Origin of the sequence: Microcystis sp. 49638_E5 (assembly GCF_021300285.1) — a bacterium.
Lineage (GTDB): Bacteria > Cyanobacteriota > Cyanobacteriia > Cyanobacteriales > Microcystaceae > Microcystis > Microcystis aeruginosa_C.
On sequence record NZ_JAJTDH010000042.1, the window covers coordinates 1 to 41,753 of the forward strand.

At 42.9% G+C, this 41,753-nt stretch carries 32 protein-coding genes and 1 riboswitch; of the genes, 14 read left to right on the plus strand and 18 right to left on the minus strand.

The annotated features are described in order from the left end of the window. Together LW728_RS13495 and speA are read right to left on the minus strand one after the other, a co-directional pair. The coding region (locus LW728_RS13495) for a PPC domain-containing protein (RefSeq protein WP_287766967.1) at positions 1 to 589 on the minus strand (589 nt) is incomplete at its 3' end. A gap of 609 nt (positions 590 to 1,198) precedes the next feature. After that, positions 1,199 to 3,238 carry a biosynthetic arginine decarboxylase gene (gene speA / locus LW728_RS13500; protein WP_287766968.1) on the minus strand — a complete coding sequence of 680 codons (2,040 nt, stop codon included), beginning with the start codon at positions 3,236 to 3,238 and terminating at the stop codon, positions 1,199 to 1,201. Positions 3,239 to 3,543: 305 nt separating this feature from the next. On the opposite strand from speA, the gene LW728_RS13505 reads away from it, so the two are divergent. Then, positions 3,544 to 4,077 (plus strand): DUF4330 domain-containing protein, encoded by a 534-nt coding sequence (locus tag LW728_RS13505; RefSeq protein WP_149986834.1) that lies wholly within the window; start codon positions 3,544 to 3,546, stop codon positions 4,075 to 4,077. A 151-nt stretch (positions 4,078 to 4,228) separates the two neighbouring features. Further along, complete coding sequence (gene recR, locus LW728_RS13510) at positions 4,229 to 4,819, plus strand: recombination mediator RecR (protein WP_071839459.1); 591 nt, start codon at positions 4,229 to 4,231, stop codon at positions 4,817 to 4,819. Between the two features lie 243 nt (positions 4,820 to 5,062). On the opposite strand, the gene ctpB is transcribed toward recR, so the two are convergent. The 3 genes from ctpB to LW728_RS13525 all read right to left on the minus strand — a co-directional run bounded on the left by ctpB (position 5,063) and on the right by LW728_RS13525 (position 7,759). Continuing rightward, positions 5,063 to 6,388 (minus strand): carboxyl-terminal processing protease CtpB, encoded by a 1,326-nt coding sequence (gene ctpB, locus LW728_RS13515; protein ID WP_353736996.1) that lies wholly within the window; start codon positions 6,386 to 6,388, stop codon positions 5,063 to 5,065. Positions 6,389 to 6,530: 142 nt separating this feature from the next. Beyond that, the gene (locus tag LW728_RS13520; RefSeq protein WP_004268900.1) at positions 6,531 to 6,950 is read right to left on the minus strand and encodes an NUDIX hydrolase; all 420 of its coding nucleotides are present in this window, start codon (positions 6,948 to 6,950) and stop codon (positions 6,531 to 6,533) included. A gap of 110 nt (positions 6,951 to 7,060) precedes the next feature. Next, on the minus strand, positions 7,061 to 7,759 hold the full coding sequence (locus LW728_RS13525; RefSeq protein ID WP_004268899.1) for a hypothetical protein: 699 nt from the start codon (positions 7,757 to 7,759) through the stop codon (positions 7,061 to 7,063). Between the two features lie 89 nt (positions 7,760 to 7,848). Here LW728_RS13525 and folD point away from each other — a divergent pair, with 89 nt between their 5' ends. Both folD and LW728_RS13535 read left to right on the plus strand, forming a co-directional pair. Then, complete coding sequence (folD, locus tag LW728_RS13530; RefSeq protein ID WP_287231891.1) at positions 7,849 to 8,706, plus strand: bifunctional methylenetetrahydrofolate dehydrogenase/methenyltetrahydrofolate cyclohydrolase FolD; 858 nt, start codon at positions 7,849 to 7,851, stop codon at positions 8,704 to 8,706. A 267-nt stretch (positions 8,707 to 8,973) separates the two neighbouring features. Then, positions 8,974 to 9,984: a hypothetical protein gene (locus tag LW728_RS13535; RefSeq protein WP_287766970.1), complete on the plus strand. Its 1,011-nt coding sequence runs from the start codon at positions 8,974 to 8,976 to the stop codon at positions 9,982 to 9,984. 357 nt (positions 9,985 to 10,341) lie between these two features. Here the strand turns inward: LW728_RS13535 and ppsA are convergent, their stop codons facing one another. The 5 genes from ppsA to LW728_RS13560 form a co-directional block, all read right to left on the minus strand. Then, entirely contained in the window at positions 10,342 to 12,783 is a 2,442-nt protein-coding gene (gene ppsA / locus LW728_RS13540) for a phosphoenolpyruvate synthase (RefSeq protein WP_004268894.1), read from the minus strand. A gap of 367 nt (positions 12,784 to 13,150) precedes the next feature. After that, the gene (locus LW728_RS13545) at positions 13,151 to 13,405 is read right to left on the minus strand and encodes a UPF0175 family protein (RefSeq protein WP_287766971.1); all 255 of its coding nucleotides are present in this window, start codon (positions 13,403 to 13,405) and stop codon (positions 13,151 to 13,153) included. Between the two features lie 73 nt (positions 13,406 to 13,478). Continuing rightward, the gene (locus LW728_RS13550) at positions 13,479 to 14,927 is read right to left on the minus strand and encodes a M16 family metallopeptidase (RefSeq protein WP_287670855.1); all 1,449 of its coding nucleotides are present in this window, start codon (positions 14,925 to 14,927) and stop codon (positions 13,479 to 13,481) included. 499 nt (positions 14,928 to 15,426) lie between these two features. After that, complete coding sequence (locus tag LW728_RS13555; protein WP_004268890.1) at positions 15,427 to 16,989, minus strand: iron uptake porin; 1,563 nt, start codon at positions 16,987 to 16,989, stop codon at positions 15,427 to 15,429. A 270-nt stretch (positions 16,990 to 17,259) separates the two neighbouring features. Further along, positions 17,260 to 17,823, minus strand: coding sequence for a thylakoid membrane photosystem I accumulation factor (locus LW728_RS13560; RefSeq protein ID WP_287766973.1), 564 nt, complete (start codon positions 17,821 to 17,823; stop codon positions 17,260 to 17,262). Between the two features lie 312 nt (positions 17,824 to 18,135). Between LW728_RS13560 and LW728_RS13565 the strand changes: the two genes are divergently transcribed. Together LW728_RS13565 and LW728_RS13570 are read left to right on the plus strand one after the other, a co-directional pair. Then, complete coding sequence (locus LW728_RS13565; RefSeq protein WP_287766974.1) at positions 18,136 to 18,618, plus strand: J domain-containing protein; 483 nt, start codon at positions 18,136 to 18,138, stop codon at positions 18,616 to 18,618. A gap of 5 nt (positions 18,619 to 18,623) precedes the next feature. Continuing rightward, entirely contained in the window at positions 18,624 to 18,896 is a 273-nt protein-coding gene (locus LW728_RS13570; protein WP_287766975.1) for a DUF3143 domain-containing protein, read from the plus strand. A gap of 354 nt (positions 18,897 to 19,250) precedes the next feature. Here the strand turns inward: LW728_RS13570 and arsS are convergent, their stop codons facing one another. The 3 genes from arsS to LW728_RS13585 form a co-directional block, all read right to left on the minus strand. Continuing rightward, on the minus strand, positions 19,251 to 20,228 hold the full coding sequence (gene arsS, locus LW728_RS13575; protein ID WP_004268883.1) for an arsenosugar biosynthesis radical SAM (seleno)protein ArsS: 978 nt from the start codon (positions 20,226 to 20,228) through the stop codon (positions 19,251 to 19,253). A gap of 129 nt (positions 20,229 to 20,357) precedes the next feature. Beyond that, the gene (locus LW728_RS13580) at positions 20,358 to 21,770 is read right to left on the minus strand and encodes an LCP family protein (protein ID WP_287671060.1); all 1,413 of its coding nucleotides are present in this window, start codon (positions 21,768 to 21,770) and stop codon (positions 20,358 to 20,360) included. A 349-nt stretch (positions 21,771 to 22,119) separates the two neighbouring features. After that, on the minus strand, positions 22,120 to 22,740 hold the full coding sequence (locus LW728_RS13585) for a GNAT family N-acetyltransferase (protein ID WP_004268880.1): 621 nt from the start codon (positions 22,738 to 22,740) through the stop codon (positions 22,120 to 22,122). Positions 22,741 to 23,046: 306 nt separating this feature from the next. On the opposite strand from LW728_RS13585, the gene LW728_RS13590 reads away from it, so the two are divergent. Next, on the plus strand, positions 23,047 to 24,288 hold the full coding sequence (locus LW728_RS13590) for an AmpG family muropeptide MFS transporter (protein WP_287766976.1): 1,242 nt from the start codon (positions 23,047 to 23,049) through the stop codon (positions 24,286 to 24,288). Positions 24,289 to 24,316: 28 nt separating this feature from the next. Here LW728_RS13590 and LW728_RS13595 read toward each other — a convergent pair whose 3' ends face one another. Then, on the minus strand, positions 24,317 to 25,741 hold the full coding sequence (locus LW728_RS13595) for a PP2C family protein-serine/threonine phosphatase (protein ID WP_287766977.1): 1,425 nt from the start codon (positions 25,739 to 25,741) through the stop codon (positions 24,317 to 24,319). Positions 25,742 to 25,947: 206 nt separating this feature from the next. Here LW728_RS13595 and LW728_RS13600 point away from each other — a divergent pair, with 206 nt between their 5' ends. Further along, positions 25,948 to 26,598 (plus strand): nitroreductase family protein, encoded by a 651-nt coding sequence (locus LW728_RS13600; protein ID WP_004268876.1) that lies wholly within the window; start codon positions 25,948 to 25,950, stop codon positions 26,596 to 26,598. A gap of 298 nt (positions 26,599 to 26,896) precedes the next feature. On the opposite strand, the gene LW728_RS13605 is transcribed toward LW728_RS13600, so the two are convergent. Beyond that, on the minus strand, positions 26,897 to 29,812 hold the full coding sequence (locus LW728_RS13605; protein ID WP_287766979.1) for a plasmid replication protein, CyRepA1 family: 2,916 nt from the start codon (positions 29,810 to 29,812) through the stop codon (positions 26,897 to 26,899). Between the two features lie 454 nt (positions 29,813 to 30,266). On the opposite strand from LW728_RS13605, the gene LW728_RS13610 reads away from it, so the two are divergent. The 5 genes from LW728_RS13610 to LW728_RS13630 all read left to right on the plus strand — a co-directional run bounded on the left by LW728_RS13610 (position 30,267) and on the right by LW728_RS13630 (position 35,161). Further along, on the plus strand, positions 30,267 to 32,579 hold the full coding sequence (locus LW728_RS13610) for a ribonucleoside-diphosphate reductase subunit alpha (protein ID WP_287766981.1): 2,313 nt from the start codon (positions 30,267 to 30,269) through the stop codon (positions 32,577 to 32,579). A gap of 80 nt (positions 32,580 to 32,659) precedes the next feature. Continuing rightward, the gene (locus tag LW728_RS13615) at positions 32,660 to 33,112 is read left to right on the plus strand and encodes a DUF29 domain-containing protein (RefSeq protein WP_043997969.1); all 453 of its coding nucleotides are present in this window, start codon (positions 32,660 to 32,662) and stop codon (positions 33,110 to 33,112) included. A gap of 11 nt (positions 33,113 to 33,123) precedes the next feature. After that, entirely contained in the window at positions 33,124 to 33,576 is a 453-nt protein-coding gene (locus LW728_RS13620; protein WP_004268869.1) for a DUF29 domain-containing protein, read from the plus strand. A gap of 11 nt (positions 33,577 to 33,587) precedes the next feature. Beyond that, positions 33,588 to 34,040 (plus strand): DUF29 domain-containing protein, encoded by a 453-nt coding sequence (locus LW728_RS13625; RefSeq protein ID WP_004268868.1) that lies wholly within the window; start codon positions 33,588 to 33,590, stop codon positions 34,038 to 34,040. 53 nt (positions 34,041 to 34,093) lie between these two features. Then, on the plus strand, positions 34,094 to 35,161 hold the full coding sequence (locus LW728_RS13630; RefSeq protein ID WP_004268867.1) for a ribonucleotide-diphosphate reductase subunit beta: 1,068 nt from the start codon (positions 34,094 to 34,096) through the stop codon (positions 35,159 to 35,161). 410 nt (positions 35,162 to 35,571) lie between these two features. Here LW728_RS13630 and LW728_RS13635 read toward each other — a convergent pair whose 3' ends face one another. Continuing rightward, entirely contained in the window at positions 35,572 to 36,492 is a 921-nt protein-coding gene (locus LW728_RS13635; RefSeq protein WP_004268863.1) for an NAD(+) kinase, read from the minus strand. A 379-nt stretch (positions 36,493 to 36,871) separates the two neighbouring features. Here LW728_RS13635 and LW728_RS13640 point away from each other — a divergent pair, with 379 nt between their 5' ends. Next, the gene (locus LW728_RS13640) at positions 36,872 to 37,411 is read left to right on the plus strand and encodes a phycobiliprotein lyase (protein WP_004268862.1); all 540 of its coding nucleotides are present in this window, start codon (positions 36,872 to 36,874) and stop codon (positions 37,409 to 37,411) included. A gap of 86 nt (positions 37,412 to 37,497) precedes the next feature. Here the strand turns inward: LW728_RS13640 and thiC are convergent, their stop codons facing one another. Then, entirely contained in the window at positions 37,498 to 38,880 is a 1,383-nt protein-coding gene (thiC, locus tag LW728_RS13645) for a phosphomethylpyrimidine synthase (protein WP_004268861.1), read from the minus strand. 8 nt (positions 38,881 to 38,888) lie between these two features. Beyond that, positions 38,889 to 38,985, minus strand: a riboswitch (TPP riboswitch). 497 nt (positions 38,986 to 39,482) lie between these two features. Then, positions 39,483 to 40,904, minus strand: a complete 1,422-nt coding sequence (glnA, locus tag LW728_RS13650) for a type I glutamate--ammonia ligase (RefSeq protein ID WP_002748126.1) — start codon at positions 40,902 to 40,904, stop codon at positions 39,483 to 39,485. Positions 40,905 to 41,753 lie beyond the last annotated feature (849 nt).

Genomic DNA, 41,753 nt, shown 5'->3' on the forward strand with positions numbered 1-41,753 from the left:
TATTAGCACTTTGATAGGGATAGACACGAATGTAGTAGGTGCCTGCACTCAACTGACTGGTAATGCTCTCAGAAGCCGTACCACCGTTAGTAGAGGAGGCAATGACAGAACCGCTACTATTTAACAGTAGCACGTCCGCGTCGGCGGTCATTCCAGTTAGACCAAGATTAAAGTTACCAGAATTAGCGAGGGAAAAACAATAGTAATTGTTGGTATCGGTGCTTCCTACCCAATCGGTGTAACTGGTGGTGCTGGAACCGACTGTAATCGCTCTGGCAGTGGCGAGGGTATTGCCGGCTAGGTCAACAGAACTGGGAAGACCCACAAAACTACTTTGACCCGTTAAAAAATCACCGTCTTGAGGCCAAGAGGAAAGGGATTCGGATGATTGCCAGCGATTTTTCAGTTCTAGCTGGTATTCTTCCAGAGAATTGCTTAAAAAGTCAGAATCCAGTCCCTGGAGACTTTTGCGGACAAAAGGGGTAATCAAGTCGGAGCGTCCCAAACCTGATCCCACGCCAAGGGTTGGTAACTGGAAGATATCATCTAAAACATTGCTGTCTGATAGGTTGAAACTTTGGTCAAGCATCTTTTTTCTCCTTGAGTCAAGACTTTTAAGTAGGGAGGCAAAATTATTTGTAGGATGGGTTGGCGGTAGCGTAACATGAGCAGGAGTTGGGTTTCATGCTTCAACCGTTCGGCAAAAGCTCACGGCCGAAGTCCAACCTACGTTCATCTTATACTTAATTCCACCCACCCACTTACTCTATTCCATCATTAGTTGTAACCGAAATTCCGCACATTTTTATATATTTTTATATATTTTTATATATTTTTACATCACCTTGATGAAAATCAATAATTGTAGCTATAATCCTTCCTGCCAATGGGTTGTAAGCAATGTATTAGTAATAATTATCAAATTATCAATTGAATGATAAGAAATGCGGAATGTGGGTTGTAACCTATTTCCTGTAGCAAAAGTAGCAGGTAGCAAGTTATTGACACAAATCGCAAAGTATTTGTAACTAAATTTTTACGAAATAGATGTTGATGTCGCTTCCCTCCTGCGGGACGGCAAGAAAGGAGTGAGAAAATACATATAAATGTACTACCAGAGGTAGCATTAGCCCAAAATTCTGCGATCAATGCTTTAAAAAGGGAAAATGAGCTAAATTTCCCCCACAAGTAACCTCTATTAATCCCCACCCACTAGATAGGTATAACGCCGCAAACTGCGTTCATAATCCTGTAGGAGTAATTGGGATTCTTCCACAGTCATGCGATTTTCCTGCAAAGCTTGTTCACAACGAAGACGAATTCTTTCTAACAGGTCTTCCGCAGAATACTGCACATAACCTAATACTTCCGTGATCGTATCTCCTTTGACTAGATACTCGATATCGTATCCCTTGGGACTCATCTGAATATGTACCACGTTAGTATCGCCAAAAAGATTATGTAAATTGCCCATAATCTCTTGATAAGCACCCACCAGAAACATTCCTAGATAATAGGGTTCTGGAGAATGTTTCCCGTTTTTGTACTCCAACGGATGCAATTCTAAAACGGATTTTACGTCCCCGCGCAAATCGATAAACTGGGCAATTTTCCCGTCACTATCACAGGTTAAATCTGCGAGAATGCCTCTTTGGGTAGGCTCTCGATCAAGACGATGGATCGGCATAATTGGAAATAGTTGATCGATCGCCCAACTATCGGGAACTGACTGAAAAACCGAGAGATTGGCATAATAAATTGAGGCCATAATTTGCTCTAAGTCTTCCAAGTCATCGGGAACATAATCCTGTTGTCGGGCCACTTGCAGAATTTTGTGACAACAAGCCCAGTACAATTGTTCGGCTCTAGCTCGTTCCTTGAGACTGAGATAACCGAAATTAAACAGACTAATCGCCTCCTCTTTGAACTGTCCCGCATCGTGATAAGCTTCCTGATAATTGCGCTCATCGATACCCGTGTAGGTTTCCCAGAGATTACGGAGGATGAGGTGTTCTTTCCCATTGCAGGGATCGGGGGGATTTTGGGGAACCTCGCTACTACCCAGGATATCAAAGACTAACACCGATTGATGAGAAGCGATCGCCCGTCCACTTTCACTGATGAGAATCGGGGGTGAAATCTGGGCATCTTCACAAGCTTCCTTGACCTCGGCCACGATATCGTTAGCATAATTCTGCATATTGTAGTTTTTTGAGGCGTAGAAGTTAGTTTTTGAGCCATCGTAATCGACCCCTAAACCACCCCCCACATCGAGATAGGTCATATTTGCCCCTAATTTCGCTAATTCCACATAAATCTGACTAGCTTCGCGAATAGCATCCTTAATGACGCTAATAGCGGAGATTTGCGACCCGATATGATAGTGCAGCAGTTGCAGACAATCTAACATCCCCGCTTGTTCTAATTCCGTCACCACCGTTAGGATTTCCGGGACGGTTAAACCGAATTTTGCCCGGTCTCCCGTGGAACATCCCCAACGTCCCACCCCTTTTGTCCCCAGTTTCGCACGCACTCCCAAATGTGGGGCAATTCCTAACTGACGACTGACGCGCAGGGTTAAATATAATTCTTCCAATTGTTCGATGACAATCAAAGGCCGATGACCGAGACGAGTGGTCAAAAGAGCGGTTTCGATGTATTCTTTGTCCTTATAGCCGTTACAAATTAGCAAGGGTTGTGTTTTGTCATTTTTGCCGTTTAAGGCAGGTTCTAGGGTAGCTAAAGCAATCATTAGCTCAGGTTTTGAACCAGCCTCAAGCCCAAATTGATAGGGTTTACCAAAACGCACTAAAGACTCGACGATGTGACGGTGTTGATTGCACTTGATCGGATAGACACCGCGATAGACATTGGGATAATTATAACGGGCGATCGCTCGGCTAAAACAGGCATTCAGGCGCTCGATCCGATCCTCAAGGATGTCACTAAACCGAATCAACAGGGGTAAACCGATATTCCGCCGCTTAATCGCTGAAACTAACTCGTATAAGTCCAAAGAACCGCCCCTTTCTCCCTGGGGCGAGACGGTAATATTTCCTGCGGCATTGATCGAGAAATAGGGTTCTCCCCAGCCTTGGATGCGATAGAGATTTTCGCTATCTTCGATCGACCAATGTTTAACGGGGGCAACTTTTTCGAGGTTGTTACCGTCAGAAGGGGTCAGATCGACTGGAGATAATTGCCTTTCTTGTTTTTTAAGTTGAGTTTTACCCGCCATTGTCTATCGATCGCTCCTTGTGAGACTCCGATCTTCTATCTTAAGTCAGACTTCCTGTCTGCGACCAAGATTCTGATCATGATAGAATTTACTAGCTCTTAGGAGGCAGGATTCAGGATTCAGGAGACAGGAGGCGGTCGGCAGGAGATAGGAGATTATTTGTATTTTCTCCCCATCCCCCATCACCCTAGGGTTGATTCATAGTAGGGTTGATTCATGAATCAACCCTACCCATCACCCCCCGCAACGCGCACGCAGTGACCACCCTGTTCCCTTCTCCCCAAAAATTTTATAGTGAACCGCTTATGAATTTATTAGACTCAAAAGGACGTTTATTCGGTAAATTTAGCTTGCTTGATATCGGAGCGGCCCTAGTAATTTTATTGACAATTATCGGTATTTTTGTTGTCCCGGGGACGAGTGGTAAAAGTACGATCGCTCAAGTTACCAAAGAACCCATAGAAGTGGATGTTATTGTCCGGGGTTTAAGTGTTCTCAATCCCAATGCTTTGATTAATCAATTCAATACCGAGAAGAAAACTAATATTGTTATTCGTAATCAACCGGCTGGTCAAGTGGATATAAAAAATGTTAAACCTTTAGCGAGAAATGTCTTAGTTCCGCAGCCAGATGGTAGTGTGAAAGTCCTACCCGATCCCCGCACGGAAAACTATTCTCAAGATATGATCATGACTCTCAGTGGTCAAGCGGAAGTTACCGATACCGGTGCGGTTGTTGGCGGTCAAAAGGTGAAAATTGGCACTTTAATCGAGTTGGAAGGAGATAATTATAATTTCAACACCAGTGTTATCGATGTCCGTTTACCAAAAAGGTCTTAATCAGTGAGCAGTGGGGAATTATGAATTATGAATTATGAATTATGAACTAGGGAGCAGGGAGAATAAATAAAACCAATCCCCTGTCTCCTGAATCCTGCCTCCTGACTCCTGAATCCTGACGACTAAAAAACTGATAAGAGGATTAACTGCTATTTATACACCGCCTTTAGCTCGTTTGATCGAGCAGTTACAAAAATTACCCGGAGTCGGACCCAAAAGCGCCCAACGTTTGGCCCTGTATATTCTCAAACGACCGGAACAAGATGCGCTCGAATTGGCCCAGGCGATCGTAGCAGCGAAAAAACAAGTAGGATTATGTCAGGTTTGTTTCCATCTTTCGGCCGAACCGATTTGTGAAATTTGCCGCAATCCCAACCGAGAAACGGGGACTATCTGTGTGGTAGCTGACTCCAGAGATGTGATTGCTTTGGAGAAAACTAGGGAATATTCGGGCAAATATCACGTTTTAGGGGGTGTTATCTCACCTATGGATGGCATTGGACCGGATCAATTAAATATACAGTCTTTAGTCACCAGAGTCAGCCAGAAAAAAATTCAGGAAGTTATCTTAGCTATCAGTCCCAGTGTCGAGGGGGAAACCACGACTTTGTATATCGGGGGTTTACTAAAACCCTTCACTAAAGTTACCCGCATCGCTTTTGGGTTGCCCATGGGCGGCGATCTGGAATACGCTGATGAAGTAACCTTAGCGAGAGCTTTAGAAGGTCGTCGGGAATTATAGAGCAGGGTGTGAGGTTTTGATCAGGTTACTTTTTGGCGAATAATCGAGCATTTGTAATCTAAGATACAGTTTTATACTGCGTCTTATGCTTAGGTGCATAATTTGTAGCTGCAGAAATCTTTGGGCGGGAATCACGAGCAACTGCACGGGAGCGAGAGAGAGCGCTGTTAAATGCTTTAAAGGCCGTTCTAGAATCGCCATTTCGCCGAGACAGTCGCCGTTTCCCCAGATTTTCTAGGACGATTATTCGGCCCGACTACTCAAAGGGTTATTGAGATTGCTAGTGCCGGGACGTTTAACATTATGGGATTGTAGGAGTGAGATCGCCTGTTGGTACTGGGGATCATCCTTAGTTCCCAGCAAAGAAGGATCATCGCGGAAGCGCAGCTGTTGTTCCTGGGTTAACTCGATCTGCACATCGGGTTTAATGCCTTTTTTGTAGATATTTTCGCCGTTGGGGGGATAATAACGGGCAATTGTCACCGCTAAACCAGAACCATCGGAAAGGGTGTGTACCGATTGGACGGTACTCTTGCCATAAGTCGATGTACCTACTAAAGTCGCCCGGCCATTTTCTTTTAGTGCTCCGGCGAGGATTTCGCTGGCGCTGGCGGAACCTTTATTAACCAAGACTACTAGGGGTAAATCGGTAATAGCGGTGTTATTGGCGATAAATTGGCGATCTCCGCCCCGTCGATCGATGGTGCTAACGATTTTGCCCTGTTTCATCCACATACGAGCGATATCGACACTAGCAAATAGTAACCCGCCGGGGTTGCCCCGCAGATCGAGAACATAGCCGGATACCTGTTGTTGACTTAATTCCTCGATCGCCTGTTTCATTTGTTCGGCTGCGTGGGAACTAAATTCATCCAGTTTGATATAACCAACTTTCACCCCACCTTCCTGTTTAAGGGTATAGCTAACCGAGGGAATTTCGATATCTACCCGGGTCAAAGTCACTTCAAATACCCCTTGATCGGGACGGGCAAGCTGTAAACTAACGCTAGTACCCACTTCTCCCTGTAGTGCTTCCATTGCCTGTTCTAAGGTCATTAAAGCGGTGGGTTTGCCGTTAATTCTGATCAGGCGATCGCCGCTTTTCACTCCCGCTTCCTTGGCGGGGGATTTTTTCACCGTATCGACAACGACCAGATCGCTAGTGCGTTTATCGAGAGCTAAACGTACCCCAATTCCCGATAATTCTCCAGAAGTTTGACTGGTGAGGACAGAAAATTCCCTAGGAGTTAAAAAACGGGTATAAGTATCACCCAATTCCTTTAAAGCTTCCCGGATTGCCGTGTAAGCTTGTTGGGGATTAGTATAATTTCTGCTTAACAATTCTTGACGTTTTTTTTGCCAATCAATTTGATGAAAACTACGATCTACAAATTCATTATTAACAATTTGCCAAACCTGGTCGATGACCGCTTTCGGGTTATCTTCTAAGGGTTTTTCCCCTTTGGCTGCGGGGGTAAAGACCATCAGGGAACTAACTGCTAGGGTAGCGATCGCACCTCCAGATAGGAGTTTCTGCACGGAAACGAACGAGGGACGCGACTGGTTCATAAAGACAAAGCCAAAATAAGATTGACGTTTAGATAAAGCCATTCAAAAAGCGGGAGCATTTTGCCTTCGAGGGAGGTGAGGAGCGGTGTTAACTACGACTTTCGTATAGATAGGGGAGTTCCTTGTCTGGCTCTAATATCCACTATAATTCTACTTCTAGAAAATCGAGTAATATCTGGCGATGAATTTTTCCTAAAGAACGAGTCTGATTAATCTTCTCGGAATAGTATTCCCCTTGACGGATGGCAGCCTGGGGTAATAATGCTAAATCTTGCCCTTCCGTTTGCACTAATTTTTTTAATTCCAGGGTCAGGGGTACATGATAAAGATAACGGGAGAGATTATCATCGTTATAAGAGCGAAAATAGCGTAAACTAGGGGCTTCGTAGTTAATTTCTTCTTTTAACTCTCGTTTTAACCCTATTTCTGGACTTTCACCCGCTTCTAAGTGACCACCAAATAAACCCCACACCCCCGGATAGAGAATCGTCGGGATGTCGTCGCGCAACTGCATTAAAAAGCGACCGTCCTGTTCTAAAATCGCCAAAGCAACAAATATCATCAGTTATCAGTTATCAGTTGTCAGTTATCAGTTGTCAGGAGATTATTTGTATTTTCTCCCCACTTCATAATTCATAATTCATAATTCATAATTCCCACACCTAACCCTAGCTATTTCTCGCTTTGTTTATGGGGTAAAAAGAAAGCATCGAGGGGATCTGGGATGGGTTTAACCACTGCGGGGGGTTTGGGGGGAATCGCTTCCGCGACGGGTTGCGCGGGGGGATTGGGTTTAACGGGGGTAACGACGGGAGTTGCTGGGGGTTTTGTTTCAGCTGCGCTGGGAATTGTCACCTGTCGGGGATTTTCGAGGGGTTTAGTGGAGACTGGGGGAGAATTATTTTCTGGGGGTTTAACTTCTGAGGTGGGGGAAGGTTTAATTTCTGGGGACGGGGAAGGAGTGGGAACCGAATTAACTGCTACTGCATCCATCTGTTCTAATTCCACCACATACAATTCGTTAACGCTTTGGGAACCCTGGGGAATAACTTCAAAGTCAATTTTGCCCTTAATGACGATTTCTTCGCCTTGACGGGGTAATTTATTGCTATTGGTGCGAATCCAAATCTTGCCCGAACCATCCTGCAAAAGATAGGCTCCTCCCGCTAAAAAAGGGGCATAATTGCTCACAGTTCCCCTAAGATAAACTAAAGCACCTTTTGGTTTTTCCTGTAATTGCTCGATCGCTGTTAGGGGAGGATCACCGATGTAGGGAACGGCAATACCGAGGTCAGCAAGGGTACTACAACCGAATAACCCTAGCAATAATAATAAACTGCCGATGCGCCCTACACGAGTCTGAATAGACATTCTTGCTTTAACCTTAACGAGTGCGATTAGCCAATCTTTTTGACCATAGAATAGATCCGAAAGATTTTTGTTCTCGGTATTATCATAGAATGTCCGTAACTACTTGCCAAATTCTCGACGGGAAAGCCTTAGCTCAAAAAATCCAGCTTGGTCTAGGAGAGCGCATCCAGACGCTAAAATCTCCAATGGGAAGACCTCCGGGGTTAGCGGTGTTGATGGTGGGGGATAATCCCGCTAGTGCCGTTTATGTCCGCAATAAGGAGAAAGCTTGTACTAAAATCGGTATGGCCTCTTTTGGTCGTCATTTTCCAACCGATACAAATGAACTAGAAGTTTTAGCGGAAATTGTCCGTCTCAATCAAGATGAGCGGGTGGACGGGATTTTAATTCAATTACCTTTACCTAAGCATTTAGACGCGGTTTCCCTTCTCTACCAAATTGACCCGAAAAAAGATGCTGATGGTTTACATCCTCTCAATTTAGGCGGTTTAGTGCGGGGTGAGGACTGTATCCGCAGTTGTACTCCTGCGGGGGTCATGGCACTGCTGAAAGAATATAATATTCCCATAGCCGGTAAGCACGCGGTGGTACTGGGTCGCAGCATTCTAGTGGGGAAACCTTTAGCTTTAATGTTATTGGAGGAAAACGCTACGGTAACTATTGCTCACTCGCGCACGGAAAATCTGGCAGAAATAACCAGAAGTGCCGATATTTTAGTACCTGCGGTCGGTAAAGCGAATTTAATCACCCCGGATATGGTAAAACCTGGTGCGGTAGTGGTGGATGTGGGGATTAATCGCGTCGCTGACCGTTTGGTGGGGGATGTGGACTATGCTGGAGTTTTAGAAGTAGCTAGTTATCTTACTCCTGTACCGGGTGGTGTCGGTCCGATGACAGTGGCAATGTTATTAAAAAATACCTTGTTAAGTTACGAACGCAAGTTATAAATCCTCAGCTACCAGCTATCAGCTATTCAGTGATTCGGCTCTCTTGGGTTCGGTGGGTAAAATCTATTCTAAAATACAGTCTTGCTGGCGAGTGCGTGGAACGAACCACAAAGACACAAAGGACACAAAGATTGATCGCTTCTATATAAGTTAAACTAATCACACAAAGAATAAGAGGGCCGTAATTCTACCGATACAATCCTTGATTTTTTTTTAACTATGTTGGTAGAATTTTACAAAACTGAATAAACTAGGAGCTTTTCGGTCATGATCTTTATTATCCCGATTATTCTTGGTGCGGCGGCCTTAGTTACTGCTGGTGTGGGAGTTAGTGCTGGTGCTGATGGTGTATCCAAGCTACAAAAGGCGCAAAAAATTGGCAAAAGTGCCGAACAAAGATATAAAAAAGCCAACAAATCCCTAGAAAAAAAGTTTCAAGCTACCCAAAAATTTGCGGAAGAATACGGTCAACTGCAAATTAATGTCAAAATCAACACCATCGGCAGATTTATTAAGTTTATTAGCAGAATTGATCAAAGAATAGGTCAAAGACTTGGTCAAAATTCTTCCCAATCCCATCAACGCTTCTTAGAAGGGTTTGAGGGATTTTCTGCCGAACAATTCAAGGAATATAAAGCAGAAGTGTTAGACGCGCAAAGTTTGGCTGTGGGGGGTTTAAAAGTAGTGGGAGTCGCTTCGGCAGCCAGTCAGGGAACCCTAGGATTAATTGGTCTTTTCGGTACTGCTAGTACAGGAACAGCAATTAGTGGACTTAGTGGGGTAGCGGCTTGGAATGCTACCTTAGCATGGTTAGGAGGTGGTTCTTTAGCTGCCGGTGGTGGTGGTATGGCCCTGGGAACAGTGGTTTTAGGAGGTATTACCGTCGGACCTGCTTTAATGATTGGTGGTTTTGTCTTAGGAGGAGAAGGGAAAAAGGCCCTAACTAAAGCTATCGAATACGCCAAGGAAGTGGATAATAAAATAGCTCAGTTAGATAAAAGTAAGGGTTTTTTAGGACAAGTTCAGCGCAGAATTAAGGAGTTACAATACCTCGTTCATAGTCTGAATAGTAGAGCTATTCAGAGTTTAAATGAACTGGAGTCACGAGCTAATTTTAATCCTCATCTAGAGGAAGATGCAGCCAAGTTTCGGGAGGTACTGCTTTTAATTAAAGCCTCATCGGAAATCATGAAACTATCCATCTTAGACGACAAGGGAAAATTAACTCAAGCAACGGAAAATCTCCAAGAAAAGTACCGCCATCTCTTAAAAAACTAATAATTATTCTTGAAAATCTATGAATGTTATCAACTGGTGGATCGATATTTATCCTCTGGTGATAATCAAAAACTTTCCTTAATTTTAGAAGAAATTACCATCTTATTTTGCTCTATTTATTGGAGAATTTCAGTCAATTATCGACGGTAAAAGCCGCGTTAAAGGATGCTAATCACTGTTGGGAATTTTAATTAATTACCCCTCAATATCTAATACTAAATCTGGTTAGTAAAAACTGATTATTTATTCTCCCTTTTGCCTGAGTGCCTGTCCTGATATGTAGCCTATACTCGACGGATTTAGTATTACTTATATCAAGACAAAAAAAGGTGGGACTTGCCCACCTTTGTCACTAAACTATTGTCCTTGCTCCACTGCTGCCACCATCAATAAAGTCTTGAGGACAGAATCAGGATTAAGACTGATGGAATCGATGCCTAATTCCACTAAAAATTGAGCGAATTCGGGGTAATCACTGGGGGCTTGACCACAGATACCGATTTTGCGATTATGGGCTTTAGCGGTTTCAATGGCCATTTTCACCATGCGTTTAACTCCCTCATTCCGTTCATCAAAAAGATGGGCAACTAGGGCAGAATCCCGATCTAATCCTAAGGTTAATTGGGTCAAATCATTAGAACCGATCGAAAATCCGTCAAACACCTGAGCAAATTGGTCAGCAAGAATTACATTACTTGGTAACTCACACATCACATAAACTTGCAAACCATCAACCCCGCGTTCGAGACCATTTTTCGCCATTTCTTCAAGGACTCTCATCCCTTCTTCGGGGGTACGACAGAAAGGAATCATCGGAATCACATTAGTTAATCCCATTTCTTCCCGGACCATTTTCAGCGCCCGACATTCCAAAGCGAAAGCCTCGCGATAATTAGGATCAGTATAACGGGAAGCGCCGCGCCAACCGATCATCGGGTTTTCTTCCTTGGGTTCAAAGGGTTTGCCACCCAATAAATTAGCGTATTCATTGGATTTAAAATCGGACATCCGCACAATTACATCTTTGGGGTAAAATGCGGCTGCAATCATGGCAATTCCCCGGGCCAATTTATCGACGAAAAATTGGGGTTTATCCTCGTAGTGTTTGGTTAATTCGGCGATTTGGTCTTTTACGTCTCCTTCTTCCAATTCGTGGAATTTCAGCAAGGCACTGGGGTGGGCCTGAATATGGTTAGCGATAATAAACTCTAGACGCGCTAAACCGACCCCTTGGGCAGGAATATCGGCAAAAGCGAAGGCTTTTTCGGGATTACCGATATTCATGAGGATTTTTGTCCGAGTTTGGGGCAAATTGTCCAGGGGAGTTTCAAGAATTTCAAAGGGTAGCAATCCGAGGTAAACTTTCCCTTCATCCCCTTCCGCACAGCAAACGGTGACTTCCTGACCGGTTTTAATCGTTTCCGTGGCATTATTGCAACCCACGATCGCCGGAATGCCCATTTCTCGTGCGATAATAGCGGCATGGCAAGTACGACCACCCTGATTAGTAACGATCGCGCTTGCTTGTTTCATAATCGGTTCCCAGTCGGGATCCGTGCGATTGGTGACGAGAACTTCTCCCGGTTTAAAGTTGTTGATTTTATCTACACTGAGGATGACTCTGGCTTTTCCTTGACCGATTGCCGCACCTACACTCCGTCCCACCGCTAAAACTTGACTTCTTTCTTTAATTTCGTAGGATTTAAGGATATTAGCGGCTTTTTGTGATTGTACGGTTTCTGGACGGGCCTGAACGATAAAGAGTTCTCCCGTGATCCCATCTTTTGCCCATTCGATGTCCATGGGGGTGTAGGTTCCGCGCACTTGCGAGTAATGTTCCTCGATTTGGGTCGTCCAACGGGCTAAAGTGAGGATTTCTTGGTCGCTAATGCAGAATTGATCCTGTTCTAGCTTGTTAACTCGGATATTCTTGGTTAGACGCGATCCTCCATCATCGTAGATCATCTTGATGGCTTTACTGCCGAGGCGTTTGTCGAGGATGGGTTTGTAGCCGTTTTTAAGAGTGGGTTTAAAAACCAGATATTCGTCGGGGTTAACGGCTCCTTGCACGACATTTTCCCCTAAACCGTAGGCTGCCGTGATTAAAGTGGCATTTTTGAACCCTGTTTCCGTATCGATGGAAAACATCACCCCGGAGGTGGCTAGATCTGAACGCACCATTTTTTGGACACCGACGGAAAGGGCGACGGAAAAGTGATCGAAACCGTTATGATGACGGTAGGAAATAGCGCGATCGGTGAATAAAGAGGCAAAACATTTATGGCAAGCTTCTAAAACTCCCCTCACCCCTTGCACGTTGAGGTAGGTTTCCTGTTGTCCAGCAAAACTCGCTTCTGGTAAGTCTTCGGCAGTGGCGCTCGATCGAACGGCCACATCGATGGAATGATAGAGATCATCGCCATAACGTTCACAGAGTCGGCGATAGGCAATAGCGATCGCATGACTTAAATCATCGGGGAACGGTGTATTGAGGATTAATGTGCGTGCTTGTTTACCTTTTTCTTGCAGGTTCTGCACATCGTTTTCGTCTAAATCTTGGAAAATTTGTCTTAATTGTGCGTCTAGTCCGGCTTTTTCGACAAAGTGACGGTAAGCGTAAGCGGTGGTGGCGAATCCTGTGGGGACATTAATCCCTTTCGGGGTTAATTGTTGGATCATTTCGCCTAATGAGGAGTTTTTCCCACCGACTAATCCCACATCTTTGCTGTCTACTTCTTCAAACCACAGAATTAATGCTTGTTCTCTAGAGGTTCTCGCAACATCTTGTAGTAGCATCATAAGTATTTTTACCTCTGTAATCTATACTTTCAGTTTAGCTACATACCATCTTCAAAAATCCTTGAGTTTGATATTTATTTACAAAACTATATAATAGCAAACTCCGCCATGATCGCCCTATCTCTAAAGGGTTTAATTGTCTAGCTACTTAACACAAAAATTAATAAACTAATCAGGAGTCTCAACAGTAACTTTCCTCAATGATAGCCTTAGTTATCTCAAAATAGTTACAGCAGTTATCTCAATGGTGAGATAGGAAGTTTTCGTTTTGGGGAGTCGGTCGTCAGCAGTCAGGAGTCAATACCAAATTAGGTTATACTTTTTTTTACGAGAAGGGCTGTAATTTAGCAATACGTCACCTTCAGTTTTAGGCATTTTCAAGGTCTGATAATAGTTCTTCTTCTGTCAAGTCAATCATCCCTACGCCAAAATCGGTCAATCTCAATAAAAAATTAACCCTATCCACTCCTAATAAATTGGCAGCCATACCCGATAAAATACGTTTCATCTCAAAGAGTTTTACTACCATAGCCCAGGTTGCTTCTCTATCGAATTCCTCTCGTGTTTTTTGAAGAAAGTCGAGTAAATTTTCAGGATAATTTATTGTGACTTGTAAAGTCATCTATCGTGCTATATTTATCTAATTTTTTTAGGTTGGATTTCACCTAGTTTAGCTCCATCCAACCTAGATTTATTTATAGTTGTGTAATGGTGACATCAACAGTTTTAACCGTAGTTCCCAAACTGGATAAAGGAGGTTGAATTTCCTGTTCATTACCCACTACTAGAGTCACAATTTGATTCGGTTGCAGATATTGTTGGGCCACTCGTTGAATATCGGCAATTGTCACCCCTTTTACCGCTTGTTGATAACGGAAGATAAAATCTTGGGGATAACCATAGTATTCATAGGTCATCAATCGCGATAAATTTTGAGCAGGTTTCTCAAACTTAAAAACAAAAGAATTGAGAATAGCATTTTTAGCATCTTCCAATTCTTTGGCAGTAACGGGTTGATTGCGAAGGCGTTCGATTTCGCCTAAAATTGCCTTAATAAAAGGTACGGTGGCATCGGTGCGAGTTTGACCTCCCGCAATAAATAAACCGGGATAATCATAACGACTATTCCAGATACCATAGACAGAATAAGCTAATCCTTGACGGGAACGTACTTCATTAAATAAACGACCACCAAAACCGCTTAAAATCTCATTTAATACCGTTAAAGCGGGATAGTCGGGACTATCCAAACGACCACCAAGATGACCTAATAAAACGCTACTCTGGGTTAATTGGGGTTGATTGACAATAAAGACACCTTGAAGATTTTTTTGGGTTGCCGAAGGGGTGACAATTTTAGGGGCAGTTGCGGGATTTTTCCAATCGCTAAAAGTCTTATTGATTAATGCTTTCATCGACTGAGAATCAAAATCACCGACAATTCCTAAAATTATTTGGTCGGGACGGACATAGGTACGATAAAAATCGATTAAATCCTGACGATCAATATTAGCTAAAGTGCTATATTCTACAGTACGAGCGTAGGGGCTACTATCACCATAGACTAGCTTTTTAAACTCCCGACTAGCAATATCACTGGGATCATCATTACGTCGAGCAATCGCTCCTTTTTCCTGAACTTTAGCTAATTCCACCCTCTGACTTTCAAAAGCTGGGGAACGCAAAACCTCGGCAAAGAGATTAAAAACTGCTTCTAAATCTTCACTAAGAGCGCTAAAACTAGCAGTTCCAGAGTTAAGATCGATCGAGGTTTCTACGAGGGCTGCTCTTTGTTCTAATAATTGATTTAAGACATTAGAAGGATGTTTTTCCGTGCCACCGCTACGCAGCACGGTTCCAGTAATATCGGCTAATCCGACTTTTTCCCCCGGTTCTAATCTTCCTCCCGTCCGAATCATCGCCGTACCACTCACTAAAGGTAAGCTCCGATCCTCCACTAAATAAACCACCATACCATTATCTAGTTGATAACGTTCGTATTGGGGAACTGTAACTTCAGGAAGGGGAGGAAAAGTTAAATCGGTAAAATGTCGCGGGGTTTGGGCAATTGCCGGGGAACGAAAAGCTAGGACACCCATCAGGGTGATAATGATTAAACCTAGCCATTGTAAGCGTTTTTTCATGATTTGAGTGAAAATTATCGAGAGGAATAGATAAGAGGGAGCAAAAGGCAAACTTAGCCGCTTTTTGCTTTTTACGGTAGTCCTCAAGAAGTAATGATGATAGAATAGTCGCTAAAAATCAAGTGTCTCTCCGCCATGCCTAATTGTCCAAAATCCCCTACGGATCGGGGGGATCTAGTATTTTATCCATCACTATAATTCCTCTTTGGATTTATCATTACTTGTTTAGCACTACCAATTTCCATCAGATTCTTGAGTATTTTCGTTCCCCCTACAAACCCATTCTAAACTAGGGGTCGGCATTGCTGCTCTGGCAGCACCTCATCAAAATGAGGCATGGGCAAGGGAACCCTTTGTTGGCAAAACTTGTCGATACCTCAGTAACGTGAAAAGTGCTATAGTTAAGGGTTTGGAATGTCGGAACAGCAGCCGGTCGTCGAGAGATGATGTCAAATCCCGTCATACTTTATCTTTATTTCTGACCGGCTGCCTAGACAAATCAGAAAGTAAAAGTCGTGCGGATAGTACCGATAACTAAGGTGGAATTGTTGTTATTTGAGTTAGGAGAAGTAATCACGATTACCCCAGGAGTAAGGGCAATATTATCGGTAAGTTTCCACTCATAAAATCCTTCGATATGAAAGGAAGTATCGGGATCATTAGTGGAACTGCCATCATTTAATCTAATACTAGAACTAGATACCCAGGGCTGCATACCAACAATAATACCGGCCGTATTTCCTTCCTTAAATAAATCAGGAAAAGCCAAAGTTACCGCCCAATTCCAGATATCTAAATCCCCGCGTTCTAGTTGTCCATCTAAGGTGCTAAGGGTGATAGCTTTTGTGTAACCACCCCAACCACCGAGGACAAAACCATCGACAATTCGCCAACTAAATTGTAAACCCAAACTATTATTAATGGTCGGGACAGCCTCCCCGAATAGTTCTTCGGTGAAAAATCGGAAATTCGAGCGCTGACTTCCCGTTCCCGTGTCTAATTGGTTATAACCATGAAAGTAGGATAAAGCAATGCCAAAATTATCGTTTGGAACATAACCCAGCTGCCCTAGGGCAGTATAGGAACCGTTAAATAAACCCGCTCCCGGGTTAGGATCGTTAGCATCCCCAGCAAGATAACCGGCGCTGAATTGCAAAGCCCCATAATTACCCTGTAAACCGAGTCCAGTTTGTCCGGGGGCAAAATAAAGGGGATTGCGAGTACCAAAAGCGGAAAGCGCCCCACTAGCACCATCTCCATCCAAAAAGTTGAGGGTATTGGTAAAGTCATCTTTAGCACCTCCCGTCGCTTCTAACCAGAGTTGGATATTTTCCGTGACGGGGAAACTGTAGTTTAAAACTTCTACCAATAAATCGTTGCCGTCCGGTTGGGTAAAGGCTAAGGTACTTGCAAAAGTTCCCGTGGTATCGGCTAAATCGGCAATATTTCCCGTTGCTAGACGGGTATAGAGTAAATCTTTGCCTGTGAAGCTAGTATTTAATTCTAAACGGGCCCGATAACCAAAAGCTGGTACTTGGGGAATCCCTTCACCACCGTTTTTTTCTCCTGTGGCTACCCCATATAATGCCATCACCACTTCCCCGGTTAATTTAGTAGTGGTGGAAAATTGATTATTTTCCAGAAAAGCGACTCGATTTTCTAAGTTATCAACTCTAGCCCCTAAGGCCGCTAATTCTGTCTCGAATTCCTTGACTAATCGCTTGATTTTGTCTAGATCTTCTTTTAATACCGCTACTCCTTCTTGAATCAATCTTTCTAGGGTATTTAAGCAGGCATTCAACCCGGCGGCAAATTCCCAACGAGTTAAAGCGCGTTCACCGCGAAAAGTGCGGTCAGGATAACCTACTATACAACCATACCTCTCCACGAGACTTCTTAAGGCCTCAAAAGCCCAGGCGGTGGGAGAAACATCCCGCAATTGATTCACCGTCGTCACCTGTGCCATGGGGTTACTAGAGAGGTTTTCGAGACTATTAGCCAGTACCGGACCAGAAAAACCCAGTAATATCGCTGCTGTTAGGAAATTTTGCTTTATTTTCATTGCTGTCTCCCACACCTACAAGAATGATTATTATTCTCAGTATAATCAGGTTAGCAAACTTTTTCCAGTCTGGCACTATTGCTAATATTTTTCAAGTGTTACTCCAGATAAAATCTGAATTGCCTAGCATTTATCGGTTCAAATAAATCTTAAATGATAATAAAAGCAATAAGTAAATAATTTTATTGTTCCTAAAAACAAGATAGAGACGCTGCTGACAGCATCTCTAAATGATTATTTTTGGTTCAATTGAGGATAAAAAAGAGGTAACTAGCGCAATTCAGCGTTAAACTCGTTAAAAGAGCGTCTTTTTAACTCTACCGATTCTGATCGAGGCAGAAGCTCAAAAACCTTTCTTAAGACATCATCCACATCTTCATATTTAACATTGCCCAAACCATCATAAACCACTTTACCCTGTTGGTCTAAAACCACCGTTTGGGGAACCCCACCACGATAATAGTAACCCGGTTCATCGGGACGATAGGAAGACTTTAAGGGGATAGAATCGACAGTAACGGGGATAATACTGGCGGCGCGACCGTAAAACTCTTGAAAACGGGAGACAATCGCCGCAAATCGCTTACAATCACTACTATCATCCAGATAATAGACGATTATAGCTGGAATTTTCCGTTGAAAAGTTTCCGCTAAATTTAAACGCGGTGGTACGAGGGAACCATTACCCGCATAGACCACAAAAATATTACCATCGAGGCGATCATCATCGATCCCCGCATAGGCGCTAGGGGTTAGCCAAGGAGACAAACTCGTCAGAGCAACAATGAGAAAGACAAGAAAGATCTGAAGACGCAGCCGATAACGAGATTTCATGATCAACAGGGTTAGAATATTAAGACAATTTTTAGTTTGACATACCCCACGCCGTAAACAGACGTGGATTCTTCTAGCATCACTGCTGAGAATTTCTGGCTCAACGAGTCCACTTGAATTAGATTCCTGGCGAAATCCCACCCAGAGGTGGTTCTCTCCTCAGACTTTCGCTCCCTTACAGAAGCCTGTTTTCCTATGCCCTAGGATACAGTTCAAAACCTCTAAAATAATTGGTTTCTCTGGTACTTGACGCTTAGAGCTTTTACCTATAGGAGCATTCCCCTATAGAACCCCATAACTCTAGTTTTCAAGGTGCGTAATTCCCAAACCACCTCGCGAGTCATTGCCGCTAACTCGCGCTTTGCCGATACTTATTATGCCATTCTAGGACTACATCCGAGTGCCTCGGTGATCGAAGTGCGACGAGCCTATCGGGAACTGAGCAAACGATACCACCCCGATACTACCGAACTCAGCCCCGAAGTGGCAACGGTTAAATTCCAGCGTCTTAACGAAGCTTATGCCACCCTGAGTAATCCCGATCGCCGTTCCCTGTATGATTTACAGATAGGTTACTCGCGCTGGAATGTCATCCAAACTATCCCGGATGGCGATCAACCCATAGCTAATCGTAGCGCCTATCTCGATCCTACCGATCGCCCCCTATCTTCGGGAGAGATTTTTGCTTTGTTTATCTTGGCACTCACCCTGCTGGGCTGCTTGTTACTAGCGGTGATTATTGCTATGCTTCGAGGAGAGAATGCCGTCACTGTAGCCCAATTATTTTTGATTTAGATGCGATGAAGATTCCCACTGCTGATACTCCCCTCTATAATCATCCCTTACCGGCGATCGAAGCATGGCTAGTTAAATTAGGTTGTCGGAAAAATACCGAGAATATCCACTGTTGGACTGTGGAAAAACTGACATGGAAAGCGGAAATCTGCCTCGATATCGAAGAAATCACCGTTCGTTACTTTCGGGCAGCCAATGACGGCAGTGATATCAATCGCGCTTTTAAATACTCCCTTAGTCGCCAAGATATCGAATCGGCGGTTTTTTCTGGTCCCTAATCATTAGCCAAACTTTTGACTATCTAGGGCTTGCTGAATAAATCTAAAAACCTTGCTGGATAAGACTTTTAGACTTTTTGTCAATCCAAAAGTACCGGACCTGGGAGTGAGCGGGGGGAAAATTCAGGTACTTTTTCCCTGAAAATTAGGTAATTGACCCCCTCAAAATCGGTAAAACCCTACACCCTACACCCCACACCCCACACCCCACACCCTGCCCCCACGAAAAACTTTTTGCCGCAAACCCTATCTAAGATTACTCGTTAAGACAGCACCGGAGTTGGCAGCAGGGAAAGCTAGTCCGAGCATTTGTACTAAATTTGTCGAGATGCGCTGTCAATCCAGTACACTTGTTCAGCTTGAAATCAAAGCTCCCCCACAACTGGAACCGCTGCCGGCAGTGCAACCGTAGCAATAGGAAGCGGTTTGTACCTCTGCAATTAGATCTAAACTATCCGCTTGTAATAAATCCGACAGGGTTAATTTTTGGTCTTGACCGGTGCAAGCGGCCAGATCTTCCATCTGATTAAAATCGCAGTCATAGATATTACCCAAATAATCGATCGAAAGCTGATTACGACACATCAAATGCTCGACAGTATCGCCATTAAAATGGTCTTCGAGGAATTGAAGATAGGGTTGATAGAGTTGCCGGTGTTCCAGATGGAAACGGGTTCTTCCGACGGGTAGGTTAGTGATAGTAAACAGATTGTTAAAAGAAATATTAAAATGTTCTTGCAAGAACTTTTTGTAATCCCGTGTTAGGGATACCTGATCCGGTGTAAGAGAAAAATTCTCTGACTTAGGAATCTGGGGATTATAGACTAAATCCACAATCAAATTCGGCTCTTGAGCGTAGCCGAGACGGTTCAACCATTGTAAAGCAGCAATCGATCGATCATAGACTCCCAGACCGCGCATTTTATCCACATTATCGGCAAGATAACAGGGTAAAGAAGCCACCACCCGCAGCTGATGGCCCGCGCAATATTCAGGAATATCAGTAAATCCTTTCTCGAAATAAATAGTTAAATTCGAGCGCACAATTACCTGTTTCCCAGCTTTTCTAGAGATTTCCACAATTGGCTTAAAACCGTAGAGCATTTCTGGAGCGCCGCCGGTCAGATCGACGGTTTTAATTTGGGGAAATCTTGCGATCAGTTCGATAATTTGTTCGCACACTTCTGGAGTCATTTCTTCGGAGCGAACTGGACTTGCTTCCACATGACAATGGCTACAAGCAAGGTTACATTTTTTTCCCAAATTAATTTGCAGAACCGAGATTTTTTGCTTAGTTAAAGGAGTTTTTATTTTCTCAACAAAAGGGGTCATGGGAGAGTAAACAGTAATCAGTAAACAGTGAACAGTAAACAGTGACCAATCACTAATCAATGATAACTGATAATGGATGAGTTTTTTGTCAATGGGTAACTCCTAACTCAGATAAACTTGATTTTTCTCTTAGTTGCCAGGGGATAGATCAGAAAGATTAGCTGATTTTTCTTGCCAATCTTGACCAATTTTAATCGTCACATCAGAAGCGAGATTTCCCGTACTTTCCACCAAAACTTCCCCGACACCAAGGCTATTATGCAGGGCAGCAGCCAGGGAATCATCCCCTTTTTGAGCAATAATTTTGGTAGTTTCTAGAATTGGCGATGAAGACTTAGAGACAAAAACATTTTCATAACCAAACGAGCGCAGATATCTGACTAGAGTTTGCACCGCTTCTGGATTATCGATGCTATCTTCCACAGCTATGCGAGTCGGTTGCGTGGTTTCTTCGATGTCAGCGATAAAAGAGCCGTGGTTAAAATGTTGAGCCACTAGCTCTTGAATTTTACTTTGATTGGGCAACCAATAACTGATCCCTTGCCGACCATCACCATTAAAGTCTCCGGGTAGCAGTAGCATCTGCACATCAGCGCGCTGAGTTTTGGATGCAAAACCAGCTAGGGCGAGTAACTCCTCTAAACTGAGATTAGTATCGATATGGGTGCGGATAACCTCGATAATATCGGGAATTTTCAGTAAAGTTGCTGGTTTTAGGGTTTGTTCTACTAAGGACCGCATTAATTGCTGTTGTCGTTGGATACGACCGATATCGCCGTTAGCATCGTAACGAAAACGGGCAAACTGGAGGAATTTCTCGCCGTTGAGGTGTTGTTCCCCTTTTTTCAGGTCAATGTAGAGGTGTTGACTAAAATCTTGATACTTCATGTCTTTGGGAACATATACCGTCACCCCCCCCAAAGCATCAATTAATTTTTCCACACCCTGCACATTAATGCGAACATAGCGATCGATAGCCACTCCGTCCAAAAGATGACTAACCGTTTCCGCCGTTAAAGCCGGTCCACCGAGGGCGTTAGCTTCATTGATTTTTTTCTCCCCGTAACCCTCGATATCGGCGCGGGTATCCCGGGGGATGGAAAGCATGGTTAACTTCTGTCTTTGGGGGTCAAAACGCAGTAACAGCATGGTATCGGTTAAACCATCCAAGGAATTAACCGGGGCATGATAACCCAGATCTGGGGTTTGTGCCTCCTTGACATCGGATGTCAACACTTTCGCGCCAACTACCAGAATATTAACGGGGCGGTTGAGGGCGGGAAGTTGCAGATTTTCATAGGATATGGCCTGTTGATTGTTAAAAGCGGCGGCTTCTTCGGGACTAAGAGCAGCTTGTCGCAAAGGTGTGGAGGAGAGAGACACAGCTAACATAGCCCCCGCCGTAGCGGAAACTAGGGCGCAGCCAGTTAAGCCTAGGGCTGTCAGGAACCATTTACCCGACAATCGCCGCTTTTTAACAGGTTTAGCCGCTAATTTGCTTGATTTTCCGCTTTTAAGCCTTGATTTCGTCTTATTAACCACAAATTGCCTCACACAATCACTAAATATCTCCCTAAAACCATATTTAAAGAGATAAACTATTTGTTTTCTCAGATAACCGGAAAAGATTATTAAACTAATCGGGTTTTCTAGAGAGTTAGCAGATAATATAGCAGAATTTTTCCTTATAGTTCTTCGGCATCGCAATTTTGTCGAAATATCTAGGGTTTGTTTCGTGGGAGCGGGGTGTGGGAATTATGAATTATGAATTATGAATTGGGAAGCGGGGAAGCGGGGAAGCGGGGAAGTGGGGGAGTGGGGGAGTGGGGGAGTGGGGAAATTGAACTAAAACCGCAACACCCCAACCCCTAAAACCTGTCTCGGAGTCTCCTCATTGGCTGATTTTTTTGTGCAGAAATAACTTTTGTGGTCGATTAAATAACCGATTGATCAACCAACCGTCGGTTTTTTGCAGACGATAACCGCTACTTAAGTACAGTGACTGGGCTGCTAGATTATTATCGAGAACATGGAGGGAAAGTTCCTCAAAACCCCATTCTCTAGCGATCTGTTCACACTTGAGCAGCAATCTCCGGGCCAGACCGGCACGCCGGCGATCGGGACTAACGGCTAAATTAGAAATATAAGGAATGGGAACAGCTAAAAAAGAACTGGATTTTAAGCTGATTTCCGCCGTAGCGACAATAACTTCCTGAGGACCCGTGGCGGTGACACTGGTTTGACTGACTACCAGACAGTGATAGTAAGGGGTATCACCGCGTAATCGTCCCCGTAAGTCCTCGTAAATGCCTAATTTAAAGATAGGACGCAGAAAAGACCAATAATTGGCCGTGGGGAAAAAACTATCGGCGATAATCTCCGCCAAGCTTTTGAGATCTTGGCTTTGGGCCAAACGCACCTCGACGGTAATGGCGGCAGTGTCACCGGTCGCTTCCGAGTCGGAGGGATGAGACAATAGGTATGAGATAAAACAGGAGTCCACTTTAATCACAGGAGTCGGCAGGGAAGATGGGGATGGCAGTCCTTATCTGGGAAAGGTAAATAGGGGTGGGAGCTAGTTGGGAGAATCAAGCATCTATCTTAAGGAGAATCCCGCAATTTTTCAAGACTACTGAATCAAAATCTCATCTATTCTACTGCCTATAGCCCCAGTTGGGGGAAAGACCGCTATTTTTCGGGAATTTTTTTTGATCGCCGGGCCATGGTTAAGATGGAATGATGCTGGTCAGAACTAATCTCTTTCTTTTTGGGTCAATTAACTATATTCTTTAATCTAATCTATCCTCCTATCCTCTCTATGATCAAAGAAATTTCCGCTTATTTGCAAGTGTTCCGCAGTCAAAAAATGGCGGCTTTGTTATTCTTAGGTTTTGCTTCCGGATTGCCCTTATTTCTCACCAGTCGCACCCTGCAAGCTTGGATGACCACCGAAGGAGTTGATCTGAAATCGATCGGTTTATTTAGTTTAGTTACCCTCCCCTACTCTCTCAAATTTCTTTGGTCTCCCTTGCTCGATCGCTATGTTCCTCCTTTTCTTGGTCGTCGTCGCGGTTGGATTTTAATCGCTCAAATTTGTTTAACTTTAGCGATTGGTTTTATGGCTTTTCAACAACCAAAACAATCTTTGGAATTATTGGCAATTAATGCTTTACTGATCGCTTTTTTTAGTGCCACTCAAGATATTGCCTACGATGCCTATCGCACAGATATTTTAGAAAAATGGGAGATGGGTGCCGGGGTAGCGATCGGGGTTTTAGGTTATCGTTTGGCTTTAATTTTAACCGGTTCGATCGCTTTAATTTTAGCCGATCACTTTCCCTGGCCTCTCGTCTATCTTTTCCTGGCTGGATTGATGGCTTTAACGATTATTTGGTCTTTTTTCGCCCCGGCTACTCCCCCTAGGGATGATACTCCTCAAACCCTTTTAGAGGCGGTTTGGTTGCCTTTCCAAGAGTTTTTTCAACGCTATCAAATAGGTCAAGGAATCGGCATTCTCGCCTTTATTGTTCTCTATCGTTTAGGGGATGCTTTAGTTAATAATATGGTGACTCCTTTTCTCTTAAAAACTGGTTTCAGTCAAACCGATATCGGGGCGATCCAAGGCGGCATGGGCATGATAGCAACTATGGTGGGAGTTTTATTAGGTGGCTCCCTGTTAAGTCGTTGGGGAATTAATCGATCGCTCTGGATTTTTGGCGGCTTGCAAGCTATTAGTAATTTAGTCTATTTTATTTTAGCAAATTTAGGGCAAAATTATCCTTTTATGGTCTTGGCTATTAATATTGAAAACTTCTGTGGTGGCTTAGTCACTGCCGCTTTTGTGGCTTTTTTAATGAGTCTTTGTAATGCTCGTTTTACCGCTACTCAGTACGCCCTTTTATCAAGTTTAATGGCCTTTAGTCGCGATATTTTGGTGGCTCCCGCCGGAGTTGTAGCCGAGGCGATCGGTTGGCGGTGGTTCTTTTTAATCACGGTAATCGCCGCTTTACCCGGGTTAGCGTTATTGCCTTTATTTGCTCCTTGGCAAGAGCAGGATTAAGCTAATTTATGAGCTAGGAAGTGATGATTTATTCCTCCGATTTTACTCGCATAACTACTAAAGTCATATCGTCACTACTGTCATTTCCTAACCCAGTAAAAGCGGCCACTTTCCCAAATAAATATTCGAGAATTTGTTCGGGATCGGTGTACTGTTGACAGGCTTCTTTAACTGCCGATAGCCAATTTTGCTGATCAAATCTTTCCCCTTTCGAGTTAACTGCATCGGTAAAGCCATCGGTATAATAGATCAGCGTATCTCCCGCTTCTAATTGCACTTGGGCATCATCATAGATAGAATCGGCCTCTAAACCAACTAATGTCCCTTCCGTGTCAAGAGACTCTAACTCTGCCGTTTTAGCCCGCCACCAGAGGGTGGGATAATGGGCAGCATTACTGTAGCCAAGACGCTGCGTCAGTGGATCATACTCGGAATAAAATAATGTCACGAAACGATGAGAATTATCGAGATCGGCATACATAACCCGATTGAGATGACGCAAAATCTGGGCCGGGGAGTGACGATTTAACACTTCCGCTCGCAACATTCCCCGGGTCATGGTCATCAATAATCCTGCTGGGACACCTTTACCCATGACATCACCGATGACTATACTCCAAGGAGCGCTACTGGCTTCCCTTTCCGCCTCCGTTGCCGGTTTAAATTGATCGTAGTTGCAGGGGATAAAATCATAATAATCGCCACCAACGCGATTAGCCGTTTTGCAGTGGGCTGCCAATTCTACCCCCTGAATTTTCGGACATTGCCGGGGTAAAAGACGATTTTGGATTTCGGAAGCGATTTCTAACTCTCGATCCTGACGTTCCTTGGCCCGTAATTCGATCGTTAATTCATTATTAGCTATAGCTACCGCCGTTTGATCCGCCACTAGCTGCAACAGTTTACGACGGGTGGGGGTCCAACCATAATCGGGATCGCGACTGAAAACGTATAAACGTCCCCGCTCACTATTTTTTACTAAAACAGGTGTACTATAAACCTGCGTACCCTGTCCGAGAGTTTGCCGGATCTGATGGTCGAGACTGTCGAGAAGCGATCGATTATTTTTGTTCTCAAGTGTCGCTTCTTGGTTTAATTGTCGGATAATTGCCTCTAATTGTCGGCGTAGTTCCCCATTAATTTGATTATCTTGGCAATGGAGTTGATCAAGCGCCACTTGACCGTTATTTTTGCTCAAAATCAATGCCCCTCCCTCCGCGTCTGCCACTCGTGCGGCCATCAAGGGGGTAAGATCGAGGAATTGGTTTAAATTATTGAAACTCCGCAGGGCAAAACCGAGGGAACTTAAGAGATTTTGAACTTTGTTTTGTTCGCGATATAAACTAGCGACCAACTCTTTTAAGGCTAAAATTGGCTTGATATCGGTACTTTGATCGCCCATATTGACGGTGGGAGTGGTGAGGGTGTCGCTCGGTTCCGGCTCAGAAAGCATAAAATGATTTTTGTGGCGGTGACATGATTATAGCTAGATGGTCATTGGCTTATGACCTGTTTAAGTTTAACAGTATAGTCGATCTTTTCCTGACTGCCACAATTTAATCCCGATGTTTTACTATTTCTGTTTTTTCACACCTAAGACTGAGGCTGATAGCTTGACCTTATAATAATTAGAAGTATTTAACTTGATCCATTGACTTTATGACCTTGCCTCTCGATGTTCCCACGGCGATTAATCAACGTCGTTCTATTAAAAATTTTACCACCGATCCGATCGCTCCGGAACTGCTGAAAACCCTAGTAGAATTAACCGTTGCCGCACCTAGTAGTTTCAACATCCAAGATTGGCGAATTATTTTAGTACAAGATGAGGCACAAAAGGCCGCTTTAGCCGAGGCCGCTTGGGGACAAAAGCAAATTATCCAAGCGCCGGTTACTTTTGTTTTCGCTGCCGATGCTGCCGCAGGAGGAGGAGATCTAACTCCTATCTATGAACAGGCTCTCAGTACAGGTGCCTGGAGCGAAGGCACGGTAAAATATTTCAAACAGGCAATCCCGGGATTTCAAAAGGATTTGGGCGAAAAAACCCGGGAATACGCGATTAAAGATGCCATGATCGCCGCTACTCATCTGGTTTTAGCTGCTGAAAGTCTCGGTTTATCTAGTTGTTTTCTCAACGGTTGGATCGAGGACAAGGTAAAAGCTGTGATCGGTGCTGCCGATCATCCCCATCTGGCGATCGCTGTCGTCGTTCCCATCGGTTACGCAGCGGAACCGCGGCTTAATCCGGGGCGTTTACCCTTAGATTACAATGTTTTTGTGGATCGCTTGGGTAATCCCTATCAAATCTGAACTCTATTAACTGGATTCAATCTTGTTTTAATCGCTGTTTTGACCGGTGGTTGAGTAGTTGCTATCGGTTTCGGTTGGCAGGGGTTGGCGTTGCTGATTTGAGATAGGAATCTTCTGGCAAACTAACTTTTAGATAGGATGGCACGGTTGACATTCATAGCTTGATTCAGCAACGCCTTGTATTGTGGCAAAATTAACAATTTAATCTGCATCAAGCTGCGCTAATACTGCCGACATCGATCTTAATTTTTTCACAAGATATAAGGTTAATTATTTGTATAAGAAGTCCCTAAGAACCTTATTCATACCAAATCTCAGAACTTCCCGCACATTTTTCGTCTCTAAATAACCATTGTTGAAACACTTGTTCTCTCCCATCATGAGGGGCAACAATCTGATAAACTTTTAGGTATTTTTTAGCAATTCTCTGGCTGCCCTTGCTGGTTAATTTATAACCTAACAAGTTTAAAAAATGACGAATAATCGTCAGAGGACGGGAACTATTAGAGAGGTTAATCTTGGTGATAGTTTTAATCTCGTTACGGTTTTTAATGGCGATTTCGGCCATTTTTTGTAAATCGGCATCATGATTATTTAATTCTCTTTCAGGGTTAGCTAATAATACGGGAATTCCCAACAATTCTAACGTCCCGATAATCACTCCTAATTGACTACTATTAAAATCGGGAATAAATAAACTTCCGTGACCTGATTCTATCAGTTTACGCGCAATTAAAGCATCTCGATCACACAAAAATTGTCGCCCAATTGTCAAAAAGTAATGTAGACGTAGTTCTTGATACCATCCTTGATCATCTTTAATCACTAATTGCGGTGTGACGGGGATTCCATAGCGTTTGTATAGGTCATATTTTCTAAGAATTCTCCTTTCTTTTACTGACTTAACTAACTGTTTTTTTAGCAGACGACACTCTGATTCCGTTATCTCAGCTGCGTTGGCAATCGCATCGCATTCAGAACGATAATTATGTTCCATAATTTCTTCAATTGCTTCCGTTAACTGATTAGTTATCTCTAGTTCTTCTTCCTGATTTCGTTCTTTAATTCTATGACCTTCTGCTTGTAAAATTCCTAGAATTGACTGACGATAATTAAGCATACAAGCATTTACTCGCACGGCCATTTTTGCCCAGCAGAGGAGAGATTCCGCTTGAAAACTTGTATCTAAATCCTCCAGAGATTCTAAATCTGATTGGTGTAGTAAGCGAATATTAACCTCCGTTAATCGGTGTCCAGAGGTGAGAAGTTTCGGGATAGAAGTGGAACCATTACCCACCTGATTAAATCCGTACACTGCTGACCAAATATAACGAGGAATATTCTCTCTAATTCTCCCTAAAAATTGAGCGATAGAAGTGGGAGTTTGAATTCCCTGTGCTAGACACCAAACCGAGGAAAAGTGTTGCTGAATATCAATACTAATTCCCGTTTCAATCGCAGGACTAGCTAGAACTATATCATAGTTAAGTAACAACTGATTTAAATTGCCAATCGCTTGATAGGCAGCGTGACTAGAATCTTGCAATGACTCTGAGTCTATCCGCAGAACTTTCTTATGAGGAAATTGCTTTTTTAGATAAGATTCTAGGGTAATTGTTCCCCATTTGCTAGTTAATTTTTGTGCTGATAGACAAACAAAGGGTTTTCCTCCGTCTTTAATATGTTTGACCAAATCATTAACTAGCCGTTGGGGAGTATTATCGGAGTAGTTATAAACTCGCCAAGCTTCCTGATAACTTGGTTTCCACTCGTTACTAATCAAGAAAGTTTCTAGTTCAATCGCCGCTAGAGAAGTTAAATAATCTAGGGAAATATCACTTAAATCAGCATCAGCAACTAGGACTTTTCCCCCACTGCTGACCACAGTTTGCAGCAGGGACTTTAAAGACTTTAAAATTGCTACACGATTAGCTTTACAAGTATCCCCATTTAACCCATGCCATAGGACTTGTTCGATCTCATCAATAATAATAATAGCTCCTTGCCAATCTTCCGCTTGAAATTTTGCTTGCGATTGGGGATGGAGAGAGTCAATACATAAACCATAACCGTAAATTTGTGCCGCAGGATTATCTCTAATTTTGCTGATATAGTTTAAACCAAAGCGTTGACACAACTCCTCTACCAGTTTCACCCGATGACCAATAACTAAAACTTTTTGTTGATTGGCAACAGCCTGTTTAACTATTTTAGCTAAAAACTCAGTTTTTCCCGTACCTTTAGCAGATTTAATCGCCATTAACTGCGCTGATGTAGGGATAGAAATATCTGGCAAGTAACGGCTATTTAACTCTAGATGAGGTGAGAGAGTTAAACTATTTAAACTCGCTGCTTTCCAAATTTCCCAAGAGGTAGCTTTTTGATAGATTTGTTGAAAGTAATCTTCTCCTCGATTGATTAGTAAATCATCCACCCCTTTACCGTCAGCAGCATCCCAAGTAACTACCTTTACCTCACAGTTAGCCTGACTGAATAGATAACCCATTCTCTGTAAAGCTAAATTAACCGCTTGCTGGGTTTTCGGTTTAGTTTCTTGATCGAAAACTAGATAAATCTTTCGTCCCGAATTAGCTAATTTTTCTAGCTGCGGAATTAGATGAGATTTGCCGATTCTCCTACCTAATTCGTCCTTGGGAGTACGATAACCATTGTGAATCCCGGGTAAGGCAATTGTCACATAACCTGCTGTTAGTAATGCCCCCGCTTTTTTCGCCCCTTCCGTAAGACAAATAGGTATCTCTGGATGTTTCATCACCCAGGACCAAAAACCGAGATCCTCTTGCTTATTATCCACTTCTTCAGTTAAAATACTAACACTGATAGACTGGGCTATTTTTTGCCAAATTTTCAGGGGAATCCGCAAAGCAAAGACTCCCGTAGGGGTTTGGGGAGGATGTTCGTACTTAATCGGTTTAGCCTCATCGAAGCTTAAACGGGGAAAATCGGGCTTAAAACAGCCCCAAGGGTCATAATTGCCCGTTAATAAGTCAATTCCTGAACACCACCAACCTCCTTGACTGGTATGTTCATAACGCTTGAGAATACTATCCCTAACCCTGCCATCATTGCGTCGCGGTAATTCTTGGGAGTAGAGTAGGTATTCACTGGGAGATAGCCCCGCTAAACCGGTGACATTGAGAGCGATTAACTCCGCATCCACCCCGCTATCACGCCATTCTTCTAAATATTTCATCCTTGTCCTCTACTAGCTAGACGCTATATATAGCGTTTTTGTCCTATTATTCTAGCGGTAAGCCACTAAATAGCGAAAAGAGAAAATTTACTCTCTCAGAGGTTCTCAGAGGAAATTTGACTTTTAATCCACTCTTGTCTTAAATTATCGAAAAGTTAAGAACAAATAAAGTCTCACCATAACCTCCTCAGCAGTCAGTCTGTTTTGCTATCAAAGAAAAAGCTTTTTGTCAAGCATACAAAAGAACCACTTTGAGAGAGAATCGAGAATTTTTTGCGGAAAATGTCATCCAAAACACTGTTTTGGGGAACAAAACAATCCTGGTTATACCACATATAGAGTGATAAAATTATTTAACACGCTAGATGTTGTGTTTTCCCAGAAAATCTGATAGAATGCTCTAGTACAAATAGATTAATTTGTCAAGTTTTTTTAACGCCGCAATTTCCCAATTATGCAATCGAAGCCCTTGACTACTGCCGTTTCCATTCACAAAAATAACGAAGTAATACCCTTTCGTTCTACCCCTTTAGCTAATATGGGCAGCCATGCAATTAGAGTGATTCGGCGCGATGGTTCCACCACAAGCTTAAATATCGGCAAAATTCGCGACGTGGTAGAGTGGGCTTGTGAAGGTAAAAAAGTCAATTCAATCGCCTTAGAAGCGGGTTTAACCACACGCCTGCGGGATGGGATTACCACTAGGGAAATACAGGATAATTTAATCAATTGCGCCCTAGAAATGTGTAGTCCCGAGGAACCGGATTGGCGCTATGTGGCGGGAAGATTGCATATTTGGAGTCTTTGGAAAGATACCTTAGTAGTGCGGGGTTATCAGTACGGAAATTACGAGAAAACCGTTAAAACTCAAGTTAAAAATCGCCTGTACGACGAAAGAATTCTCATCTATTCTGAGGCAGAATTAAAAGAAGCTGGTTCTTGGATTAATCCCGATTGGGATATCGATTATGATTACGCCGGGGCATTGTTAATCACTAGCCGTTATTTACTCAAAAATGAGTTACCTCAAGAGGCATTATTAACCTGTTCCTTACTGCTTGCCATTGTGGAAGAACCAGCTAATAGACTCCACTGGGCGAAGAAATTTTATCAAGCGATTGCTCAAAGAAAAATCTCTCTTGCCACCCCAATTTTAGCCAATTTACGCACTCCCAAAAGTTCCCTAACCAGTTGTTTTATCCTCTCCATTGACGACAGTTTAGAAAGCATTTTCGACGAGATTACTAATGCTGCCCGCATCTCAAAAAATGGTGGCGGTGTCGGGGTGAATGTGAGTAGAATTCGCGCCACTGGTAGCTGGGTAATGGGGAAAGCTAATGCTTCCGGGGGGATTATTCCTTGGATTAAATTACTCAACGATACAGCTATTGCAGTAAATCAGGGGGGAAGACGCGCCGGGGCAGTAACTATCGGTGTTGACATCTGGCATTTAGATGTGCCAGAATTTCTGGAAATGCAGACAGAAAACGGTGATCAAAGACGCAAAGCTTATGATGTTTTTCCCCAATTAGTTATCACCGATGAATTCATGCGTCGGGTGATAAATAAAGCCGAGTGGACATTAGTAGATCCCTACGAAGTTCGCAATAAATTAGGTATAGAATTAGCGGAACTATGGGGGGAAGAATTTGAAGAGGCCTATCGTTTAGTAGAAGCTAATTTAGATAAAGAGATTCTCCTCTATAAAAAAATCAATGCCCGGGACTTATTTAAAACTATCATGCGTTCCCAAGTAGAAACAGGAATGCCCTACATTGCCTTCAAAGATACCATCAATCGCGCTAATCCTAATAAACATGATGGCTATATCCCCGGTGTAAATTTATGCACGGAGAGTTTCTCGAATGTCACACCCGATAAAACTGCCCATTGCTGTAATTTAGTTAGCCTTAATTTAGCCAACATCGACAAGGAAGAAATCGAGTCTAATTGTCAAATCGCTGTCAGAATTCTCGACAATACTATCGATATCACTAACCCTCCCTTTGATAATGCTAAAAACCACAACGATAAATATCGCACTATTGGGGTAGGGGCGATGGGATTGGCTGACTGGTTAGCTAAACGGAAATTATCCTACAATAACCTGTCAGAAATTAGTAATTTATTTGAAGAAATTGGCTATTGGTGTACCTATTCCTCGATGGAATTAGCCAAGGAACGCGGCGCTTATCAAGCTTTCTTGGGTAGTGAATGGAGTCAAGGTAAATTAATCGGAGCAAAACCACTGGCATGGTTTTTAAATAACGCAGTGCAACCGCAAAGATGGCAACAATTAGCAACAGATATTCAACGATTTGGCATCCGTAATTCCCATATTACCGCCATTGCTCCTAATACTTCCTCTAGTTTGGTACAGGGATGTACCGCTAGTGTTTTGCCGGTTTATAGTCGCTTTTTCTACGATAAATGGGCAAAGGGAACCGTTCCCATCGCACCGCCTTTTATTGAAGAAGCTTTCTGGTTTTATCCAGAGAATAAAAATCTCGAACAACAGCAAGTGGTAAAAGCGATCGCTACTATGCAAGAATGGATCGATACGGGGATTTCTATGGAGTTATTATTCAACCTCAATGAAGGGGTTTATTTCCCCGAAGAACCCAACCGTTGTCTCACAGCCAAGGATATCTTTGATACCCTAGTTATGGCCTGGGAATTGGGGTGTAAAGCGATTTATTATATCCGTACCGTACAAAAGGACAATTTTCGAGAGTCTGACGATAGTTGTTCTAGTTGCGCTAATTAAGGTTAACTTCGGTGGGTAATGCCCACCTTATTTTTTTCAGATCATTTAAAATGAGTCTTATTCATCACCTAATCACAGCCATGAATAAGACTTTATACGAACAGGATTACTATCTCTGGATAGAGAAAACTATTCATTTATTAGAAAATAATCAGTTTTCTGAGTTGGATTTAGATAATCTCATCGAGGAGATTAGCGACATGGGCAAAAGCCAACGGCAAAGCTTAAAGAGTTATTTAACTCGGTTATTAGAACATTTGCTGAAACTAGCTTACTGGCAGTCGGAATTAGAATATAATCAAAGAGGATGGAAAAATGAAATCCGTAACTTTCGCCTACGAATTCAACAAATTATTGAAGACAGTCCCAGTTTAAAGCCCTATCTATCGGAAATTTTCTCCCCCTGTTATCAAAATGCTCGTAAATTATTTCTGGATCTATCTGGAATGGCTGAAAATTTGGTCAGTTTAGCTCCAATTTGCACTATAGAACAGGCTTTAAATGAGGATTGGTTTCCTGAAATATCAAAATAATGGGGATAATTATGGAAAATAACTTATACGAAAAAGATTACTATCTCTGGATAGAGAGAACTATTCATTTATTAGAAAATAATCAGTTTTTTGATTTAGATTTAGAAAATTTAATTGACGAAATTAGTAGTATGGGGAAAAGTGAGAAACGAAGTTTAGAAAGTTATTTAACTCGGTTATTAGAACATTTGCTGAAACTAGCTTACTGGCAATCGGAATTAGAATATAATCAAAGAGGATGGAAAAATGAAATTAGGAATTTCCGTCGTGCCATAAAAAGAATTATTGCCGATAGTCCTAGTTTACAGCCTTATCTCATTGAAATTTTTGATAACTCTTTTCAAGAAGCTCGTATTTCTTGGCTCGAATTATCTGGAATCGCTGAAAATTTGGTCGGTTTAGCTCCAATTTGCACTATAGAACAGGCTTTAAATGAGGATTGGTTTCCTGAAATATCAAAGTAATGGAGATAATTATGGAAAAGAACTTATACGAAAAAGATTACTATCTCTGGTTAGAGAAAACAATTAATTTACTAGAAAATCGCCAGTTTTCCGATTTAGATTTAGAGAATTTAATTGAAGAAATCAAATCTATGTCTATCAGTCAACAGAAAGCATTAAAAAGCAATCTGACCGTGATTTTATGGCATTTACTAAAATACTTACAAGAGCCAGAAAAACAAAGCAGAAGCTGGGAATTAACCCTTTTTGAGCATCGCGAAAGAATCGAAGAAGATTTAGAGAATAGCCCTAGTCTTAAGATTTTTTTAACAGAAGAAAATTTAAAAAAATGCTATAACAAAGCCAGAAAAAAAGCCGCTATTGAAACAGGGATAAACCTAGAGAAATTCCCGAAGGATTGCCCATTTACTTTGGCAGAAGCCCTAGATTTTGAATTTATTCCTAATCAAAATCAAAACATTTGACTTTTTACCGAAAATCTATTATAACCTAAAAGTGCCATAATATCCAAGTAATCATGTCCTTACATTTAGTTAATTCTTGCCATTCGATGCCCATTTCCCCGATTTTCAATCCAGCGGGAGACGATGCGATCGAAAACCGTTCGATCTGGTTTGGTAACACCACCAACCTGATGCAATTAAACGATGTCCGCTACACCTGGGCGGTGGGTTTATATCAACAAATGCGCGAAAATTTCTGGATCCCGCAACGATTAGATATCACTCAAGACGTGACTGAATACGGGCATCTTACCGACGAAGAAAGATATGCTTATGATGGTATTTTGTCCTATCTAACCTTTCTTGATTCCGTGCAAACCTGTAATATTCCCCACCTAAAAGGTAGCGTCACTGCGCCAGAAATTAGTCTTTGTATGGCGGAACAAATTTCTCAAGAGGCCATGCACAATCAAAGTTATCAATACTTAATTGAAACGATTATTCCCTCGGATCGCAGAGGCGAAGTTTATGACTTTTGGCGCACCGATAAAGTTCTCAAGGATCGCTGTGAATTTATTGCTAGTCTCTACCAGCAATACATCGATAAACAAACTACTGAAAGCTATTTTATCGCTCTTCTTGCCGACTATTTACTGGAGAGTTTGTATTTTTATAACGGCTTTATCTTTTTCTATAATCTCGCTTCTCGACAGCTAATGTCCGGTAGTGCTGACGTTTTCAAAATGATCAACCGGGACGAATTAAGTCACGTCCGTTTGTATCAGAAACTTATTCCTGAAGCCATGGCAATTTTTCCCCATTCCGTTGAACAGATTTATGAGATGTTCGATAGTGCCGTTAAACACGAATGTCGCTGGACAAATCACATCGTTGGCAACGACATTTTAGGTATTACCGAATACAGTACCGAACAGTACACTAAATACCTCGCTAATATTCGGCTAAAAGCGATCGGACTTGAGCCTTTATACAGGGAAGAAAAGTATAACAAAAGTCCTTATAACCATCTGGAACGCTTCTCCGATACCAAAAAAGAAGGCCACACCAAAGCTAACTTTTTTGAAGCAACCGTTACCAGTTATGTTATGTCTTCTGGCTTAACTGGATGGGATGAAATTTAAAATTTAAGGGATAATAATAACCCAATTTCTTACCATAAAGTGGCAACTTTGTCAAATATTTTGACAACTTTTGACCCTCTCTTGCAGAAATACCGACAATCAGCAAATGTGCTTCTGGGTTTGGGGGGTTCTACCCCCAAAAGCCTAGATTTACTGATAAAATCGGAAGTAATGACCAATTTTAGAAGATATACTTAGGGCTTGTTCAATAAATCTAAAAACCTTGTTGGATAAGGTTTTTAGACTTTTTTGACCTCAAAAAGTGCCGACCTTTGGAGTGATTGGGGGGAAAATTCAGGGACTTTTTCCCTGAAAATTAGGTAATTGACCCCCTCAAAATCGGTAAAACCCTACACCCTACACCCTACACCCCACACCCTGTCCCCACGAAAAACTTTTTGCCGCAAACCCTAATTATGACGATTGCCATCATAATGAATTCTCGCCCCGGCCCATTGCAATTTTTCCTGTAGAGTCTGATAAAAAGAATAGCTTTCCCGCAGGATAATAAATTGGGCGAATTTTTCAGCTTTGGTAACTCCCACCCATTGCCCAGGCCAAATGGAAGTGGCTAAAGCACCATCCATCCAGAGTTTAGTATTTAATTCGTAGTCTCCCAGGGGCCAAATACTGACCAGAGATGCCGGGGGAATGACAATCGGCCGACTGGAGAGACTCAAGGGACAAATCGGGGTGACAGCGATCGCTTCCATGCCAGGGTGTATAATCGGGCCATTAGCGGAAGCGGTGTAACAGGTGGATCCCGTGGGAGTAGCCACTAATAAACCGTCTCCTTGGTACTGATCTACTATTTCCCCGTCCACTTCGATTTCGAGGATTGAGGTGGGCATCCTATCGATACTAGCGGGTTTCACGCACATCTCATTCAGGGCATAAAATGCCTCGCTCACTGGCTGCGGGTTTCTTTTATCCCCTTCATAGATTCTGGCCTTTAACATCATTCGTTGTTGTACCGCATAGTGGTCCGATTGTAAACGCTCCCAGACCGTCTCCGTATCCTGGAAAATCTCAAAAGGTTCCGTTAAAAATCCCAGATGGCCGCCGACATTCACCGCTAAAATTGGAATGTCTTCGTGAGCTAAATAGCGAGCGGCGGCTAAAATGGTTCCATCTCCGCCCAAAACGATGGCGAGGTCGATTTTTTCCGATGCTGAGGCTAAAAATACTGGATAGGGATTATCTTTAAAGCCACTGGGTCCCATTAAAACTTTACACTGACGGGCTTCTAACTGTTTAGCGCATTTTTCCGCCCATGCTTTACTTTGGGGATGGTTGGCCTTGTGAGCGATGATTACTTGTTTTAACTGCACGGAGTTGAGACCTTGTTCGGAGGTTCTATATTTTTAACAATAGCAAGACCGGACAGATCGGGTGAAAAGTAACAGGTAAAAAAGGGGGTTGGGGGAATCACCTCGGCCTCACTGTAGCCAATTTGACAGAATTAATCGATAGATAGGGGTAAATGGAAGTAACTAGGATAAGCTCGCAGGTTTTAGCAATGTTATCCCCTTTTTTCCGTGTAACTGCTGTATCTATGCGACTTTTTCCCAATTATCTCCCTCAACACACCTACCACTTAATTTCCCCGCAAGGTTATAATTGTATTAAGATGTGTAACAGTTCTCTGGCAAACTCTTGACAAAGGATAACAAATCTGCTCTACCAAAAAACAGGAAAGGTTTTATTTCTATGACATTAATTCAAACCGCCCAATTATCGCTGGAAACCTCGGCTTTAGCCTTTTTTAAGCAGACAGAAGGACACTGGCAATCCCAGAGACGTTATTACACCCTCACCCAAGAAACGGAACCCCAAGAAGTTATCAGCGCCATCGAGATTAAATATTTACCCCAAGGCAGCGAACCATTAATTCAACTTGCCCGTTTACATAATCTGGAAGATACAGCTTTATTAGGTGGTACGGAAGTGACTTGGCAAAGTAATTATCTCCGTCCCCAGAGTAAAAAACCCTCCAACGGTTCCACTATATTCGGTATTTTAGATAATATTCTCTATCGCGATCGGGGATTTGCGACGGATAAACCCGTTAGTGCCATTTATACCTTTCCTAACCCCTCTACTCTCTGTCTGAGAACAGAATACGCCGGTTCTGTCTTTGAAGAAGAAATTAAACTCATCGGTCAACAATATCGCACCCGACAAACTATTATCTCTCGCGCCGGTCAGGAATTGATGATCGGTCAATATCTAGAAAAACGGGTCAATTAGTCAAAAAATGGCGGTTATTCTCCGAATTTTGACTTATATGTTAGGAATAGGGCTGAAATCAAATCAGCCCTTCCCATAACTCCCCTTTAAACTGGGGTTAAATTGTCTTGATTCTGACTAGCGAGAAACTTCTCTAATTCCGTAATCGCATCGGCATCGACCTTAGTTTGCATGGGACAGAATTTCGGTCCACACATCGAACAAAACTCCGCCGTCTTATAGATATCTGCGGGTAAAGTCTCATCGTGGTATTCCTTAGCGCGATCGGGATCCAAGGATAACTGAAATTGACGATTCCAATCAAAATTATAACGAGCGATGGAGAGTTCGTCATCACGATCCCGCGCCCCCGGACGATGACGGGCGATATCTGCCGCATGAGCCGCTATTTTGTAGGCAATTAAGCCATTTCGCACATCTTCAGCGTTGGGTAAACCGAGATGTTCTTTCGGGGTGACATAACATAACATCGCCGTCCCGTACCAACCCGCCAGAGCCGCCCCGATCGCCGAAGTGATATGATCGTACCCTGGGGCAATATCGGTGACAAGGGGACCAAGAACATAGAAAGGTGCTTCGCTACACTCCTCCATTTGTTTTTTCACATTAAACTCAATTTGATCCATGGGAACATGGCCAGGTCCTTCCACCATTACCTGTACATCGTGTTCCCAAGCGCGACGCGTCAGTTGGCCGAGGGTTTTCAATTCCGCTAATTGGGCTGCATCGGAAGCATCGTGGGTACAACCGGGACGCAGGGAGTCACCGAGACTAAAAGAAACGTCATAACGCTTGAAAATCTCGATAATTTCATCGAAATGGGTGTAGAGAGGATTTTGCTTGTGGTGGTGTAACATCCACTTGGCAATAATACCACCGCCCCGGGAGACAATCCCGGTCAGACGAGTTTTGACTAAAGGCAGGTGTTCGATGAGGATTCCTGCGTGAATTGTCATGTAATCTACCCCTTGCCCGGCGTGTTTTTCGATAATGTGGAGGAAATCTTCGGCGGTGAGTTTTTCAATATTACCGTGAACGCTTTCCACCGCTTGATAGATGGGTACAGTACCGATGGGGACAGGAGAAGCATTGATAATCGCGGTGCGAATTTCGTCCAAATTACCGCCCCCAGTGGAGAGATCCATCACCGTATCGGCGCCGTATTTGACCGCTAGGTGTAATTTTTCCAGTTCTTCGTTAATATTCGAGGAGTTAGGCGAAGCCCCTATATTAGCATTAACTTTACACTTAGAAGCAATACCGATCGCCATGGGTTCGAGGTTGAGGTGATTGATATTAGCGGGAATAATCAGTCTTCCTCGGGCGATTTCGCTGCGAATCAATTCGGGAGAGAGATTTTCCCGTTTTGCCACATACGTCATCTCTTCGGTAATTATCCCCTGACGGGCGTAGTGCATTTGCGATACATTTGCTTGTCCGCGCCGGGGGGCAACCCATTCTTGTCTCATAATTTTATTTCCTCTGTAAACAGCTTCCCTACGCTGGAATTACCCAGTCTCAGGTTCTAAGGGTCTTTCTCAGCCTGATTATCCCAGACACCCCTAGCTATGACGGCAATTGTATCACTGTTGACGACTGAGGAGATCAAGCTTAAGATTGTTGTTTGATTAGGCAGTATTCAGTAGTCACTATTCAGTAGTCACTATTCAGCATTCAGTATTCAGCATTCAGTATTCAGCTTTTACTTATTATCCCATTTCCCCCGCTCCCCACTTCCCGCTCCCCCACTCCCCAATTCATAATTCATAATTCATAATTCATAATTCCCCCACTCCCCAATTCATAATTCATAATTCATAATTCCCCTACTCCCCAATTCATAATTCATAATTCATAATTCCCCTACTCCCCAATTCATAATTCATAATTCATAATTCCCCCACTCCCCAATTCATAATTTATAATTCATAATTCCCCCACTCCCCAATTCATAATTTATAATTCATAATTCATAATTCCCCTACTCCCCAACCCCCAACTCCTTGCTGATTCCGAAAAAAAAGGGGTAGGCAAAGGCCCACCCTAGGATTAATGATTATTCAATCAAACCTTAGACATCGTAGTAGAGAGAGAACTCGTAGGGGTGGGGACGTAAGCGCATCGGGTTAACTTCGTTATCGAGTTTGTAGGTGATCCAGTTTTGGATAAAGTCTTCGGTAAAAACACCAGAATCGGTCAAGAAAGCGTGATCTTTTTCGAGACTTTCCAGAGCTGCTTCTAGAGAACCGGGGGTAGAGGGTATTTTTGACAATTCTTCGGGGCTGAGTTCGTAGATATCCACATCGAGAGGTTCCCCCGGTTCAATTTGATTTTTAATCCCATCGATACCGGCACAGAGCATGGCGGCAAAAGCGAGGTAGGGGTTAGAAGTGGCATCAGGACAACGGAATTCTAAACGTTTGGCTTTTGGGTTGCTTCCCGATAAAGGAATCCGAATCGAAGCGGAGCGATTACCTTGGGAGTAGGCCAGGTTTACGGGGGCCTCAAAACCGGGGACGAGACGCTTGTAAGAGTTGGTGGTGGGGTTAGTTAAAGCTAAGAGCGCGGGAGCGTGTCTAAGCAAACCACCGATGTAGTACAGTGCCATTTGGCTAAGTCCGGCGTATTTATCCCCAGCGAACAGGGGTTGACCATCTTTCCAGATAGACTGGTGAACGTGCATCCCGGAACCATTATCACCAAAGATGGGTTTGGGCATAAAGGTGACGGTTTTACCGTATTTCTTGGCCACGTTCTTAATGCAGTATTTATAGGTCATCAAGTAGTCGGCGGCCCGTACTAGGGTAGAGAATTTAATCCCTAACTCGTTTTGACCACCAGTAGCGACTTCATGGTGATGTTTTTCGATGGGAACTCCGCAGTCGGCCATGGTTAAGAGCATTTCCGTGCGAATGTCTTGAGAGGTATCGGTGGGACTAACGGGAAAATAACCCTGTTTGTAGGCGGGTTTATAGGCGAGATTTCCGTCTTTTTCGTCTTTACCGCTATTCCAACGACCTTCGACACTATCCATGTAGTAATAGCCGGAGTTGGCGGTTTGATCGAAACGAGCGCTATCAAAGAGGAAAAATTCTGCTTCCGGTCCAAAAAATACGGTATCACCTAAACCGGTACTGCTAAGATAATCGATCGCTTTCTGAGCAATAGAGCGAGGATCGCGGCTATACCATTCACCGGTTCTGGGTTCTTTGATGCTACAGATCATGCTTAGGGTAGGTTCCTTGTAGAAGGGATCGATCCAAGCAGTGGTAGGATCGGGAACCATGGCCATATCGGATTCGTTAATTGCTTTCCAACCGCGAATACTGGAACCATCGAAGGCAACACCATCGCTGAAAGAGCTTTCATCGATTTGATCGTAGTAGAACGAGCAATGTTGCCAGATACCTGGCATATCAATAAATTTCAGGTCGATAATCTTAATATTGTTGTCCTGAATCATTTTCAAGACTTCTTGTGGCGTTTCGGGCATGGAAAACTCCTTTGACGTATGGATCGGTTCTTAAGCTTCTCAAAAAAACCATCCTAAACAGTCACTTTGACCGTTTTTGTATTTTTCGATACAAAATCTTTGATCCTAGCTTGAAAAAATCTGTAATTTCCTTGTTCAGGTCGGTAATGGCTCCGAATGGCGATTTGCCCATCGGCTTCTACTACCTCTTGCTATAGCTCAAGGAGGTTCGTTTGTGCAAACATTTGCCGTCTAGAGATTTTCTGCTCACTTAAAAGCTTATACATTTTACCCCAGATACTCAAATACACCTCGAAGAAAAGATTTTGTTAACAAAGTGTCATACTAGATCCTGTTTTAAAAAATGATAACAATCAGTCATAAGTTAGCTTGACTGCTTCTGTATCTATCTTTCAGTTCCTCTGAACTTAGATGTTCGGCTAAGTAAGCTTTCTTGGGCATTTTATATCCTCGTCTTTACTCGTTTTATTATAACAGGATTTAGTATGACGGGCCTTTTAGGTCAGGCCATGTCCCTTTTTCTTGACTTCTACCTGCTAAGCTGAGAACTTCCCACTGTCCAATCTGCTAATTTCACACTTTCTTTAGATTTATAGTCATTTCAATTAAGATTGAGAATATAAATGCCAGAGTTCATAAGATTTTCATCGGTCTAGATTGTATCAGACTTATCTGAAATGACTATATCTTCTATCTTGATGTCTGATCGGTTTTGGCAGTGTCTGACCGTTTCCGCCGAGTGCTAATTATGAGATGATCGATGCAGGAAGAAAAAGCGATATTTAATATCAACAATACTTTTTATCGACCGGAGAGTAAAATCGTCCGAGATTTAGGAGTTTTAGGGGC

What these genes read in the sequence shown, in the direction of transcription:
- speA (WP_287766968.1), bottom strand. Translation starts at nt 3,238, where the DNA reads ATGGCGGGTAAAACTCAACTTAAAAAACAAGAAAGGCAATTATCTCCA.
- LW728_RS13505 (WP_149986834.1), top strand. Translation starts at nt 3,544, where the DNA reads ATGAATTTATTAGACTCAAAAGGACGTTTATTCGGTAAATTTAGCTTG.
- ctpB (WP_353736996.1), bottom strand. Translation starts at nt 6,388, where the DNA reads ATGAACCAGTCGCGTCCCTCGTTCGTTTCCGTGCAGAAACTCCTATCT.
- LW728_RS13520 (WP_004268900.1), bottom strand. Translation starts at nt 6,950, where the DNA reads ATGATATTTGTTGCTTTGGCGATTTTAGAACAGGACGGTCGCTTTTTA.
- LW728_RS13525 (WP_004268899.1), bottom strand. Translation starts at nt 7,759, where the DNA reads ATGTCTATTCAGACTCGTGTAGGGCGCATCGGCAGTTTATTATTATTG.
- folD (WP_287231891.1), top strand. Translation starts at nt 7,849, where the DNA reads ATGTCCGTAACTACTTGCCAAATTCTCGACGGGAAAGCCTTAGCTCAA.
- LW728_RS13535 (WP_287766970.1), top strand. Translation starts at nt 8,974, where the DNA reads ATGATCTTTATTATCCCGATTATTCTTGGTGCGGCGGCCTTAGTTACT.
- ppsA (WP_004268894.1), bottom strand. Translation starts at nt 12,783, where the DNA reads ATGATGCTACTACAAGATGTTGCGAGAACCTCTAGAGAACAAGCATTA.
- LW728_RS13545 (WP_287766971.1), bottom strand. Translation starts at nt 13,405, where the DNA reads ATGACTTTACAAGTCACAATAAATTATCCTGAAAATTTACTCGACTTT.
- LW728_RS13550 (WP_287670855.1), bottom strand. Translation starts at nt 14,927, where the DNA reads ATGAAAAAACGCTTACAATGGCTAGGTTTAATCATTATCACCCTGATG.
- LW728_RS13555 (WP_004268890.1), bottom strand. Translation starts at nt 16,989, where the DNA reads ATGAAAATAAAGCAAAATTTCCTAACAGCAGCGATATTACTGGGTTTT.
- LW728_RS13560 (WP_287766973.1), bottom strand. Translation starts at nt 17,823, where the DNA reads ATGAAATCTCGTTATCGGCTGCGTCTTCAGATCTTTCTTGTCTTTCTC.
- LW728_RS13570 (WP_287766975.1), top strand. Translation starts at nt 18,624, where the DNA reads ATGAAGATTCCCACTGCTGATACTCCCCTCTATAATCATCCCTTACCG.
- arsS (WP_004268883.1), bottom strand. Translation starts at nt 20,228, where the DNA reads ATGACCCCTTTTGTTGAGAAAATAAAAACTCCTTTAACTAAGCAAAAA.
- LW728_RS13590 (WP_287766976.1), top strand. Translation starts at nt 23,047, where the DNA reads ATGATCAAAGAAATTTCCGCTTATTTGCAAGTGTTCCGCAGTCAAAAA.
- LW728_RS13595 (WP_287766977.1), bottom strand. Translation starts at nt 25,741, where the DNA reads ATGCTTTCTGAGCCGGAACCGAGCGACACCCTCACCACTCCCACCGTC.
- LW728_RS13600 (WP_004268876.1), top strand. Translation starts at nt 25,948, where the DNA reads ATGACCTTGCCTCTCGATGTTCCCACGGCGATTAATCAACGTCGTTCT.
- LW728_RS13605 (WP_287766979.1), bottom strand. Translation starts at nt 29,812, where the DNA reads ATGAAATATTTAGAAGAATGGCGTGATAGCGGGGTGGATGCGGAGTTA.
- LW728_RS13610 (WP_287766981.1), top strand. Translation starts at nt 30,267, where the DNA reads ATGCAATCGAAGCCCTTGACTACTGCCGTTTCCATTCACAAAAATAAC.
- LW728_RS13615 (WP_043997969.1), top strand. Translation starts at nt 32,660, where the DNA reads ATGAATAAGACTTTATACGAACAGGATTACTATCTCTGGATAGAGAAA.
- LW728_RS13620 (WP_004268869.1), top strand. Translation starts at nt 33,124, where the DNA reads ATGGAAAATAACTTATACGAAAAAGATTACTATCTCTGGATAGAGAGA.
- LW728_RS13625 (WP_004268868.1), top strand. Translation starts at nt 33,588, where the DNA reads ATGGAAAAGAACTTATACGAAAAAGATTACTATCTCTGGTTAGAGAAA.
- LW728_RS13630 (WP_004268867.1), top strand. Translation starts at nt 34,094, where the DNA reads ATGTCCTTACATTTAGTTAATTCTTGCCATTCGATGCCCATTTCCCCG.
- LW728_RS13640 (WP_004268862.1), top strand. Translation starts at nt 36,872, where the DNA reads ATGACATTAATTCAAACCGCCCAATTATCGCTGGAAACCTCGGCTTTA.
- thiC (WP_004268861.1), bottom strand. Translation starts at nt 38,880, where the DNA reads ATGAGACAAGAATGGGTTGCCCCCCGGCGCGGACAAGCAAATGTATCG.
- glnA (WP_002748126.1), bottom strand. Translation starts at nt 40,904, where the DNA reads ATGCCCGAAACGCCACAAGAAGTCTTGAAAATGATTCAGGACAACAAT.